Origin of the sequence: Butyrivibrio sp. DSM 10294 (assembly GCF_028539135.1) — a bacterium.
In the GTDB taxonomy this organism is placed as follows: Bacteria; Bacillota; Clostridia; order Lachnospirales; family Lachnospiraceae; genus Butyrivibrio.
This window is the reverse complement of sequence record NZ_JANSWL010000087.1, coordinates 461,371-519,041: the sequence shown is the minus strand read 5'-3', so window position 1 is coordinate 519,041 and position 57,671 is coordinate 461,371. Positions and strand designations below refer to the sequence as shown.

Here is a 57,671-nt window from a genome sequence, read left to right as displayed (position 1 = left end):
GGTGAGAGCATGGCATTACTTGAAATAACGGATGTTCATAAGACCTTTGGGGACAGACAGGTCCTTAAGGGAGTCAATCTTACGGTAAATAAAGGGGACGTGGTCTCAATCCTCGGGGCTTCCGGTTCGGGAAAGACAACGCTTCTTCGCTGCATAAATTTTCTTGAATATGCTGATATCGGGCATATGGTCTTTGACGGCAAAGACTACGAGCTTGACGATGAGTCCGGCGCTCATATCGCAGCTATCAGGAAAAAGACAGGATTTGTATTCCAGAATTACAACCTTTTTGCCAACAAAAATGTCCTTGAGAACGTGACTCTGGGACTTACCGCAGGAAGAAAGATCCATAGGAAAGAGGCGGAGAAAAAGGCACGGGAGGTGCTCGCCAAGGTTGGAATGAGCGAGTATGAGGAGTATTATCCAAGCCAGCTCTCGGGAGGACAGCAACAGAGAGTGGCTATTGCAAGGGCGCTGGCCACAGATCCTGAGGTTATCTATTTCGATGAGCCAACTTCGGCGCTGGATCCGCAGCTTACGGGCGAGGTGCTGCAGGTCATGAGGCAGCTGGCAGCAGAGGGCATGACGATGATCGTGGTGACTCATGAGCTGTCTTTTGCCAGAGAGGTTTCGAGCCATGTGGTATTCATGGCTGACGGCGTGGTGGTTGAGGAAGGAAGTCCTTCACAGTTGTTCGAGAATCCAAGAGAAGATAAGACCAAAGAGTTCCTGAAGGTGGTTGGCTGAGGCTTGTTTGGGTTCATATAAGTGCGGCAGCTACAAAAAATGACAGGTACATAACAAAAATCGAGTTGACACGACCTTAAGTAAGCATATAGAATACGATTGTGCACAATTCAACCGGCGAAATATTACAGGAGAGAGGGGTAACAATTATGAAAAAGAAAATGTCTTTATTTCTGATTGCGGCACTGGCAGGCACATTACTTGCAGGATGTGGGGACAAGGGGACGACGGATACCACTGTTGTTGAAGGTGATGATACCGCCACAGCTACAGGAGAGGATCACCTGTCCAGGATCAAGACTGCAGGTAAGATAACAATAGCAACTGAGGGAGTATGGTCTCCCTTTACATATCATGATCCTGACACCGATGAACTGGTGGGCTTTGATGTTGAGGTGGCAGCAGCCATCGCAGAAAAGCTCGGGGTTGAGGCGGACTTCAAGGAGGTTCCCTTCGACGGAGGACTGACAGGCGTATCCACAGGAACCTTCGATATGATGGCCAACGGCGTTGATGTTACAGAGGATAGGAAGGGCACTTATGATTTTACCGATCCTTATGCCTATGATCATGCGGTGGTTATCACACTGGCAACTAGCGAGAAGATCACATCCTTTGAGGATCTTGCAGGTCTTACAACCGCCAACTCCGCAGGTTCAACCTATGAGGCTATGGGCAAGGAGTATGGAGCTACGGTATCCAACGTGGACACCCTGGGCGAGACCATGACACTGGTTCTCAACGGAACCGTGGACGCAACCATCAATGCCAACACTTCAGCTCAGGATTATTTCAAATCCACCGGAACAACCGAGCTTAAGGTTGCAGCCATCGATCCCGAAGTTACCAATTATGCGATTCCGCTTGCCAAGGGCAATGATAATGATACCCTGCGAGAGGCCATCAACAAGGCTATTGCAGAGCTTCGCCAGGAGGGCAAGCTCTCAGAGATTTCTATTAAATACTTTGGAGCTGATATAACTAAAGAATAAGCGAGTGAAAAGGGGACAGTCCCCATCAACAAACTGTGAACAACATAGTCTTCCGTTTATCTACGAAGTTCACAATTTGTTAATTGGGACTGTCCCCTCTTTTCGGTTCGGTTTTTTCTACTTCTGTAACATCCTGGGACAGATATGTCTCCTGGGAATTCTCAACTGTTTCGCTGGCAGTGGCTGCCGCGTATTCTTCCGTTGGTGCCTGTGAAGTTTCTGTAGCAGCTGCCGGTTGTGTTTCTTCAGCGGCAACAGGGGCAGGTACTTCTGCAACTTGCTGGGGTACGGCCGGTTCAGGTGATGTGGTCTGAACTTCCTCCACTGTAGCTTCTTCAGTAGCGGCAGCAGTAGCGACGATGGCTTCTTCGCTGCTTGCCATATTTGCTGCAATTTCCTCCGATACTGTCTTGAGTCCGTTCTTGAGCTCGGGGTTCTTGCCGCACAGGACTATGATCACGCAGATAAGGACCAACAGTCCGATGATAAAATACATTATCTTTGACAGAGCCTTCATTTCCACCTCTCCTTTCATCCGTGAACGTAAGGGTGACAACTCTACATATTTTTTCAACTATATTTTATCAGTCAATTATAAATCCCTTATTAAGGAAATCTTAGAAATTAACGAAAATAACTTAATAAACCTTTAATTTGTTAACGTAATGACGTTATATTAAAATAGGAACATAAGTGAGGATTTTGCTTATGGTTAAACAGGCAAAGGACAAAGGACCGATAATTGCGTTTGCCACAGGGATAATACTTGTGACAACTGTGATTATTGCGGTCTTTTATTCTTTGTACAACGTTTCCAGACAAAATATGATAAACCTGTGGAACAACAATGCCATTCAGATGTTCCGGGACGTGGAGTTCTATCTTGATACTCCAAGGGATGCGGTTATTTTTGCCTCCGAACAGGTGGAGCATATGATAGATAACAGACAATCCAATGAGGAGATTCAGGCTTTCCTTCAGGAAGAGTCCGAGGTTTTTACCTCTGTTGTGGATAGCAACAACAGGGGAGTATACGGCTACATCAGAGGAGAATATCTGGATGGGGCTGACTGGGATCCGCCTGCAGATTTTTCTCCTTCCAAGCGCCCCTGGTATACCGAGGCCAAGGCAGCGGGAGGCGAGATCACTTTTGTTAAGCCCTATCATAATCTACAGCAGAATAACATGGTTCTGTCTGTCAGCAAGCTCCTTGACGACGGACAGAGCGTTATTTCCATGGATATATCCCTGGATGGAATTCAGGAACTTCAGGCATCACAACAGGAGGCCAACAAGGTTGATGCCACTATGATCGTGGATAAGAGCGGCATGATCGTGTCTCATTCAAATGAAACCAAGGTTGGTAAAAATGTTTTTCTGAATGCAGCGGATGAATATGATAAAAGGCTTATTTCCTCAGTTCTCAATCATGAGGAAGAGGTGTTTACCATCAACGGCAGAAACGGAAGAGAGATTGTTTTTTGCCGCCAGCTGAACAAGAGCTGGTATTCTGTGCTGGTTCTCAGTGAAAAAGAGGTGCTTGGAAATATCAAGTATATATTTGTCATATCGGCAGTTGTGCTTGCGCTGCTTCTAATTGTTTTTACCGTTATTATCAGTGTTTATCTCAGAAAACATAGGGAAGCCGGGGAGCTTCACGGCGAGATTGGCGCCATTGCAGATGTATACTCCACGATGGAGATAATGGATCTTAAGAAGGGAAGCGTTAAGTCCATAAGAAATAAGCTCATAAAAGAAGGTGTCTTTGCGGAGGGTAATAACAAAATCGTAGCGACCAAGGAAGAAATAGCAGAGCTTATTGCTGCTGAGGTTTCCAAACCTCTTCTTGAGCAGTTCATGGACCTTGAGACTCTGCCTGAAAGGATCAGAGGCCTGAATAACATATCCCATGAATTCCTGGACCGGGAAGGCAAATGGGTTCGAATGCATTTCATTGTAGTAAGCAGGGATAGTAACGATAACCCGGAAAAGATAATCTTGGCTATTGAGTCAATTGATGAGGACAGAAAGAGACAGGAGATGTTCAAGCGCATGTCCGAGACCGATAAGCTCACGAACATCCTTAACAGAAGCGGCGGAGAGAGCCGTATATATGAGCTCATGCATGATGGTATCTGCGGAATGGTATTTCTGTTTGACGCAGACCATTTTAAATATGTCAACGACACCTATGGTCATGACATGGGCGATAAGGTGATCATAACACTTGCCCATACCCTCAGGGATAACTTCAGGGATTCCGATGTTGTGTTCAGAATGGGCGGCGATGAATTTGTGGCCTATGCAGCCGGTGCTAACAGTAATGAGCTGGGAAAAATAGTGATGGACAGACTCTTTGCCAATCTGGACAAGGTGTCCATAGAAGGTATGACTGACTGGAAACTTCAGGTCAGCGCCGGGGCGGCAATTTGCAGCGACCCCGAGCACGAATCTTTTTCTGATATTCTGCAGAGAGCGGATAAAGCTATGTATGAGAGTAAGCAGCATGAAGGAAATTACATTACCTTCGCTGACTCCTCGTCCCTGCGGGCATGAATGCGAGTGACAGCCCAGGTTGTGTAGATGATGGCAACAACCATAAGAATAATCTCAAATGCTACAAGGAACAGTCCTATAGATTGCATGATTCCGAGATCGTAATTAACGGCATCCATTCCGTAGATCAGCTCTGAATTGTTGAAGCCTGCGTAGGTGCCGTTGTAGTAATGACTTACGAGCTTAAAAACAAATTTGGCAATCGGTGCGATGACGATGAGCCAGACGGCGATGATTGATGTGATCAGGGGTTTTTTGTTGGTATTTTCCATGTTATTTTGTCCTGTGTTCTTCTAAGTAATCTAAGAATTCTTGATATTTTTCAGCTACTTTAAGTGGACTTACCTTTTTCACTACTTGACTAGTGCCAATTGAAGGATCATCCAATGCCTGTTTATACTATTTAGGCATTTTTCCATATAAGCCGTTAGTAGTATATACTAAAATGATTTATTTGTGTTGAATTTCTGACGAATGACACTTGAAATCTGACGAATGACATTTCTATACTGAGGGGGAGGATTTATACCAATGGGGACGGTTCTGTTTGGTAAAGTTTTGTTTGCAAAACTTTACCAAACAGAACCGTCCCCATTGGTATAAATCCTTCCCCGATAACTAATCCTTATATTTCCCTATAAGTAAAATACTTCTTGACAGAGAGCCTATGCGGACTGTATCATCTACATAATTACTTATAAATCCCATCATATTAGTCGGATTAAAGCGACACAGTGAAAAAGGGATGTGAGAACGGCAGAAAAAGAAAAAGAAAAGGGTAGGAGAATTGGCATGGCAAGGGAAAATGTGGTAAAACTCCCTGATCCGGAGGAGCAGATCTGGCAGCAGATCAGAGAAAAGGTTGAAGGCATCGAGTATGGAACAGTGACCATCACAGTACATGCGGGGAAGGTCACACAGCTGGAGACCAGCACCAAGCAGAGATTCTAAGGGGCTGCGTGGTATATCGAGGAGAATGGGAGGAGTATTATGGCTAGATCTATCGAGGAACTTGAGAGAAATCACCCCTGCTTTGGGGGGTGCAAATTCAATGCGGGAAGAATTCATCTTCCTGTAAGCCCCGGCTGCAACATCGCCTGCAGATTCTGTGACAGGTCGGTGAACGATGTGGAGCAGCGTCCGGGAGTAACATCCAAGATTATCTCCCCTGAGGAAGCAAGTACATTTATAAACAGAGCGGTGGAGCTGGTTCCCAGCATCAAGGTTGCGGGAATTGCGGGCCCTGGAGATACACTTTTTACGGATTATGCCTTTGAGACCTTCAGAGAGATCGACAAGACACATCCTGAGCTTCTTAAGTGCATGAGCACCAACGGTCTGATGCTCTATGAGAGAGCCGATGAACTGATCGAATCCGGTGTGGATACCCTGACAGTTACCGTCAATGCGGTGGATCCGGAGATTGAGGCTCAGCTCAATGACTACATCATTTATCACGGTGAGAAGATCGAGGGCGTAGAGGGTGCCAGGATCCTTATCGAGAACCAGCTTAAGGGTATTAAGAAGGTAGCGGCAGCAGGCGTTACCCTCAAGATAAATACTGTACTGGTTCCCGGCATCAACGACCATCACATCGAGACGATAGCAAGGACTGTGAAGGAAGCAGGGGCGCTTATCTACAATATCATCCCTCTTATTCCTCAGCACAAGCTCGCTGACGTGCCACGTCCTACCTGCGAGCAGATTGAGGCCGCAAGGGAAGCAGCCGAAAGGCACATCAAGGTCTTCAGGCACTGCGCCCACTGCAGAGCCGACGCAGTTGGAGTGCCGGGTATATCTGAGTACAGTCAGCTGGTATATCAGAACAGACTCAATGTGAAAAATACATTTTCTCACGGCTAAGGAGCGCTTATGGATAATCCATCCTACAGAGTGGCCCTGGCTTCCACCGACAACAGGAACGTGGATCAGCACTTCGGAAGAGCAGAGAGCTTCCTGATCGTGGATGTGGATGAAGCGGGGAACTACGAAGAAATTGAACAGAGATTTGTGAATCCGGTGTGCCTTGGCGGTCATCACGACGTCAATCAGCTAAGGAGAGGAGCCTACGGAATCCTTGACTGTAACTTTGTCCTTGCCGCCAGGATCGGCGACGGAGCAGTATACGAGCTTCGGGAAAAGGGGATAGCAGCCTTCGAGATGCCGGGCTCAGTCCCCGACGGACTAAGGCGCCTTGACGGATATCTGAAGCTTCTTCAGGAGATGAACTTATGAGTAAATACGATTTTGACAAAATAGTAGACAGACGTGGAACCTCCTGTATCAAGTATGATTTCCAGCAGGAGCGCAAGCACAGGGATGACCTGCTTCCATTATGGGTGGCAGATATGGATTTTCCCCTTCCGGAGGAAATCTTAGAGGATCTTCATAAGAGAGTTGACCACGGAATCTTTGGTTACACGGATCCCAAAGAGGACTACTTCGAAGCCCTTAGCGGCTGGTACAGAAGAAGACAGGGATTTGAGATTAAGGCTGAGGACACCTTTGTAACTCCGGGAATTGTGTATTCCATCGCCCTTGCGGTAAGGGCCTGTACGGAGGAAGGTGACAGCGTCATCATTCAGGAGCCTGTTTACTATCCCTTCAGATCAACCATTCAGCAGAACAAGAGAAAATGCGTGTCAAGTAACCTTGTTTTTGACAGGGAGAAGGGCAAGTACTTCATAGATTTTGAGGATTTCGAGCAAAAGATCGTAGACAATAAGGTTAAGCTTTTTATCCTCTGCAGTCCCCACAATCCGGTGGGAAGAGTGTGGACAAGGCAGGAGCTCACAAGGCTTGGAGATATTTGCCTTAAGCATGATGTGAAGATCTTCGCAGACGAGATCCACAGCGATTTTGTCTACGGTGACAACAAGCATACATCCTTCCTTACACTGGGAGATAAGTACGCGGATATCACAATCCTTGGTATTTCCCCCAGCAAGACCTTCAACATCGCAGGTCTTCAGGTGGCCAACGTAATATCAAGGAACAAGGAGCTTCTTGATAAGTTCAAACTCCAGAATGACGCCGCAGGCTACAGCCAGGGCGGAGCCCTTGGAATGGTGGCGGCCATATCCTGCTACAACAAAGGCGAGCAGTGGGTGGAGGAGCTTCTGCAATATCTGCAGGGAAATATCAGCTATATCAGGGATTTCCTTAAGGAGAAGCTACCGAAGATCGAGCTCATAGAGCCTGAGGGGACCTACCTTATCTGGCTTGATTTCTCCAAGGTCACAGGGGACTATCGGGAGCTTAAGAGACTTATCGAAGATGAGGCAAAGCTCTGGCTTGACGGAGGAGTGATCTTTGGCAGAGAGTCAGCTCTTTTCGAGAGGATCAATGTGGCGTGTCCAAGGGCAACACTGGAGACAGCAATGAACAGGTTATATGAGGCCTTCAAGGACCGCTGATATTTTTTTTTTGAATTAGAAAAAAGAAAAAGAAAAAAGAAAAAAGAAAAAGAAAAAAGAAGAAAACACGGGAGATATGAAAAAATGGATTGTAGCGGCTGTAACAGATGTACCGAAATAAATTGCAGCATAGATACAAAGTGTCAGCAGCTGGACAGGAGCCTGATGGACCAGTACGGAGCCATCAGCTTTCCTATATACCAGACTGCCACCTTTGCTCATCCGGGACTTGGGGAGAGTACCGGATACGATTATTCGAGAGTTCAGAATCCCACAAGGAAGCAGCTTGAATCAATTGTGGGATATCTTGAGAACGGAAGGGATGCACTGGCTTTTTCCAGCGGAATGGCGGCAATTGCCACTCTTATGGAGCTCTTAAAGCCCGGTGATCACTTCATCATAGATTCAGATCTCTACGGCGGAAGCGTCAGGCTTTTTAACGAGATCAGTTTAAAGAACGGTCTTACCTACACTTCAGCCAATCTAAGCGTTTCTGACATACGCCCTCTGATCCAGGAAAATACTAAGATGGTGTATCTTGAGACGCCCACGAACCCCATGATGAATGTTACGGATATCGAGGAACTGTCCAAGGTGACCAGGGAAAAAGGAATTCTCCTGGTGGTGGACAACACCTTTTTATCACCCTATTTCCAAAACCCTTTAGACCTTGGTGCGGACGTGGTCATCCACTCGGGAACCAAATTCCTGGGAGGTCACCACGACACCATAGGTGGATTTATCGTAGTTAAGGATGAAGAGATCGATGAGAGACTTCGTTTCATCTACAAGACAACCGGAGCAATCCTTAGCCCCTTTGACAGCTGGTTGATTCTTCGCGGAATCAGAACCCTGGCGGTAAGGCTTGAGAGAGCCCAGGAAAATGCCCTGAAGCTGGCAAGGTTCCTTAAGTTCAACAAGCATGTGACTAAGGTTATCTATCCCGGTCTTGAGGACCATCCCGGGTACGAAATCATGAAGAAGCAGGCCAGGGGCTTTGGCGCAATGCTGACCTTTGAAGTGGATAGCGAGGAATTTGCCAAGTCAATACTTAGAAATGTGCAGCTGATCTATTTTGCAGAGAGTCTTGGAGGAACGGAGACACTGATAACTTACCCCGTAACCCAGACCCACGCAGATGTGCCGAAGGAAGTTCTGGAGAAAAACGGGATCAACGAAAGGACCTTGAGATTGTCAGTTGGAATAGAGGGAATAAATGATCTTCTCTGTGAGTTTGGAAGAGTATTTGCTATTGCAGAGAAGGAAGTGAATGGTTAATTTTACACCGATAAGTAAATCTTATATCCTGCTATAAGCCGCTCTGTGGTTGACTTTGCGGGGCACTATGTTAGAATTTCATTAAATCATTTAATTCCTATCAACAAACTAGGTAATAGGTTTTTAACAATTTAGCAAACTAAAGAAAAAAGAAAATAAGACAACTAAGAAAACGGAGGAAAAAAAACTATGGCAGACATCAAACAGAGCGCACTTGAACTTATCGGGGGAACACCACTTTTACAGCTTAACGGCTACAGTAAGAAGGCTGGCGTAGCAAATGCTACAATCCTTGCTAAGCTTGAGTATTTAAATCCCGCCGGATCAGTTAAGGACAGAGTTGCCCTTGCAATGATCGAGGATGCAGAGAAGAGCGGCAAGATCAAACCCGGCGCAACAATCATTGAGCCTACATCAGGAAACACAGGTATCGGTCTTGCAGCAGTTGCAGCAGCCAAGGGCTACAGAGCAATCCTTACTCTTCCCGATACCATGAGCGTAGAGAGAAGAAATCTCCTTAAAGCATACGGCGCAGAGATCGTTCTTACAGAAGGCGCCAAGGGAATGAAGGGAGCCATCGCCAAGGCAGAGGAACTTGAGAAAGAGATCGACGGAGCAGTTATACTCGGACAGTTCGTTAACCCTGCTAACCCTGCAGTACACAAGGCTACCACAGGTCCTGAGATCTGGGAGCAGACAGGCGGCAAGGTAGACATCTTCGTAGCAGGTGTTGGTACAGGCGGAACTGTTACAGGTGTAGGTGAGTACCTGAAGGAGCAGAATCCTGATGTTAAGGTTGTTGCAGTTGAGCCCGCAACCAGCCCTGTTCTTTCAAAAGGAACAGCAGGACCTCACAAGATCCAGGGTATCGGCGCAGGCTTCGTACCGGATGTTCTTAACACCAAGGTATTCGACGAAGTAATCGCAATCGAAAATGAAGATGCATTTGCAGAAGGCAAGAAGTTCGCAGTATCCGAAGGAATCCTGGTTGGTATTTCTTCAGGAGCAGCCCTCAAAGCAGCAACAATCCTTGCAGAGAGAGAAGAGAACAAGGGCAAGACAATCGTAGTCCTTCTTCCCGACTCCGGAGACAGATACCTTTCAACACCACTCTTTGCTAACTAAACTCAATTCGCGGGACATGCCTTGGCGTGTCCCCGTACCGCTAAACCGACCGGACAACCGGAGGTTCACTTTAGTCTCACTCATTCGTGAGTTTAAAAGTGGACCTCTGTTTTTTTACATATTTTTACAGAAAAAAGTAGGAAGAACTTATGGCAGAGACTTATTCGGGAGTAAGAGAAAGTAAATCAGGAAGAGTTAATGACTATGGCGGAAGCAGCAAGGCCGCAGAGGAGAGCTTCAGAAAAGGGTGCCTTAAAAGGGCCGATAGGAGCTTCGCCCAGGGCCTTCAGTGCCAGCAGATCAACTCCATGGCGGCGCTGATGTCGCTGGAGGATGCGGTCTTTATAGCTCATTCGCCACAGGGCTGCATCGGATGTACCTCACTTGCTGTTGACATGTACCGTGTAGGCCAGGCTCACAGAGGCGTTAAGCACATCAAGAACCCACATATCATCGTTACTAATCTTGATCAGAAGAGCGTTATCTTCGGTGGTGAGAAGAAGCTGAGAGATTCAGTTCAGAAGGCCATCGAGAGATACAACCCAAAGATGATATTCGTTTTTGCATCCTGTGCTTCAGGCGTTATCGGAGATGACATAGATGCCATCTGTGCAGACCTTCAGAAGAGCGCTGATGCAGTGATAGTGCCTATCCACTGCGAGGGCTTCAAGTCCAAGATCTGCGCTTCAGGTTTTGACGCGGCCTTTATATCGATCCAGAAATACATACTTTCCAAGGTACAGGCAGAGAAAAACGACAACCTTGTTAACCTGTTCGCTCCCGTTTCCATCAGCTACGCAGACCAGAAGGAGATGGAGAGAATGTTGGGACTTCTTGATATCGAGACCAACTACATTCCTTTTTACAGCTCACTGGAGAAGATCAAAAAGATACCCAGCGCTGCAGCATCAACATCTATCTGCAAGGTTTTTGCCGATGAGTTCATGAACAGTCTTGAAAAGGAATACGGTATTCCCTATTCACATACCGTAATGCCCATAGGACTTCGTAACACCGACAAGTGGTTTCGTGGAATCGCACAGGTCATGGGAAAGGAGAAGGAAGCTGATGAGATCATTAACAGAGAGCATGAGAGAATTACTCCTTTGGTTCAGAAAATTAGAGAAAGACTTCAAGGAAAACGAGTATTTATATGCGGAGGCACAGGTCGCAGTTTCGCAGCTGCAGCTCTTATCGATGACTTCGGTATGGAACTCGTAGGTCTTGAGACACCAACCTATGACGATGATGCCCAGGTGGACATCGAATATCTCAACAGCATCCACAAGGATTTCGTGGTTGATATAGCCAACATGCAGCCCTTTGAACAGGTCAATCTTATCAAGAAACTTAAGCCTGACGTGTTCATCGGAGTTCCCGAATGGGCTGCCAAACTGGGACTTCCAACAACCCATGTTCTTGATATGAAGCGACCTACCATGGGCTACGATGGTCTGATCTACCTTGGAAACAAGATAGCGGATCAGCTGGAAAATCCCGGATTTAACAAGAAATTAGCCGCTCATGTCAGGCTTCCCTACAAGGACAGCTGGTATGAGGAGGATGCATTCAAATACATCGTGGGAGGTGGAGCAAATGTCTGAAATATTGGAAAACCCACGAGGTGGTTGCGTACTTGCCGGAATCAACTCGGTTCTGGGAGCCATAAACAGGGTATGTCCCATACTTCACTCAGGCCCGGGCTGCTGCATGCAGACCTGTGCGGCCGAGCAGGGACAGTCAGGAAACAAGAATTCAGCCTTCGTTTCAAGCGTATCCATTCCCTCCACCAATATGCTGGAGAGAGAAGTAGTATTCGGAGGACTTAACAAGCTCCGTACAACAATTCAGGGAGCAGTGGACATCATGGATGCGGATGCATTCTTTGTTCTTACTGGCTGTACCGCAGGAATCATCGGCGATGACATTGTTTCGGTTACAGAGGAGTTCAGGGCAAAAGGCGTTAAGGTGTATCCGATAGACACTCCCGGATTTGCCGGTGACAGCAATCTGGGATATGAGGTTATCTGGAACAACTTCATCGATCAGGTGATAAAAGAGGATGTGCCAAAGGACGACAAACTGGTAAATGTCTTTGGAATCGTTCCTTACCACGATCCTTTCTGGAGCGGCAACCTTGAAGAGATCGCCAGAATCCTCAGAGGACTGGGGCTCAAGGTCAATACCTTTTTTACCGAGCATCAGGGTATTGAGACCCTGGAGAACTGCTCCGGGGCAGCCCTTAACATAATCGTTAACCCCTGGCTCTTTGGTAAGCCTGCCAAGAAGTTCGAGGAAAAGTTCGGCGTAAAGAGCATCAGATATCCCGGAACTCCCATAGGAGCCACGGATACAGGCAGGTTTGTAAGACAGGTGGCAGAGGCACTTAATCTGGACAGCAGCGTTGTGGATGCCTTCCTTGCCAAGGAAGAGGACTACGTATACAGCTATCTGGCGCAGGCCATTGGAACACTTAGCTGGAAGAGATATGCGGTGGTAGGTGATGCGGCAAATGTCTGCGGGATCACCAGATACCTGGCCAACGATTACAGCTTCACACCAAAGCTTGCCATCATCTCGGAGCCTATATTCGGTGAGGAGAACAAGAACCGCATTATAAAAGAACTTACGCAGCTGGAATATGCAAGGCCACCCAAGGTCATTTTTACCGCTGACCAGTTTGAGATAAACAAGGCTCTCTCAGAGGAAGAGGAACTGACACTTATAGTAGGCAGCAGCAATGAGAGAGAAGCCGCATCCCTTAAGGGAGTGCAGTGCATAGCGGCGACCTTCCCGTTAAAGGACAGACTTATCTTTAACAGGGCAATAGCAGGATACAGAGGAAGTCTTACACTCACGGAAGATCTGTATGACAACCTTTAATCACAATATTTACACCCCATAAGAAAAAAGAAAAATATTTAGAAGAGGAGAATGAAAAAATGGCAGAACTCAGGCAGATTGCGATCTATGGAAAAGGTGGAATCGGTAAGTCCACCACAACACAGAACCTGACAGCAGGACTTGTTGAGCACGGTAAAAAAGTAATGGTAGTTGGATGTGATCCCAAGGCGGATTCCACAAGACTTCTTCTTGGAGGCCTTGCACAGAAGACGGTTCTTGACACCATAAGAGAAGAGGGTGAGGACATCTCACTGGACAGGATCATGAAGGAAGGCTTCGGCGGTACCAAGTGCGTTGAGTCCGGCGGTCCTGAGCCAGGTGTAGGCTGCGCAGGTCGTGGTATCATCACCTCCATCAATATGCTTGAGAACCTTGGTGCATACACTGATGATCTTGATTATGTATTCTATGACGTTCTTGGAGACGTTGTCTGCGGTGGTTTCGCAATGCCCATTCGTGAAGGCAAGGCAAAAGAGATCTACATCGTAGCATCAGGTGAGATGATGGCTCTGTACGCTGCCAACAACATCTCAAAGGGTATCCAGAGATACGCAAGAACAGGCGGAGTAAGACTTGGCGGTATCATCTGCAACTCAAGAAACGTGGACAGAGAGCTGGATCTTCTCAGAGCCTTCTCAAAGGAACTTGGAACTAAGCTTCTTTACTTTGTTCCTCGTGACAACGTAGTTCAGCACGCTGAGATCAACAAGAAGACAGTTATCGAGTACAAGCCTGATTCTAACCAGGCTCAGGAGTACAGAAACCTGGCCCAGGCCGTTATCGAGAACACAGATTTCGTCATCCCAACACCCATGACCCAGGAACGCCTCGAAGAAATCCTCATGGAGTACGGCATGATGGAACTTTCAGATGATTACAAAATCTGATGACGAAAGCGCTTTTTGCGGAGTCATGCGTATATCATCAGATACTATGGCAACTCGATAGAAAGTCAAGACTAAGGAGGAAAAAGTATGTCAAATATACATAAATCCATTACTGAACTTGTTGGGAGAACCCCCCTTCTTGAGCTTACCGGCTATGAAAAACACCATGACCTTGGAGCCACCATCATTGGTAAGCTTGAGTATTTTAATCCCAATCAGAGCGTAAAGGACAGAATAGCCCTTTCAATGATAGAGGACGCTGAAAAAAGCGGCAGGTTAAAGCCCGGCGACACCGTTGTTGAGACCACCAGTGGAAACACAGGAATCGGACTTGCAGCCATCGCAGCAGCAAAGGGCTATCCTTTCAGAGTATATATTCAGGATCAGGTTAGCCAGGAGAGATTCCAGGTAATACATGCTTTTGGCGGAACCACCATTAAGCTTGGAGATGAGCCTGTTATTGCTAAGACACTTCAGGATACAGGCGGAGATTTTATCGCTGCCATCAAGGCTCTGAAGGAAGATGTTTTATCAAAAGAAGATCATATCTGCTTCGTTGATCAGTGTTCCAACCCGGCCAATCCTGCTGTTCACAAGAGAACCACAGGACCCGAGATCTGGGAGGACACCGACGGAGAGGTCGACATACTGGTTGCCTGCGTAGGAACCGGCGGAACCGTTTCAGGAACAGGTGCTTACCTTAAGGAAAAAAATCCTAACGTCAAGGTAGTTGCCGTTCAGCCGGGGCCTGATTCACTTCCAAGTCCTGGGAAGCCTGTTCCGGATGAGGAAATCACCGGAGTTCATCCTTTCGAGGGAGTTCCGGAAAACCTGATCCCTTCAACACTGGACAGAAATATCTACGATGAATGGATCGCCGTTGAGGCCCTTGATGCCTTCGAAGCAGCAAGAGAGGCGGCATTAAAGGATGGAATCCTTATCGGAGCATCTTCGGGAGCAGCTCTTTTTGCAGCTAAGCAGCTGGCAGAAAGACCGGAAAACAAGGGAAAGAAGATCGTTGTTATCTTCCCTGACACAGGACTTAGATATCTTTCAACCAACCTTTTCAAAGCATAAAGTGGATTAAAAAGTAAATAGGAGATAGAAAATGGCAACCAATCTTAACAATTCAAACGTGGCCACCAGAGAGAACCGAATCGGTTCCATCACGGGCTACATCGGATCCTTAAAAGACCTGGCAACCCAGAGTGAGTGCGGAACCTTAAAGGGCTGCTCAAGATGCTTTTCCCAGTCAAGCTCATGTCTGTCAAGCTGCGCACTGGGCCAGCTCTCAGCCATAAGAGACATCGCACTTATCCATCACGGCCCCGCAGGCTGCTCAGTAGCGGCAGCAGGCACCTACTACCTGGATAAGGTTATGGCCAAAAAGAGAGGTGTTACCACCAGCACAGTTTATGTGGGCACCGACATGAACGAGAACGATACGATCTTTGGTTCCACCAAGGCTCTCAAGGACATCATTCTGGAAGTAAATAAGCGCTATTCACCCAAGGCTATCTTTGTATCCAGCTCCTGCGCAACAGGTATCATCGGTGAGGACATTGACAGCGTTGTGGATGAGGTAAAAGAGCAGATTGAAGTTCCTGTTATCGCGGTTCACTGCGAGGGCTTCAAGTCCAGAATCTGGGCTACGGGCTTTGACATTGCAGACCATGCGGTTCTGTCAGGAATCGTTCAGCCTCCTCGTGAGGGAATTAAGTCCAACAGGATCAACTTCAAGAACTTCTACGAGAGTGCAAGACCTGAGATCATCGAGATGTTCAAGCAGTTCGACCTGGACCCGATTTTCCTGTATTGCAATTCTACAGTTGAAGAGCTCTCACATATGTCAGAGGCTATTGCCACAACCTGTATCTGCGGAACTCTCGGCAACTACCTTGGCAACGTTCTTGAGGAGAAGTACGGTGTTCCCTACATCAGAAGCATCAACCAGTGCGGTATTGTAGGTTTTGAGACCTGGCTTCGCGAGATCGGAAGAGTTACGGGAAGAAGTGAAAAGATCGAGAAGTACATCGAAGAGCAGCGTGCTATTTACCTTCCCAAGATTGAAGAAGTTAAGAAGGAGCTCAAGGGCCTTCGTGCAGTTCTTGGAATGGGCCCCGGCTACACCTTCGAGGTATCACGTGTTCTCAATGAGCTGGGCATCGAGGTTGTATGGGCTCTTGCATGGCACTACGACAAGAAGTACGAGAACGGAGACGTTCCTCCTTCAATGAAATATCTCCTTGATAATGATATCGATTTTGAGGCCTCAGTTGCGGATCAGCAGAACTACGAGGTTATGAATATCCTTAACAAGTATCAGCCTGACCTGTACCTTTCAAGACATCCCGGCTCCACAGTCTGGGCTATCAAGAACGGTACTCCGGCGGTGTATGTTGCTGATGAGTACATGATCTTTGGTTACAAGCACACCCTTGATTTTGCATACTCAATTCTTGACAGCATTAAGAACAGGAGCTTTGAGAAGAACCTGGCAAAGAGGACCAGGCTTCCTTACACCGACTGGTGGTACAAGCAGAACGTGGACAAGTTCTTAACACAGGAGAAGGCTTAATACATAAAATAAGGAGATGAAAAAGTGGCTAAACTATTAGATAAACAGAGATATAAATGCGCACTGGGTGCAATGCAGACAGTGCAGGCTATAGACAGAGCTATTCCGGTGCTTCACTCAGGCCCGGGATGTGCTCAGAAGCTTTCCGATTCCAACGGCAGCAGCGGATATTTTTCACCCAACATTTTTCCCTGCACCAGTATCAATGAGAAAGACGTTGTATTCGGCGGTGTTAAAAAGCTTCATTCAACCATCGACAATGCTCTTAAGGTGATCGACGCAGACCTTTATGTTGTGCTTACAGGCTGCATTCCGGAGATCGTAGGTGACGATACCGGAGAGGTGGTTTCCGAGTTTGCGGATGCAGAGAAGCCTGTTATCTACGCTCCCACAGCGGGATTTAAGGGTAACAACTACAAGGGCCATGAGCAGGTCATCGATGCCATTATCGACCAGTATCTCAAAAAGAGCGATGAGAAGGAAGAGGGTCTTGTGAATGTCTGGGCTGACGTTCCTTATCAGGATCTGTACTGGAACGGCAACTTCAACGAGATCGAGAAGCTCCTTAAGGAGATTGGCCTTAAGCCCAATATCATTTTTGGTTATAAAAAAGGAATCGAGAATATCAACAAGATTCCCAAGGCTCAGTTTAATCTCTTGATCTCTCCCTGGGTTTCCGTAAAGAACGTCAAGAAGATGGAGAAAAAACTCGGTATTCCTTATCTTCATTACAAGAACCTTCCTGTGGGCGCCTTTGAGACCAGCAAGTTCCTCAGGGAAGTGGGCGAGTTCGCCGGCCTTGACAAGGAAAAGGTTGAGAGCGTTATCACAGAGCATGAGAATTATTACTACTATCTTATCGAGAGATTCGCAGATCTTTTCCTGGAGAACCGAGTTATCAACAAGCAGTTCACAGTTGTGGGCGATGCTCAGTATACACTTGCAATCACCAAGTTCCTGACCAATGACCTTGGTCTTATCCCGGCTAAGCAGTTCATCACCGACGATACTCCCAAGGAGTTCAGGGATGATATCGCTGCTGAGTTCAAGAAGCTCAACTATGGTATCGAGGCTGAGGCTGTATTCGAGACAGATGGTTACAAGATCCATGAGCAGATAAGAGAGCATGATTATCACGGATATCCTCTTATTCTTGGCGGTTACTATGAGAGAGAGCTTACCGAGGAGCTTAAGGGTAACTTCCTGAATGTGACCTGGCCTGTAAGAGACAAGATCGTGCTGGATGATTTCATTGCAGGTTACACAGGCGGAATCAGGCTTATCGAGGATATTTACACAGTGGCTTCACAGAGATTCAACTGATGAAGGGTACTTAAAAGGATTTTTTAGAAGGAGTAGTTATGTCATATTTAATAGCTGTGGCTTCTTCAGACGGAAGTAATGTAGATCTTACATTTGGCGAAGCGGAGTTCTTTCGCATATATGAAGTGGAGGGAACCGAGTATCACGAGAAGGAAGTGAGACAGGTTCCTGCTGCGGAAGAATCTGATGCGGCTGCCGATCAGAGCAGCGGCGAAGGCAAAGGCTGTGATAGTGCCGGTGCCGGAGGCTGCGGAAACGGATCCGGCAGTGGCTGCGGAAATGGCAACGGAGGCGGCTGCGGAGGCCCCCGGGGACATTCCGTTAAAGTGGAGCTTATCGCAGATTGCAGAAGTATAGTCTGCAAAAAGATCGGCTTTCAGGCTACGAAGCAGCTTGAGAAGAAGGCAATAGCCGGCTTCGACGTCAGCTGCGGCGTAGATGAGGCCCTTACCAAGATCTCCGCATATTATAACAAGATCGATAACCATCAGTCTCTTCGCAGGGAGTAAGACTGAGGGGTATTGATATAGCCGTAGGTTTTCTTTTTTTATATTTTTCTTTTTTCTTGGAGGGGCCAGCCCACAGTTTTTAATGGGGACTGGCCCTTTTTGTGTGAGTCAATGGGGACGGTTGCGAGTCATCCCGCTTCCGTTGTGATATAATGGTTGGGAAAATCATACCAACTCAGTGGGAAAAGGGGAACATCATGACAATACTCCAGCTTAAATACGTTATCGCTATCGACGAAGAATGCTCCATGAGGAAGGCCGCAGACAGGCTCTACGTCTCACAGCCGGGCCTGTCCAGCGCAGTGAGGGAGCTTGAGAGCGAGCTTGGCATTCAGATATTTCAGAGAGTTCACAACGGAGTTGTGACAACAGTAGCGGGAGGCGAATTTATTGCCTACGCAAGAAGCGTCGTTGAGCAGTACGAGAAAATAGAGCACAAATATCTGGAAAAGAGGGAGGAGAAACCTACTTTCTCAGTATCCATGCAGCATTACACCTTCGCAGTCAATGCTTTTATCGAGGTTGTTAAGGATTTCGATTGCAATTCCTATCAGTTCAGTGTTCGCGAGACCCAGACCAGCGAAGTAATCGACGATCTTAAGACCCTTAGGAGCGAGGTTGGTGTCATCGCTCTTTCCGACTTTAACAGAAATATGTTCAAGAAGGTCTTCGCAGATGCCTCACTTGAATTCCATGAGCTGTTCCAGTGCAATACCTACGTATATCTCTGGAAGAATCATCCCCTGGCAGACAGGGCAGAGTTGTCTTTGGAAGATCTCAAGGACTACCCCTGCATGGTATTCGACCAGGGCGACAACAACTCTTTTTACTACAAAGAAGAAGCCCTTGCTACCTACGATTATCAGAAGGTTGTCACCACCAACGAGAGAGCAACTTCCATGGAGCTCATGATCGGTCTTAACGGCTACGCAGTCGGATCGGGACTTCTGGATGCGTCGCTTAACACCACGGATTTCAATGTTATCAAGTTAAAAGAGGAAGATATCCTCACCCTTGGCTATATCGTCAGAAAGGGCAATGTTCTCAGCGAGATGGGACAGGCCTATATCAAGAAGCTGGAGGCGTACTCAGCAGTGTGAGTGCCGCGGGAATGAGTCAATGGGGACGGTTGCGAGTCATTGACTCATTCCCGCCTACCGATAAACCTCTTTTATCGCCACATATAAACCTCCCGTAATTGTGCATCCTACCTGCCTGCTGTATATTAAATACAACAAACAAATAAACGCCGACCGGACAACCGGAGGCTTTCGTTTCACTATCATTGGGTGGATCGAAAGGCCTCCGGTTTTTTATTACAAAGAGCTGTCATATACAGCGGTTCGGTTCCATGTAAGAAAAGGAGGAGTCACAATTATGAAAATGAAATCTATCAAAAAAGTATTTATCTCCGGAGCACTTGCCTCCGTCATGTCAATATCCCTGGCAGCCTGTGGAAATGCATCAGCATCAGATACTACTCAGCAGACAGCAGATTCACCAAGCACAGAAGTAACCAAGGTAGTCATCGGTTCAGGCATCAACTACAACCCCTACTGCTACCTGGATGAGAATGGCAACGCCGTAGGCTATGAGTACGATGTTCTTGCAGCCATCGACGAGCTACTTCCTCAGTACGAATTCGAATATCAGTCCATGGCCTTTGATCAGCTGGTGCTTTCACTTGAATCCGGCAAGATCGATGTGGCTGCACACCAGTATGAGTACACACCTGAGCGTGAGGAGAAATATCTTTTCTCAGGTGAGTCCTACACTTCCTACATCACCTACCTTGCGGTCCTGGTTGACTCGGATGTGACCTCTCTTGCAGACCTTGCAGGACAGAAGATCAGAACCGGCGGCGCAACCAGTGCTACAACCCAGATTCTCACCAAGTACAACGAGGAGCATCCCGGACAGGAGGTTGTTCTTGTAAACACTGAGTCCAGCTCAGACGAAGAAGGTGCCGCAGCCCTTAAGTCAGGAGCAGCCGCAGCCTCAGTTCTTAAAAAGAGCGATGTGACCAAGATGAACAAGAACTTCTCAGATGACGGCAAAGACTGGCTTAAGTCAGTAGGTGAACCCATCAACAATTCAAAGACCTATTACCTCTACCGCAAGGATGAGACCGAGCTTCAGACAGCCATCGACGGTGCACTCAAGACTCTCAAGGACAACGGCACACTGTCAGAGCTGGCAATCAAATGGGTAGGATATGACGTAACAGAAGAGGAATAATTTCCATGGGTAGTTACTTTAGCGCAGAGAGATTTATAAATGTTTTCCCCAAGATAATCAGCTGCATATCTGTGAATTTTCATATAGTTTTGTGGTCTATGCTGCTTGGAACAATTCTTGCCATTTTTGTTGCCATCCTTAGGTTAAAGGAGATTCCGGTGGTGAAGCAGATTCTTGGGGTATACATATCCTTTATGCGTGGAACACCGCTTCTGGTGCAGATGATGATAGCTTTTTACGGAATCCCGTTAGTACTCGGCAATGTATTTATGAACCTGTTCGGAATTAACTTAAACAGAGTGGAGCCTGTGGTTTTTGTGGAGATCGCGATCGTTTTAAATGAGGGGGCTTTTTTAGGCGAGATCTTCAGAGGAGCAATAACGGCAGTTCCGGCGCTTCAGACAGAGGCGGGTTATTCCATAGGAATGACCGGGGCACAGACCTTTTTCAGGATCGTGCTGCCCCAGGCCTTCAAGGTGGCGCTGCCCCATTACGGAGTTGATTTTGTGGGAGTATTCCAGAACACCTCTCTTGTATTCACTTTGGGCGTCGTTGACGTCCTTGGCAAAGCCAAAACACTGGGAGCTGCCACAGGTCATACTCTTGAGGGGTATCTGGCCGCCACTTTGATCTACATATCCTTTAGCCTTTTGCTTAAGGGTGTATTCCTCCTTATTGAGAAAAATATGAAAAACGGTAGCGCACCGGCTATCTGATTCGAGGTGACGTAACACATGAGTTTCAATGTTCAGAGCTTCATCGAAGCCTTAAGATCCGCATTTAAATATGCCCCGGTCACCCTGGAGCTTACGGTGATAACCTTCCTGGTGAGCCTTGTGCTGGGGACGGTGATAGCTACTGTAAGACATTACAGGATTCCGGTGATCTCTCAGATCCTGGGAGTATTTGTAACGGTATATATGGGCCTTCCCATGATGGTGGCCCTTATTTTGTACAATCTGCTTTTTATGACCTTTTACAACGATTTTGCCACTGCTCTTAATATCTCAACTCCCATAAGTGAGATCAATCCCATCTACATCGGCTTTTTCGCACTGATCCTGGGACAGAGCTGTTCCCTTAGCGAAGCGGTGAGAGGAGCTTTCAGAGGCATAGAAAAAATCCAATACGAGGCAGGCTACAGCATAGGACTTAGCAAGATAAAAACGCTCTATCGCATTATCTTTCCACAGATGGTTCCGATCCTCTTGCCGGGAATGCAGAACTCGCTGATTGGCCTTTTAAAGGCCTCCAACCTGGTCAGCGCCATAGCTGTGACGGAGATAATGACGGGAGCCCTCCTTCCGAGCCTTTTATATTACAGTTATCTTGAGTCCTATGTGGCGGCAGCCCTTGTATATTGGATCATCGGAATCGGTATCGAGGTTCTGGCGCATTTTGCAGAGAAGAGATCAGGGCAGTATCTAAGGAGAATTAACAGTGATTGAACTTACAGGTGTAAAAAAGGCTTTCGGCAAACAGGAAGTCTTAAAGGATGTTTCCATAAAAGTAAATGATGGTGAAGTTGTGGTAATCCTGGGGCCCTCGGGCTCCGGCAAGACCACCTTCCTTAGGTGCATAAACTTCCTTGAACGGGCAGAGCAGGGGAAAATGGTCTTTGGTGACAAGATCCTTGATCTTAAGCATGTGAAGAAGAGGGATATCCTCTATGTGAGAAGGCACAGCGCCTTCGTTTTCCAGAACTACGGACTGTTTGCTCACAAGACTGCGCTGCAGAACGTTATGGAGGGACTTACCCAGGTCCAGAAAATGAATAAGGCAGAAGCCCGTAAGATCGCTGAGGATGCCCTTAGCTGGGTGGGACTTCTGGATAAAAAAGATTTCTATCCCGCGCAGCTTTCCGGCGGACAGCAGCAAAGAGTCGGCATCGCAAGGGCTGTGGCCCTTAAGCCTGACGTGATACTTTTTGACGAACCTACATCAGCTCTTGACCCTGAGCTTGTGGGCGAGACTCTGGAAGTAATCAAGAAAGTGGCAAAGATGGGCATTACAATGGTGGTAGTTACTCATGAGATGTCCTTTGCCGAGGATGTTGCCGACAGAGTTATCTTTATGGATGGCGGCGTCGTGGTGGAGGAAGGTAAGCCCGGCGAGATTTTTTATAAGCCAAAGGAGGAGCGTACAAGACAGTTCCTGTCAAGGATTATTCCCCAGGATGCATATGTTATTTGATTGACTCACAACCGTCCCCATTGACTCACAACCGTCCCCGCGTCATCACCGTCCCCGTTGGTATAAAACCGTCCCCATAGACTCATTTAACATGGTATAATAGCTATGGATTTTGATTTGAATTTATAGTACAAAACAGGGGAAAAAAGGAGAGGGAGATTGCCATGGAGAACAAGGCGCTGGAGGATTATACCAGGGGAGATCTGATAGATATTCTTGATTCCAACGTAGATGCCATCCTGATGGTTGACACTACTAAGAATTTATACAGATCAATAGCTCGAAAGGGCTTTTTTTTAGAATTATTGGAGGAGACAGGGGATTATTCGCAGCTTATCGAGAAATTGTGGTTTCACTTAAGTGAGACCGGGGAATCAATTTCCGATGACTACAAGGCCTTTGTTTCCTATTACGGCAAATATAGGGGAAAGACCAGCCGCAGACTTACGATATACGGTAAGGAGAGCGACAAACCCCATATTATTCAGATGAATGTTTATCCTATCAAGGATACTGACAAATATATTTACTGCATGGACGAGCTTGACGACTACGAATATGTTGAGGAGCACATGACTACAAACAAGGTAAGTACTATTCAGAGTACATACCTTTTCTCCATGTTCGTTGACCTTGCAAAGGATACCACCAGCAGTATCAGCGTTACGGAGATATCGGATGAGACGGTTGATTCCGACATCAAGTATTCCCAGTGGCGCCTCATGACCGTGAACATGATATGGCCCGATGATCAGCAAAGCTTTCTGGAGCTGACAGATCCAGATAACCTCAAGGTCAGACTTGAGCCCGGCTGCACCGCTTCCATCGAGTGCAAGATGAAGAATCTGGAGGGCATCTACATCTGGGTCAAGCTTACCTTCTGCAGAGCCCGGACCAGTAACAACAGGGACTTCCGATACGTGTTCATGGTTCAGGATATCAATGAGAGCTACGAGGACCTCATGACCACCTTGAAAAAATATGAGGACAAGGCCCTCGAGGATTCTCTCACGGGACTTCTCAACAGAGGCAGCACGGAGACTGAGATCCGTAATGCCATCGATGGATTTAAGAACGGCGGCGAGCAGGTGTCACTGATGATGCTTGACCTTGATAATTTCAAGAACGTTAACGATACCTACGGACATGCGGTGGGAGATGAGACCCTCAAGACCTTTGCTGCGGTATTGCAGAACTGCGCCAAGGGCAAAAATGCAACTGTAGGCCGTTGGGGCGGCGAGGAATTTATCATCAGTATCTGCGATACATCCAGGGAAGATGTGCTTTCTTTTGCAGAGGAAGTAAGAAAGAGCGTTGAGGAATATGATTTTTGTGAGGCAGGGCGACTTACCTGCTCCATCGGAGTAAGTCACTTAGAGCCGGAGGATTCCTTTGAGGATGTGTATGACCGTATGGATAAGGCCATGTATTCTTCCAAGGAAGCCGGAAGGAACAGAGTAACCCAGTTGTGATGCGTTTTTGTTAATGGAGGTACTGTTATGCTGAGTAATGAGAACTTTTCTTTGGGAGCAAAAGAGGGTGCAACCGTCAATGCACCGGGAGAGAACAGAAGGCCAAGGCCTGAGAAGCCAAGTGTCAATGCACCCGGCGAGAACAGGAGACCGGCACCGGAGGCGCCCAGCGTAGATGCCCCCGGAGCTAACAGAAGATAATTCTTATAATTACAATGTTTCATTCATGCTGCCTGTGCGGTAGCCCTTAAGATCCAGTGAAGTGTAGGCAAAGCCATAGGACTTGAACTCAGAATTGATGCGATCTCTAAGGTCTTTGGAGAGAATCTTCCCGAAGTCCTCGGGTAACAGCTCAATCCTGGCTATATAGTTGGAATCACCATGGATCCTGACACGGAACTGCTTGAAACCCATATCGAATAACAGCTGCTCGCCTTTGTCCACAAGGGCGAGCTTTTCTTTTGTGATGAGCTCTCCGTAGGGGAAGCGGCTGGCGAGGCAGGCATAGGATGGCTTGTTATAGGTGGGAAGACCAAGGCTTTGGGATATTTCACGGATCTCTGCCTTGGATAGGCCGGCTTCCTTCAGGGGACTCTTGATCCCCAGCTCTGCGATAGCCTTAAGGCCGGGGCGATAGTCTCCCTGGTCATCCAGGTTGGAGCCCTCAACTACTTCGCAGAAATTCTTTTCCCTGCACAGGTCTACGAAGCTCTGGAATATCGCCTTTTTACAGATATAGCACTTATCGCTTGGATTCTCCTTAAAGCCCGGGACTGAGAGCTGATCCAGTTCCAGGACCACATGCTCTACGTCAATGCGCTTGCAGTATTCGCAGGCTTCCGTTAGTTCCCTTCGGGGAATGGAAGGTGTTGATGCGGTAACAGCAAGCATGTTTTGACCAAGTGCCTCTTTTGCTGCATAGAGAAGGAGCGTGGAATCCACGCCACTTGAAAAGGCCACTACCACGCTCTTATAGCTTCTTAGTATCTCAAGAAGATCATCATATTTTTTTCTGAGGGCATCTTGCATAGCATTACTCCTCTCTTTTTGCAGGACTTTCATTGCGTGTCCCCGTACCTCTCAATTTCGCGGGACATGTCTTGACGTTTCCCCGTACCTCTCAATTTCGCGGGACATGCCTTGGCGTGTCCCCGTACCTTGTTAACTCATTTTCTTGTACATATAGTTGCCAAGCATCTGGATAGCCTGAACAAATGCGATCAGAATAACAGAGCAAACTATAAGGTACTCCGTCTTGTACTGCTGATATCCGTAACGGATCGCGATATCACCGACACCGCCTCCGCCAACAGTTCCTGCCATTGCGGAATATCCGATAAGAGAGATCACCAGAAGAATAATGCCGTTGAGCATTCTGGGGATGGACTCCTTGACATAAACACGCAGCAGAATCTGCAGATTGGATGCGCCAAAGCTCCTTGCTGCCTCAATTACACCGGGATTGGTCTCCCTCAGTGCACTTTCAAATACCCTTGCAATAAAGGGAATAGCAGATACCGTAAGAGGTACGATGGTAGCTGTTGTTCCGATGGCCTTGCCCACTACCATTCTGGTAAAAGGAATGAGGATGACCAGAAGGATTATGAAAGGAAAGCTCCTGAATACATTGACGATAAAGCTTAAGATCTCGTAAATGATCTTGTTGGGCTTAAGTCCGTCCGGGGCTGTAAGTGTCAGTATGATTGCGGGAATAAATCCCAGTATTACAGAAAAAAGTGTAGACCAGAACACCATGTATAAGGTCTGTTTAAATGCTGTCAGCATGATCGAAGACATGCTTGCGTCTGATAAAATGCCGGCCATATTAGATCACCTCCCATGTTACGCCCATGCTGTCAAGGAACTTGCAGGCACTTCCCAGGTCCTCTTCCTTCATGTTAAGAACAAGGCTGCCATATACGTCTTCTCTGAAATCCTCCAGCTTAGCCCAGCAGATATTGAAGTCCGTGTGGAGCTCCTGTGCCATCTGTGTAACGATGGGCCTCTGATTGCCATCTCCGAAGAAAAAGAGCTTTAAGTTAACTCCGGTGGCGGGAAGCTTGTCACTTTCTTCCCTGAGGAAGTCTCTGATCTCCCTCTCCTTGGGCCATACGAAGAGCTGCTCGGGCTTACCTACCGCCAGAACCTTGCCGTCACTGAGGAAGGCCACTCTCTGACAGATCTGCTTAACAACCTCCATCTGGTGGGTTACCACGATGATGGTGATGCCCATCTCTTTATTGATCTTCTGTAAAAGAGAAAGGATTCCCTTGGTGATCTCAGGGTCCAGGGCACTTGTTGCCTCGTCGCATAATAGGAAGGCCGGATCCAGGACCAGTGCTCTTGCTATAGCAACCCTCTGCTTCTGACCGCCGGAGAGCTCACGGGGCTTGGAATGTACTTTTTCCTCGAGACCTACCAGCTTAAGAAGATTCATGATCTTCTCCTTGGCCTCAGGAGTATTAGTGGGGATTCCCCAGAACTTCATGGGAAGAGCCACGTTGTGATATACATCAAGGCGCTCCAGCAGGTTGAAACTCTGGAAGATCATACCCATGCGCTTCTGGAGCTGACGAAGATTTGCCTTGTCCCTGACACTTACCTTGGTACCATCCACGATTATCTGTCCGTCATCGTAGGATTCAAGGCCATTGATACAGCGAAGAAGAGTGGACTTGCCGGCACCGGACTGACCGATGATACCGAAGATCTCTCCCTCCTGAATTTCCATGGAAATGCCCTTAAGAACATCAGTCTTATTAAAGGATTTCCTAACATCTTTTAACTCAATCATAGTTGTTTCCTTATATTTAGTAGTTTTATCTTTACAAAATCTTATTATAGCCATAATCATAACTTATCGCCAGGATTTTATCCTATTTAATTCCACTTTTCCTATTTGTTTAGTATAATTAGAAACAGTTAAGAAAAAAGAGGAGGAAAAGAAAATTATGAAAAAGAAAGTATTTAGTTTGTTACTTGCCGGCGCTCTCGCAGTCGGAGCACTCACAGGATGCGGAGAGGTAGAACAGACCTCTGATCAGGCAGAGGCACCTGTTACTGAGTCACCTGTTACTGAGGCACCTGCAGCAGAGACTCCCGCGACAGATTCCGGAGATAAGAAGATCACCGTTGGTGCTACACCTGTACCTCACGCAGAGATCCTTGATAACGTTGTAAAAGAGGTTCTTGCTGAGGAAGGATGGGAACTGGAAGTTGTAGTATTCCAGGATTATGTACTTCCCAATACTTCACTGGAAGCAGGAGAGCTTGATGCCAACTATTTCCAGACCCTTGGATACATGAATCAGCAGAATGCTGATGCTGGTCTTCACCTGGCAGCAGTTGCAGGCGTTCACATCGAGCCCATGGGCATCTATTCACAGAAATATACAGCCCTTGCAGATCTTCCTGACGGAGCATCAATCGGTATCCCTAACGACCCCGACAACGGCGCAAGAGCAGTTGACCTTCTTGTTCAGAAGGGACTTCTTGTATCCAACGGCGGTTTCGGAACCGATGCGGGCGTTACAGAGGATACACTTTCCAAGGATACAGCAGCTAACCCTCACGGATATGTGATCACACCTCTTGAGGCAGCCAACCTTCCTTTGTCACTTCCTGATCTTGACGCAGCAGCCATCAACGGCAACTATGCTCTTGAGGCAGAGCTTCCTGCCAAGTATCCTGCCCTTGATATCGAGGAGTTCGATGATGAGACCAGCATCAAGAGAACCAACTTCCTTGTTGTTAAGGATGGCAATCAGAATTCCGAGAAGATCCAGGCTCTTGTAAATGCTCTTAAGAGCGACAAGGTTAAGGCCTACATCGATGAGACCTACAAGGGAGCAGTTATCACTTCCTTCATTGATCCACAGTAATTACCGCTATTTAGGGGCCGGTCCTATCTGTTGATGGGGACTGGCCCATTTTTACTTGATGACGATGACTATTTTTCCAGGGATAAGGATGGAGCCGTGATGGAAAAGAGAATACTGGAAGCTCAGAGCTCTGAGGTGGATGCTATAGCCGGTGCCACATATTCCGCAGAAGGGTATAAGGATGCTGTAAAAGATGCACTTTCAAAAGCTCTACCTTCCGGGGAATAAATCAGATATAATTAAGTAAAGATTGTTGCGGGAAGAGCTGTATATGATAAAAAGAAATATGATCAAGGTAAAAAAACAAAGGATCAATATCATGAAAAAATGCGCCGTGCTTATCTTAAGCATGGCGTTTTTGAGTGGCTGCGGGAAGGAGAGCTCCATCCCTGAGGTAATGTCGGTTCATACCAGGCCACAGATGCAGACCTCCACTATTTTTGCAATGGATACCATCATGGAGCTGCAGATAGAGGGAGATGAGAAGCTTCTTACTGAGGCAGAGAGTAAGATAAGGAATCTGGAGGCTCTTTTGTCGGTTACTGATGAAAAAAGCGATATCTATGCGCTGAATGAGTACAACACCTGTCAGATATCGGAGACCACTGCAGATATCATGAGCAAAGCCCTTGATATGTGCGAAAGAACTGACGGAGCACTGGATATTACTATATATCCCGTTCTGAAGGCCTGGGGCTTTACAACAGGAGAGTACCGGGTTCCCACGGATACTGAGCTGGAGGCCCTTGTGGCGGAAGTTGATTACAGCCTGGTACAGCTCCTTGAGTCCGGAGAGCCTCATTCCGGGGACAAAGCCCTTGATGAAGAGGTCAAAAATGATGATCAGATAGACAGGGACAGTGTGGCGGTCCTTGGTGATGACAGCCTTTTTATCGCTTCCATACCTGTTGGAATGCAGGTGGACCTTGGTAGCGTAGCCAAGGGCTACACCAGCGGAATGTTGGCAGATTATTTCAAGGAAAAGGGCGTAAAGAGCGGCCTGATCAACCTTGGTGGCAATGTGGAATGCATTGGCACCAAGTCAAACGGTAAGCCCTGGAATGTGGCAGTTAAGAGTCCCTTTCCTGATTCAAAGTCAGGAATCTTCGGCATCCTTGAAGCCAGCGACATCGCCATCATCACCTCCGGCGGCTATGAGAGATATTTTGAAAAAGACGGTGAGACCTACTGGCACATCATCGACCCTAAGACCGGTAAGCCTGCTCACTCCGGCCTTGCCAGTGTAACCATCGTGGGAAAGGATGGACTTACCTGCGATGCTCTTTCAACAGCTCTTTTTGTCAAAGGGCTTGAGGAAGCAGAGAAAATCTGGCGGGAGAGTGATGACTTCGATGCGATATTTATCACAGAGGATGGCGAAGTGTATGTGACTGAGGGGATTGAGGGGAGTTTCAAGCTTTCTTCGGAGTATAGTTCAGCTAAATTACATGTCATAGGCAGATAGTCTCAAAAAGAAACGAATTCGGGAGTAGGCAATGGAAAAAAGTACAAGAAAGATCCTCAACAACAAATTGTTCCTGTATCTTACGGAGTTCTTCTCCGGTATGTCCGTTATGGCGGTGGAACTTGGTGCCAGCAGGCTTCTGGCGCCGTATTTCAGTTCCTCACAGATAGTATGGACCATCATCATCGGAACCATCATGATAGCCATGGCCCTTGGAAATATCTACGGCGGGCGCAAGGCCGACAAGGATCCCAATCCCGACAAGCTATATATCAGGATCCTCATCGCAGCCATCTGGATCGCTGCGATCCCGGTTCTGGGTAAATACATAATTCTTGGAATATCAGCTGTTCTTATTTTTGCGGTAAACAGTAACTTCCTTGTTATTGCTGCCTTTGCGGCTTGCATGGTGGTGTTTGTTTTCCCGCTGTTTCTTCTTGGAACAGTAACCCCTTCCCTTGCAAAATACACAACAGACTCCCTTGAGGACAACGGCAGGATCATCGGTACACTTGGCGCTTCCAACACAGTGGGAAGCATCATCGGAACCTTCGTACCAACCTTTGTCACCATTCCGGCAGTGGGAACCGCCATTACCTTTCTCATCTTCGCGGGAATTTTGATTGCACTGGTTATTGCATATTTTCTCAGCCCCAAAGCAGGCGATACAGATAGTAAAAAGACCAAGGGACGTATAATAGCAGGTGTTCTTATTTTTATCATCTGCTGCGTCTTCGGCCATTCCTCAAGCTTCGCCTTCTGGGAGGAGGACCTTACCTATGAAGGGGAATCCGTTTACAACTACCTTCAGGTCAAGGAGACGCCCAACTCCGTGATCCTTTCCACCAACGTTCTCTTCGGCGTTCAGTCAATCCTTGTCAAGGACGGAGCTCTCACAGGCATGTATTATGACTACGCACTGGCAGCTCCCTACATGGCAGGCATCAAGGAGAAGGAGCTTCAGGGGGAAAAAACAGACATTCTCATCCTTGGCATGGGGTCCGGAACCTACGCAACCCAGCTATCCCGCTATTTTGACAATGTGAATATCAAGGGCGTTGAGATCGACGATAAGATCACAGACCTGGCCCATAAGTATTTTGAGCTCCCCGATACCGCTGAGGTCACAACCTATGACGGCCGCGCCTATCTTGCAGCGGACAAGGGACTCTACGATGTGATAATGGTGGATGCCTATCAGGATATCACCATTCCCTTTCAGATGTCTTCGGTGGAGTTTTTTACCATGGTTAAAGAGCACCTGGCTCCCGGAGGAGTTATGGTGGTTAACATGAACATGTACAGCGACGAGATGGATGATGAGAGCATTAACACCTATCTGGCAGATACAATAGCAGCTGTTTTTGATAATGTATCAGTGGTTGACGTAAGAGGCTCTACCAACAAGGAGCTGTTCGCCACGGATTCAGGGGAGTATCTTGGCAGGTTAAAAGAGAATATCGCCCTGGAAGACAATGAGGTCCTCACAGCCATGATGAACAGGGTCAGCGATACCGCCTTTGCCTATGTGTCCAAGGGACATCTTATGACAGACGACAAGGCACCTGTTGAGCTTCTCGGAATGAAACAGATTGATCTGATAATAAAGGACGAGGTCTCATACTATAAGGAAATCTATAGAGATAAAGGCATTCAGGGGCTTTTGGAACTGATCGGATAAATAATTAAAGTAATCTTAAAAGAGAGTAAAAAGAAACGTAAATCAGTATATTGTTGAGTCATTTTTGCTATAATGAGAGCAAAAGTGACTCTTTTTTGTTGCAATCCGTTACAGAAAAGGGGCGCTTACAGTGACGAATAAGGTATTTCATAGAGGTGATAACTATGAGCGAGAAAACCGAAAAGAAGAGAAAAGTAAGATCCATAAGCAGTAAGCTCCTTTTGCTTATTGTGCCTTTGGTTGTGGCGACGGTACTTATCCTGGTTACTGTGGCCTCCAGTCTGTCCAAGAGCAGAATGTCCGCCATGGCTCAGGAAACGCTGGAGTCCTCTATATCCAATCAGGCTGACAATATCGAAGCCTGGATGAATCAGAACCTTACGTTTTTCGGAACTGTCAAACACTTTATTGAGACTCAGGAGGTGACCTATTCCAAGCTTAGGATAATACTTGATTCCTATTATGGGTACAATTCGAGTTCACCGGATGGTATATATATCGGAACCAATGAGGGCAAGCTATATACCGCCTCAGAGTCTTCTTTCTATGAACCTGATGTACAGGGCAGTACCTGGTACAAGCAGGGTATAACGAGAGTGGATCTGGCTTTTGGTACAGCCTACACCAATAACAAAGGAGAGATGGTTGTCAGTGCCACGGGAATTATCAACGACGGTCAGGATGATCTGAAGGTTATGGGCGCAGACCTGCCCCTTGACGAGATCACTACCATCGTTAATTCCGGTGTAAAAATGCAGGATGCCCATGCTTTTCTGGTAGATACCAATGACTACACTATCCTGGCACATCCCGATGCGGCCCTGATCTCAACAACCCTCTCGGAATCAAGCGCAGATCCTCTTCTGGCAGGGATTGCCAGGGCTATCAATTCGGGAAATAGTAAAACTCAGACCATTGCTGACAATATGGTGGCCTTTGCGGATATTTCCGGAACAGACTGGGTACTTGTTTCATATATTCCCGATAGTGTGATCCTGGCGGATATACAGCAGATGGGAAATCTTTTGTTTGTTATCGGCGTAGTTGCGGTAATAATCACTGTTATAGGCATCTTGACCGTGGTTAGAAGAGTTGTGGCGCCTCTTGCGCATATCACGGAAAACATTACGGCGATGTCTGAGGGTGATTTTACCATCAGTGTTGACAGCAGCAGTAATGACGAGATCGGCCTTATGGGAAGCAAGGTTACAGAGTTCGTTGCATCCATGAGGAACATGATCTCCAGTATCAGCCAGGAATCAGAGAAGTTAAAAGAGGAATCCGATAACTCCGACATGGTGTCCAAGTCAATGTTCGAAGCTTCCCAGTCCCAGGCTGAGGCCATGAAGCAGCTGAACGAAACCGTAGACCAGCTGGCTACAGCGGTTAATGACATCGCTCAGAATGCCACAACACTTGCTACGGTTGTGGCTGATACAAGAGAGAATTCAGACAAAGCCTATGACAGCATGAAGGAGACTGTGGAGATTTCCCAGAAGGGCCGCGATGATATGGAGAAGCTCTCTTTTGCAATGAGTGGTATCGAAAACGCCAACAACGAGCTGGTGGAGTCCATCAACAAGGTGGGCGCAGCTTCTGAGGAGATCACAAACATTGTCGGCATGATCGGAGAGATCGCCGAAGAGACCAACCTTCTTTCCCTCAATGCTTCAATTGAGGCGGCAAGAGCAGGAGAAGCGGGAAAAGGATTTGCCGTAGTAGCAACCCAGATCGGCAAGCTTGCCCAGACTTCTGCAGAGAGTGCGCAGAATATCTCAAATCTTATCGATGAGGTACATAAGCTTATCGGAAATGCAGTGGGACAGGCCAATGCCAGTGCCGAGAGCATAAGAGAGAACAGTGAACTTATAGGTGTAGCCGTGGATACCTTTGATAAGATTTATACCAATATACAGGCCTCCAATGAACTTATCGAGGCAATGATCGAAGATGTACAGAAGGTTGACGATGTAGCTACCAATGTGGCAGCCATTTCCGAGGAACAGGCAGCCAGTGCGGATGAGATCCTGGCTACTTCAGAGAACATGGTGGAAATGGCCAATGACATCACAAGTCACAGCCAGAATGTGGCTGATAACTCCTTAGAGCTTGCCGGAACCAGTCAGACCCTTACTTCCTATGTACAGAAGTTTAAGATTTGAGGAGGTTAAAGATATGCCAAAGAACAGATTGTTTAATAGAATATTTGCATGTGTTTTAACCGGAGCCTTGGTGATCGGGGCCCTCAGCGGCTGCGGATCGAAAGCTTCATCCGGAGCTTCTTCCGGTTCAGGATCAGGCGGCGGAAAGATTCTTTTCATAATGACTGATGTGGAGGATACCTTCAGAAAAACCCTGTCGGATGCAGTAGTTTCCGCCGGGAAGAGCAAAGGCGTAACACTTGATATGGTTGAGACGGGAAGTGATATACAACAGCAGGTAGATCTTGTAGCCTCAGCAAAATCAAAGGGATATACGGCTATTATTCTAAGAGCTGCTGATGCAAGTACTGCCCCTCAGATGAATGTTTCCGCAGGTGACCTTCCGATTATCTATGTTAATAGTGAACCTTCTATAGACCATCTGACTCAGGATAAATATATATACGTAGGTTCCGATGAGTACGAACCCGGGAAATATCAGGCTGAGTTCGTTCTTAAAAAGCTGGGCAACCCCAAATCACTGAATGTTATTATCTTCGGTGGAGAAAAGGGACACCCCGCGACTGTCTTAAGAACAAAGTCTGTTAAGGATACTTTGAAAAAGAACGGCTGCAAGGCAAACTACGTATTTCTGGACACTGCAAACTGGTCGGATACAGAGGCACTGGAGAAATTCAGAATCTTCATGAAGACCGGCCAGAGTGTTGATGTGATCTTCTGCAATAACGATACCATGGCTCTGGGAACCCTTGAGGGCCTTAAGGAGTATGGCCTTGATTATACCAAGATTCTTGTATGCGGCGTCGATGCCACAGCTGATGCCTGCGCATCTATAGCAGCCGGAGAGATGGCCTTCACTGCTTTTCAGAATGCAAAGGGACAGGCTGAGGCAGCGGTGGAAGCTGCAATGGTTCTTGGAAACGGCGGAAGCATAAGTACAGTAGAGGGCTCAACCTCAGACGGAAAGTATGTATACGTGCCCTTTGAAGCTGTTGATGCCTCAAACGTAAGTAAGTACCGATAAAAAAATAAAGATGTGCTATAATGAGCTTTATGAAAACAAACAGCGACGAAAAAGAAAGGAATAATATTTGGCAAAAGATACCGGACATGGACCTCCTTGGGAGAGTCCGTGTCTTTTTCAGGTGGGTTGTCCTGGGATGCATAACGGGTGGTGTAGTTGGGTTTGTGGGAGCAGCCTTCTTTAAATCAATTGAATTCGCAACGAGATTTAGAACATCACATGATCTTATAATTCTGGGACTTCCCCTGGCAGGTCTGTTTATAGTCTTTTTGTACAGACTATGCAAGGACTATGAGGATAAAGGAACCAACCTGGTTATCAAGTCCATTCAGGAGGGAGATCATCTTCCTATAACCAAGGCACCTCTTATTTTCATATCAACCACTATTACTCATCTTTTTGGCGGCTCCACGGGACGTGAGAGCGCGGCTCTTCAGATGGGCGGCAGTATTGGCTACAACCTTGGCAAGCTCTTCAGACTAAAGGATGGCAATGTCAAGATCATCACCATGTGCGGCATGAGCGCAGCCTTTGCAGCCCTTTTCGGAACACCTATGACCGCGGCCTTCATGGCTATGGAAATTGAGAATGTAGGTGTTATGTATTACTCAGCATTAGTACCGTGTGTTATTTCTGCGCTGGTGGCCTCGGGAATTGCCAAATACCTGGGATGCGTCGGTGAAGTTTTTGCAGTTAACGTGGTACCGGCGTTCACTCCTTATCAGGCTGTGTTTACTGCTCTTTTGGCTATATTGTGCGCTGTGGTAAGCGTTACTTTCTGCTGGGTTCTGAAATTTGCAGGACGCAATTATAAGAAGTTTTTCCCTAATCCCTATATAAGAGTGTTCGTCGGTGGTATCATTGTTGTGGCGCTTACCTTTATTTCCGGAACACGATATTACAATGGTGCGGGAATGAACGTGATAGAAATGGCGATTGAGGGAAATGCCCCATACTGGGCATTCCTTCTTAAGATGATATTCACGGCTCTGACTCTGGGAGCCGGCTATAAGGGCGGCGAGATCGTGCCTGCGCTGTATATAGGAGCCACCTTCGGGTGCCTGTACTCACAGCTCCTGGGCTTCGACCCTGCCCTTTGCGCAGCCATCGGAATGGGAGCGCTGTTCTGCGGCGTTACCAACTGTCCGATATCTTCGCTGTTTATCTGTTTTGAGCTATTCGGATTCAAGGGAATGCCGTACTATCTGCTGGCCATTGCCCTGAGCTATACGTTCTCCGGGTATTCCAGTCTGTATAGTAGCCAGAAGATAATGTATTCGAAGTTCCATAATAAGTATGTGAATAGAGAGACAAAATGATTGTCAAAAAGGTGCCTGTCCCCATTAACAAACTGTGAACAACATAGCCTTCCGATAGTTGTAGAAGTTCACAATTTGTTGATGGGGACAGGCACCTTTACTGTCGTTAAATCGCTCTAAACTCATCAAACTGCGGGTCGTCAATCAGATCCAGGATCAGATTGAGCGGTGTAAGCCCAATGGCTTCATGATGAATTTGCTGCCTGATGACCATCTTCTCATAATTCGATAGCATGTTGTACTCAGGATGCGATTTCGCATACCTGTCGTTGAGCTGGTCAAACAGATTGTACTCCGGATCACCCCACGCAAATACTTCGGCTGTCTTCAAATTAGGTTTGAACGGAGAATACTGCAGCTGATTGTGTTCCATGATCAGTCGCTCCTTTCTCTGTAACATAAATTGAATAGATTTTCCGAAGGTCTAATTAGATACCCCTCATACAAGATAATATCATATAATTTAACAAAATTTAATAAATCCGTGGCAAAAATTCATAATTAATTTCCGCCGCTATAATTGCATGTCCAAGGGCAAAAAAGTACTATTAAGGTACCTAAGGAGATAAAAATATGGGTATATCTATAGGTGCAGTAGGAAGTCCATACGGCATGAGCCTTGTTCAGCCAATGAACTATCCTCTGAAAAATGAATCGAAGGTTTCCGAGGATTTCCTTGAGGTCGGAATGCAGAACGCGGTTATGAACGTTCCGCCTGTGCGCTATCCCAACGCTCAGGAGATTGTAAAGCCGGAGGAAGACAGTAATCCTCTTAAGCTTTCGGCGGAGACCGTAAGAAAAAGTCAGGAGGCCAATCGTATGTATAACGACGTGGCTTCAAAATTCCAGGGCATGACCGTTGGTTATTCCCAGGATCAGGCCGCAGTTTCATATGGCATGAGCGGCAATTCTGTAGACTTCTTTGCATAAGAAGCTCTGCGGGCAAAAAAAGAACCCCGATAAGGCGCGCAGGGGTTAATATGGTAGGATCCAAATAAAAAAGGGCGGGTGTCATATACGGCATCCGTCCTTTGTTGTGCTTTTTATTCAATTAAATTCTTATTTTCCCAGAAGGTGCGCAGCCTGTATCTCTGCGTTCACATCAGCAAGGAACTGATGATTGGTGGGATCTGTGATGAACTTAAGGAAGTCTCTGGCTTCCTTCTTCCTAAGCTTGCGGATATTGATGAGATAGTTAAGGATCTCTTCCTGAGTCTTGCCTTCGCTGATATATCTGTCCACGATATCGAAGAGGATCATGAAATTACGCATCTTAATTCTTGTGTTTATATTATGAAGCTCTACCAGAATCGCGATAAGGATGACTAAACCGAAAGCAGCAAGTACGCTTGTTGATATTCCATAAAAAATATTGCCCTTGCCAAAGTTATAAACTGCAGCAAACACACCTGATACTGTTAAGACTGAAATTGAGGTGATTACTATGGTAAGCCTCGCCCTATTACGAGCGCCGGGACTAAGTGCCATGAACTTAACGGCCAGCCCGAACACTATATAAAATATTAGCGAGAATGCAATACCAAGGATAGAAATGTGAAGCATATGTTTTCCCCCTCTTAAACATACTCTCTATATAAAATTGTACTAGACATAATGTACAAATGCAAATAAATAAAAAACATGGCAAATGCTTGACTTTTTTTCTTTAGTACATTAACGTATTAAGTAAATAGTGAAATTGTATACAAATATACAGGAGGGATAGTATTATGAAAAAGATGAACAAAGTTGTTAGTGTTATGTCAGCTGCGGTTATCGCTCTTTCAATGCTTGCAGGCTGCGGCGACACAGCTGCGGATACAGCAGGCACAGGTGATGCGGGAAGTGCTTCAGGTGATAAGGTATTCAAGATCGGTGCCATCGGACCTCTTACAGGCGGCGCGGCTGCTTACGGTAATTCGGTTTGTAATGCAGCAGAGCTTGCTGTTGCAGAGATCAATGCAAACGGCGGTATCAATGGTTATCAGGTAGAGTACAAGAAGCAGGACGACGAGCTCAACGCCGAGAAGTCAGTCAATGCTTACAATACGCTTAAGGACTGGGGTATGCAGGTTCTTGTAGGATCAACCACCAGTGCTTGTTCCATCGCTGTTTCAGAGTACACCAAGGCAGACAATATGTTCCAGCTCACTCCTTCAGGATCAGCTGAGGACTGCGTAAAATATGACAACGCTTTCCGTGTATGCTTCTCAGATCCTAACCAGGGTATTGCTTCCGCTCAGTATATCAGCGATCACAATCTTGCAACCAAGGTTGGTATCATCTATGACAGCTCAGATGTATATTCCAGCGGTATCTATCAGAAATTCGTTCAGGAGTCCGAAGGCAAGAACTTCGAGGTTGTATCAGCTGAGGCTTTCACAGCAGACAACAACACAGACTTCTCCGTACAGCTTCAGAAGGCCAAGGACGCAGGCGCTGATCTGGTATTCCTTCCCATCTACTACAAGGAAGCAGCACTTATCCTTACACAGGCCAGCACAATGGGCTATGCTCCCACATTCTTTGGTGTAGACGGTCTTGACGGAATCCTTACAGTTGAGAACTTCGATGTTTCCCTTGCAGAGGGCGTAATGCTTCTTACTCCTTTCGCTGCTGATGCTACAGATGATCTTACAGTTAACTTCGTTAAGAACTATCAGGAGAAATATGGTGAGATCCCGAACCAGTTCGCAGCAGATGCTTACGATGCAGTGTTCATCATCAAACAGGCTATGGAAGCTAAGGACGTAACACCTGATATGAGCGTTTCCGATATCTGCGAAGCTGTTAAGGGCGCAATGACAGAGATTGAGGCATCAGGCCTTACATCAGCCAAGATGACCTGGGCAGCTAATGGTGAGCCTAACAAGGAGCCTAAGGCTGTTATCATCAAGGACGGCGCTTACGTATCAGCTCAGTAAAGACTCTGAAATGATTTGTTAATTTCGCAATTTGGCAAAAATATTTATGTAAATCGGCGAGGGATGCTGTAAAAGGTATCCCTCGTGTTGTATCATTAATTTATCTTTTAATTTTTCTATGAATTAATAAAAAAGTCTTGTTCGCGGAGGTATTTATGAGCTTCTTAACTTATTTCATCAACGGACTTAGCCTGGGAAGTATATATGCCATCATCGCCCTTGGCTATACCATGGTCTATGGAATAGCAAAAATGCTGAATTTCGCCCATGGTGATTTTATCATGGTGGGTTGTTACATTATCTTTTCCGTCAGCGGAGCCCTCAGCGGCAATTCCATAGTGGGAATAATCGTTGCCATAATCCTCTGTACGCTTCTTGGTATCACAACTGAGTTTGTGGCCTACAGACCTCTTCGCGGGGCAGCATCGCCACTGGCGGTTCTGATCACAGCCATCGGTGTCAGCTACCTTCTTGAGAACCTGGCACTTCTGATCTTCGGAGCGGATATCAAGTCCTTCACTTCAGTGATCAAGTGGGAGGGACTTACCTTTGCAGATGGACAGCTGAGGATCCAGGGCGTAACCATAGTGACAATTGTTGTAAGTATTCTGATTCTTATTGTTCTTCAGTTTTTCATTAATAAGACCAAACAGGGACAGGCCATGCTGGCAGTTGCCGAGGACAGAGGCGCTGCGACGCTTATGGGTATCAATGTCAACAGGACCATAATGTTGACCTTCGCCATAGGTTCAGCACTGGCGGCAGTGGCCGGAGCGCTTCTTTGCTCCGCTTATCCTTCTCTTTCACCCTATACCGGTGCTATGCCGGGTATCAAGGCCTTCGTTGCCGCGGTTCTTGGAGGAATCGGTTCCATCCCCGGTGCCATGATCGGAGGACTGGTTCTCGGAATTGTCGAGATCCTCAGTAAGACCTATATTTCATCACAGCTGTCCGATGCCATTGTGTTCGGCATTCTGGTGGTTGTGCTGCTGGTAAGACCTACCGGAATCCTTGGTAAGAAGATTCAGGAAAAGGTATAAGCTATACAAGGTTCTGAGAAAAACTTGAGGAGATCGGATAACATGAAATTAGATAAAAAAAGTAAATCCAATTTAATTACATATGCAATTGTCATAGCCGCCTACATTATCTTCCAGGTGCTGGCCATGACAGGCAATCTTTCCAGTCACATGAAGGGACTTCTGGTGCCCATGACCTACTACGCAGTAATAGCGGTTGCTCTTAATCTCTGCGTAGGTATTCTGGGAGAGCTCAGTATCGGACACTGCGGCTTCATGTGCATAGGCGCTTTCACCAGTGCCTTCTTTTCCAAGATAACAGCAGATATCCTGCCAACGGCGCCAAGATTCTTTCTGGCATTTCTTATAGGAATCGGTTTTGCTGCACTCTTTGGGTTCCTCATCGGTATACCGGTACTAAGGCTTAAGGGCGACTATCTTGCAATCGTAACACTTGCTTTCGGAGAAATCATTAAGAACGTTATAAATGCTTTCTACATTGGAATCGACAAAAACGGACTTCATTTTTCCATGAAAAATTCCATGGAGCTGGGAATGGAGGCCGATGGAAATATACTTGTAAACGGAGCCATGGGAATCACGGGAACACCCCATGACGCCAACTTCACCGTAGGAATCGTGGTTCTTCTGATATCACTGTTTGTGGTTCAGAACCTGGTGAATTCAAGAGACGGCCGTGCGATCATGGCCATCAGAGACAATTATATCGCAGCGGAGTCAACGGGTATCAATGTCACAGGCTACAAGATGATGGCATTTACCATATCTGCTGCTATTGCGGGAGCCGCAGGAGTTCTTTTCTCACATAACATAACAACCCTTACGGCTTCATCCCAGTACTTTGGCTACAATGCCTCCATTATGATCCTGGTATATGTGGTTCTCGGAGGTATCGGCAATATCAGAGGAAGTGTTATCGCAGCATGTATCCTGTATCTGCTTCCAGAGCTCCTTAGGGGCCTTAGCACCTACAGAATGCTGATCTATTCGATAGTCCTTATCATAATGATGATCGTGAACTGGTCACCTAAGGTTATTGAGTGGAGAAAGAAGACCTTTGGCAAGGTTAAGCTTCCCGGCAGAAAGGAGGTAGCATAATGGCACTTCTTGATGTAAACAAACTGTGCATCTCCTTTGGAGGCCTCAGAGCCGTGGACGATTTTAATATCACTATTGAAAAAGGCGAGCTCTACGGACTAATCGGACCAAACGGCGCAGGAAAAACAACTGTTTTCAATCTCCTCACAGGAGTGTACAAACCAAATGAAGGTGTCATCACTCTGGATGGAGAGGATATCACCAGAAAAAATACAGCTGAGATCAATCACGCAGGAATAGCAAGAACTTTCCAGAACATCAGATTGTTTAAGAATATGCCTGTTATTGATAACGTCAAGGTTGGCCTTGCTGAGAAGTACAAGTACAGCGCCCTTGAAGGAATCCTTCACCTTGGTAAATACAGGAAAGTAGAGAAGCAGATGGATGAGGAGGCAGAGAAACTCCTTAAGGTCTTCGGCCTTGATAAGGAGAGGGATACTCTGGCAGCCAATCTTCCCTACGGTAAGCAGAGAAAGCTTGAGATAGCAAGAGCTATGGCTACAGGCCCCAAGCTTCTGCTGTTAGATGAGCCCGCAGCGGGCATGAACCCCAATGAGACCAAGGAACTGATGGATACAATAGCACTTGTTCGCAATGAATTCGACATGACAATCCTTCTTATCGAGCACGATATGAAGCTGGTGTCCGGAATCTGCGAGAAGCTTACGGTACTTAACTTCGGAAGGGTACTGTGTCAGGGAGAGACCAAAGAGGTTCTTAATAACCCTGAGGTTATCAAGGCCTACCTTGGTGAATAAACAATCAGGCAGTATTTTTGAGGGAGCATAAGATAATGGAAACATTACTGGAAATTAAGGACCTGAGCGTATACTACGGCGTTATTCAGGCTTTGAAGGGAATATCTTTTCATGTTGACAGGGGCGAGGTAGTGGCCCTTATCGGCGCTAACGGAGCAGGCAAGACAACTACGCTCCACACTTTGTCGGGACTTATTCAGGCCGACAAGGGCACAATAACCTATAAGGGGAAAGAATTGACCAAGCTTGCGGGCCACAGGATAGTGAGCCTGGGCATGGCACAGGTTCCTGAGGGAAGAAGAGTTTTTGCCCAGATGACGGTTCTGCAGAACCTAAAGATGGGAGCTTTTACAAGAAGTGACAAAGCGGAGCTTGAGGAAACACTTCAGAAGGTATACAAGAGATTCCCAAGGCTTGAGGAGAGAAAGAATCAGCTGGCAGGAACGCTCTCCGGCGGTGAGCAGCAGATGCTGGCCATGGGAAGGGCGCTGATGTCTCATCCCGATATTATCCTGATGGACGAGCCTTCCATGGGTCTTTCACCGATTTTTGTAAATGAGATCTTCAATATCATCGAGGATGTTAACAAGGACGGAGTGACGGTTCTTTTGGTTGAACAGAATGCCAAGAAGGCGCTGTCCATTGCCAACAGGGCCTATGTACTTGAGACAGGCAGCATAGTAAAAGAGGGCGATGCCAAGGAGCTGATGAACGATGAGTCCATCAAGAAGGCATATCTTGGTGAGTAAGATTACAAATAATACTATGAGGGGCGAAGGATCATGAAGAAGAATATTGTAATCACAATTGCAAGACAGTACGGAAGCGGCGGAAGAACCGTAGGAGAGATGCTGGCCAATGAGCTGGGCATTCACTACTATGACAAGGAGCTTACCAAGCTGGTTTCCGAGGACAGCGGTATCAACGAGGGTCTTTTTCTTGATAATGATGAGAAGATCAGGAAAAAAGGCTTTTTGCTGAGCCATATTAATGTTTATGATGGCAAGGTGCTGGGACCTTCAGATCCGGATTTTACTTCGCCGGACAATCTCTTTGCACTTCAGGCCAATACCATTAAGAGAATTGCTAAGACGGAAGCGTGCGTCATTATCGGAAGAGCAGCGGATTTCGTATTAAAGGATTATGATAATGTGCTGTCGGTGTTTGTACATGCGCCACATGATTTCCTTATGGAGCAGGCGGGCAAGGTGCAGCCCTTCAAGGGGAAGGAGCTGGAGAGGTTCTGCGAGAAGGAGGATACGTATAGGGCGAGGTATTACAGGCACCATACGGGGCATTTGTGGACGGATGCGATGAATTATGATTTGTGTCTGGATAGTAGTAAGTTGGGGTTCGAGAAGTGCGTGGAAGCCATCAAAGCGCACGCCCGTGTGCGTTTCGGAGAGGACGTATTCGACTAATGTAAGGACGGCAGAAAAAGCCGGGAACGAAAGAGGACTTACAACAATAAAAATTTCATCATAGCCCATCGGGAATTTATGGCACCCCATCCAGCCAGCCCTGCTCATTTCACACCGGTTCAGAGCACTCACAGGGCTGTCTGTCTGCGGCGCTCATAAATTCACCTCAGCGCTATAAGATGAAATTTTTATTATTGCAAGTCCTCTTCCGTTCCCGGCTTTTTCTGCCTGTTCTATGCAAGATTCGAAACTACGGTGCTAATGCGAAACGCACTTATCCACACCATACCGCGTCTGCAATCATAGGGAGGGGCGGGATAGCCGTCGTACAAGAACTGCGCATTTTTTCGACACTTTCACTGCGCAAGGCCCTTAGCATAGGATGATGGATCAATGTTCCCGGCTTTTTCTGCCTGTTCTATGCAAGATTCGAAACTACGGTGCTAATGCGAAACGCACTTATCCACACCATACCGCGTCTGCAATCATAGGGAGGGGGCGGGATAGTCGTCGTACAAGAACTGCGCATTTATCCAGACCATACCGCGTCAGCAATCATGGGGAGGAAGGGGGATGTCGTTCGTCCGATTTCAGGTGTCATTCGTCAGAAAATCAACATTTGGGGATGGGATTGTGATATGATAACAAATATTTCTGAGAGAGAGAAGTTTTGTTAGAGGAGAGAAAGTATATGAGCGGGTTTTCGATTAATCCGGGGGCAACGAAGGGGCATGCTGCGCTTTTGCAGAGTGCTTCTGTGTCGCTTGGAAATGAGAGGGCGCAGATACTGGAAGTGATCGGTGATATGGCTTTTTCGGATGAGGCATATTCACGGGTCAGGCAGGCCCTGGAAGCTATTTCACAGGAGCTTGAACAGGAAGCTGCGAATCTGGAGAGGTTTTATCAGGGACTTGTTGATATTGTCAATGAGTATCTGCAGCATGAGCAGGATATTATCGAGAGTATGAAGGGACCTCATGCGGATGGGGCTCCGGTGAAGACTATTGATGGGGAACAGGTGATAGAGCCTGATTATACTTATGCGCAGGAGGTGCAGGAACTTCTTGATAAGCTGCGGGGCAAGGATATATCAATTGATGAGTATTTTGCACTGCTGGTTGATCTTTTTATCAGGGCATCCTTCCTTGATCCTGATAAGTGTTCGCTGACCAAGGCAGAGAAGGAGGCGCTTCTTAGGTGGCTCGGCCCTGCTCTTGATGTTGCGGGTAAAATTGGTAACAAAACAGTGAAATGGTCCGAGCTGTTCTTTGGTATTCCGGATGTTGAAGGTGCTGTGGATTCGGATTTCTTTAACCGGGTACTTGAGGCGGGCGTAATTGAGATGCTTGGCCAGACTCCGATACTTGGTCTTCTGGGCTTCAGGTACAATCCGGACACGGATTCCTATTATACGGCAGAGGGCTGCATCCAGCAGCAGTGGGGCTTTTGCGATGCCATAGACAAATGGGGGCCTGCCCTTGGAATGGATCTTGATACGGATATAGTTACGTTTACCTACGACGGTCAGGAATTCCGCTCACAGCTGTGGAAGGGAATATACGGCGGTGGTTTATCCGTTGGAAGTGAGCTGGGATTGTACAGCAGACCACAAGGAGAGGCTCTGGCAACTCCCTATATTCCAAATGATCCAAGCAGTGAATACATATTGTATGATTCTGTGGAGCAGCAGTATCAGCCGGTTATAAGGCAGACTACCGAATACTACGATGCGGCCAGTGATGAGTGGCGCTCTTTTGAGAACTATACAGGTAACTATGGCGATGGTGATGACTACTGGAGTCTCAACATTCGTACGGATGCGAATGTCGACAAGAACTCCATCAGAGTCAGCTATGTGGTGGACTGTACCAAGCAGGGGCCTGAATTTGCCAAGGCGTATTATGAGGCGCTTCTTAAGAGCAATAATCTGGAAGGTAAGCCTGTAATGGACGGAGATTGCATCATCCGTTTCAATTATTGATTGGATAGGAGTAGATATTATGAAAAAACTTATGACCATGATTGGTCTTCTTGTTGCAAGCTTGTCTGTTTCAGCTTGCGGCAATGAAATAAAGGGAAGAGTTATGTTTAGCGATGTGGAGGCACATACTCTCGATGAAATGCATGATTTTGCCCTATATGCTTTGCAGGAAAAATATGGTATAGAGTTTGAACTGGATACTGAAAATGATGTGTACGGCCACAAGAACGGGCATGATGATATGCCAATAGAGCTTGTCGGATCTGCATATCCCAAAGGGAACAAGGAGGATATGTGCAGATATGAAATAGTTGAGCCCAACACCTTCTACGATAATTATTCCTCCAATAAATACAAAACTCAGATAAATGAATATCTTCAGGCGCAGATGGACGAATATGGTGTACAAGGCAGGGCAGAGGCTAAAAGAAAGCCGTCAGCAGATATATTCGAAGGTGAACTTGATATACCTAAATACCTGAGTAATGGCCTTGTAACAGTATATTATGAAATGGACGTTCCGGAAGATGTCACGGACGAAGAGATCATGGCCGGGATAAGACCTTGGATGGATCTGTGCTACACAAGGCACTTTGACTGGTATTTCAGAGTGTATCAGGGGGAGGATATCGTCTTTACCTTAAGCGATTCCGATCACGGACATAAATCTTCCGGGGAGTGGTCGGATGAGGAAATACTTGAAACTATCCATAACACAAGACTAAGGAAACCCAGAGGTTAACCTGCATCAGATGAAGCCGACACAGCTCGGCTTCATTTTTTTTTGAAAAAAGATGTTGCATTATATGTTAGCGTATGCTAATATAGCTTTGTTAGCAAAAGCTAACCGGCTAAAACGCACTGCCAATGCGTTTTGCCTCATGACATATACAAGTCATAAGAAATCTCCTACCAAATCCCGGTGCATCTTGCCAATGCACCGGGTCTTTTTCTGCGAAAAAAAGAAGGACTTTTATGGCGATGCAAATACATGGTATCATTGTAGGGTAAGTAATTATTCGGAGAGTGAAGAAAATGTCCAAGGAAAAATTCATTTTGATAGATGGCAGCTCCATGCTGGTAACCAATTACTATGGGAATCTCCCCAAGGCTCTTTTGTTCGAAAAGGATCCCGAGAAAAAAGAAAAACTCTATCCCCAGATAATGCACAATGCAAAAGGTCAGTACACCAACGCCATGTACGGCATGATGCGCACAATACTGAAGATCATGGCTGATCAGCAGCCTACACATATGATGATCGCCTTCGATAAGACGAGAGATACCTTCAGAAGGCAGAAATATGCTGAGTACAAGGGAAACCGCGGGGAGACACCGCAGCCCCTTAAGGAACAGTTCGTAAATATGGAGAAGATGCTGTCAGACATAGGCTTCCAGGTTATGTTTGACGACAACTTCGAGGCGGATGATATCGTCGGAAGCGTTGTTTCCAGGTATGAGAAGGAGATTCCCTCTTTTATCATTACCAAGGATCATGACTATCTGCAGCTTGTCAGCGACTACACCAGAGTATGGCTCCTTCAGACCAAGCAGGAGACCGCAGATGAGCTGTTGAATAAATATGGCGGCGACTACGGCTGGAACAACAAGCTGGTAAGGCTCCCGGATAAGGCCTTCGAGGTGACACCGCCTCTGTGCCTTGCTGAGTACGGAGTTCGTCCTGAGCAGATTCCGGATCTCAAGGGCATCCAGGGTGATACCAGCGACAATATCCCCGGTGTTAAGGGCGTCAGCAGCGCTGCAATCCCGCTTCTTAAGGAGTACGGAACCGTTGAGGGAATCTATGAAGCAATCGATGGGTGCGACGGTGACAAGGCCCTGAAAGCCCTTGGAGGCTATTGGAAGGAGGCCCTTGGCATCAGCAGAAGCCCCATGAAGGCCCTCTGCGAGTACCGTGATATGGCAGTTATGTCCAAGGAACTGGCTATGATCCGCAGGGATTATGCCTTTTCCCAGAGCCTTGATGATTTCAGGATCGCTTTTGACAAAGATAAGGCAAAAGAGGCCTTTGAAGAGTATGGTTTTAAGTCACTTTTGGAAAAACTTTGACATTGCGGGCTCATGAATAAATATGCTATAATCTTCGGATGCATTACATTGAAAAAGGAAAACATAAAACATTGATGCGCAATTTTTATCACACTATTTTGATAAATCTTCATAGAATAGTTTATTACGTTGTTAAGTCCAGATGGTGGCTCAGGGATGTTAACTCTCACTCCGAGGAAGAGAGATACGCCCTTGCCAACGAGATGATCATCAAGATGAATAAATCTGCGGGAACCACAACGGTAGGTTACGGCGAGGAGAATCTTCCCAAGGAGGGCGGATATCTTCTTGTTCCCAATCATCAGGGCAAATACGACGTATGCGGAATCGCCAATACTCATAAGAATCCAATTACCTTTGTAATGGACGAGAAGAGATCGCATCTGATACTGGTCAATGAGATCCTGGGACTTGTTCAGGGTAAGACAATACCTTTGGATGACCCAAGGCAGGCACTCACAGTATTTACGGAGATCGCGGAGGAACTCAAGGAAGGGCGCAGGTACATTATTTTCCCCGAGGGCGGTTACAAGGAGAACAACCGCAACATCGTGGAGGATTTCAAGCCCGGAAGTTTCAAGCTGGCGCTGATGTCCCATGTGCCCATCGTTCCGGTGGCTCTTGTGGATTCCTACAAGGTGTACAACAGCGATCATTTCGGACCGGTTCAGACCTATGTATACTATCTGGAACCCATCTACTATGAGCAGTACAAGGACATGAAGACCAGAGAGATTGCCAAACTGGTCGAAGGTAGAATCAAAGATAAGATCAAAGAGCATATGGAGAAGGCGGAGCAGTAAAGTTAAGCTCCGGAGGGATCACAGACAGGACATCACAGACAGGTCATCACAGCCTTAAGGATGAAATTGTTTCCCTCCTGGGTGAAGCTGGCAGCTCCGCTGTATTTTTCGGCAATGCTCTTAATTTGCTGACTTCCTATACCGCTGGGGATATCCCTGGTGCTGATGGGAAGTCCGTCATTACCAAAGCTTGTGGCCACAGCAACGGGATTCTGGGTCATGAGCTTTAATTTTTTGCCATTATATACGATTTCAATCTTAATCTGACGTTTATCTGCGTCAACTCGCTCCTGGGCCTCCACGGCGTTCTCAAGTGCGTTGGCCACAAGGGAAGTAAGGTCAGTCTCCTCCATGGGGAAGCGCTCGGGTACCATGGCCTTGACCCTCATCTTAAAGCCGAGCTTCTGGCATCTTGAGGCATAGATGGTCAGCAGCTCGTTCACAATATTATTCTCACAGAAAGACACAACTGTAACCTGTTCCAGCATGGAGTCGAATTCCCTGAGGTATTCGGCGGCTTTGTCGTACTCTTTTTCCTGGATGAGGGAAGCCAGAACACGGTTGTAATGGCGGAGGTCGTGCTTGTACCTGCGGATTACCTGCTCATTGTTCTGGTAGATGGAGAGCTGCTCCTTGAGCCTTCTGGTGCGCTCGTTCTGGAAGTAGGCGAGCTTCTCGTCGGATAGCTTTTTGTCAATCTGATAGGCGGTGAGCTCATATTCGATAACCGCAGCGGTGAACAAGGCAACAAGATATATTATGGGGAACCACTGAACCATGTTGCGGCCGTAGGGCTGCAGATAATTGACAAGATCCGTGTAAAAGAGTGTGACGCTGAGGACGAAGCCTGACAGAGCACTGATGCCGCCGTAGATGACTCCCGCCAGATAGTTGGTGACAAAGGGGAGGATCAGGACAAAGAGCCAGTAGGCATCCATTCCGATGGTCCAGTCCGTCTCGGTGATAAAGCTAAGGAACAGAATAAGACACAGGCCAAAGGAGGTAAATATAGCGATGTTTGTGTGCTTGCGGGTGGTCCTTACCAGTATGAGATTGGTCAGCAAAAAGAGCTGAACGAAGATATTGGTCACAACCGCGTGACCGTAGGAGGCCATAAGAGCCGGAATGGTGGCCGATATGCTGTAGATTATAAAGGCGATAAAAAGTATGGATATGGTGCGCTTTCTCTGTTCCACCACATTGGGATCGTTCTCGAATTCAATGAGTTCTTTTATGCTGTAGCGATGCTTCCATTTGTAAAAAGAAAAAGCAGACGTTAATTTCAGATTCACTGGTGGCCTCCCCGGTTATTCGAACTTAGATACTTATATCATAATAATTTTTGGCATTTTAAACAAGATAATCAGAAAAAATTGCGCTTGTTGCGCATCAGTATCCATGGGCTTTCTAGGTATTTTCACCAAAAGAATACGGCTGAAATTGTGGTAAAGCGTTAATTGAAAAAGGCTGTATGACGGTCTTAAAATAGTTAATGGATTATCGAAATGCGCAACATTTGTTGCGCAAACACCAAAATATTAGGGGAGGAAAACGGTATGAAGAAAATATCCTGGGGGAAAACGTTGTCTGTGATCATGGCTGCGGCAATGGCAGTCAGCCAGTTGATGCCGGTTACGGCTAAGGCTGCGGAGGAAGAGATTCTTTTGGAAGAAGCCGGAGAAGATGCGGTATTCGAAGACGATGCAGATGTCAAGAATATCGAAGAGGCCGCGGGCAGCGCAGACAAGAGTGCAGACAATGAGTATGAGCAGCTGATCCTTACAGAAGATGCTGCTGAGAGCGCAGAGGATGCGCCTGAACTTACGGAAGAATCGGTGGAGCTACCGGAGGAGTCAGGCAGCATTGAGATTAATAACCCCGACATGGAAGAGGACATCTGGGGCGACCTGGCAGGCTGGAGCGTAGCGGTAAGCGACTGGGATGCTACAGGGGCTTCCATCAAGAGCTACAGCTATTCATCGGATTCCTGGATGAACAAGCCTTCAGACGGCTCCGACAGCGGCGTTAACTTCTGGTTCGGAAACGGCGACGGCGTTCTTACTTTTTCACAGGAAATAAATCTTAGCGCAGGAACCTATACATTATCCTCAGAGGCTATGGGAGAAGGGGCTATCTTTGCAGTCGCATTCGGAGAGTATTCTTCCGAGGGCCAGAGTCTTACGGGCTATAATAACTGGCTTACGGAAGAGACCTCTTTTACCCTTGAAGAAGAACTTACAGCTGCGGTAACTGTGACCTTCAATGTCAAGAAGGATGGCTGGGGCTATCTTAATAATGTGAAGCTTGTAAGAAAGACCGAAGGCGGCGATGAGCCGGGCCCCGGAGAAGAAGAGGTTACCCCGGTGGATGCAGATATTTATGTGGAAAGAGTAAATGGCCTTGGAGATGACTTTATCTCCGGTGTGGACGTCAGCTCCTATGTGGCTGAGAAGAACAGCGGTGTAAAATACTATGATTTTGACGGCAATGAGCTGGATGATCAGGGCTTTTTTGATTTCCTTGCAGGCTGCGGTGTCAACTATGTGAGGATCCGTGTCTGGAACGATCCGACCGATGGTAATGGTAACTACTACGGCGGCGGAAACTGCGATATCGAGGTGGCCAAAAAGATCGGAAGCCTTGCAACAGCAGCAGGCATGAAGGTTCTCATCGACTTCCACTACTCGGATTTCTGGGCTGATCCCGGCAAGCAGACAGCACCCAAGGCCATGAAGAACATGAGCCTTGATGAGAAGGCTGCAGCTATAGAGAAATTTACAGTAACCAGTCTGGAGAGCCTCATTGCGACAGGCGTTGATGTTGGAATGGTTCAGATCGGCAACGAGACCAACAACGGTGTCGCCGGGGAAAAGAGCTGGGATGGCATGGCTAAGATCTTTTCCGCAGGCAGCAGTGCTGTAAGAAAAGTAGCGGCAGCTTCAGGAAAAGAGATTCTCGTAGCAGTTCATTTCACCAATCCGGAAAAGAGTGGAAGATATGCTTCCTACGCTAAGAATCTTGACAGCTATGGGGTTGATTATGACGTTTTTGCATCATCTTATTATCCGTACTGGCACGGAACTCTGGAGAATCTTACCGGTGTTCTGAGCGATGTGGCTGAGGCCTATGGCAAGAAGGTCATGGTTGCTGAGACATCCTATATCCACACCTGGGAGGACGGCGATGGCCACGGCAATACTGAGTATCAGGGCAAAAGCGGAGATGTCTACGGCTTTGACGTATCGGTTCAGGGCCAGGCCAATTCAGTTCGCAGCGTAATAAATGCAGTTGCTGACGCAAAGAACGGTATAGGCGTATTCTATTGGGAACCCGCCTGGATTCCTGTTCAGGTATATGACAAGAGCGCAGATAATGCGGCAGAGGTCCTCACACAGAACAAGGAGATCTGGGAGACCTACGGAAGCGGCTGGGCCAGCTCTTATGCAGGAGATTATGACAAGGACGCAGGCACCTGGTACGGCGGATCTGCGGTAGATAACGAGGGATGGTTTGACTTTAACGGACATCCGCTTGCAACCGCAAGGATCTTCAATTATGTGAGAACAGGAACCACAGCACCTGTTACCGTAACTTCAGTAAAGACAAGTGATGTGACAATAGAGCTTGGAGAGAGCGTAGAGCTTCCGACTGTAACGCTCGTATATTCCGACGGTAGCACCAAAGAGGTAGAGGCATCCTGGAACGGAAGCGACATCAAATATGCTCTGTATATGGGAGTTGGAACCTATACGATTGAAGGCGTAGTGACCCTTGATGACAAAACTATCCTGGTGTCCTGCACACTGACAATACTTCCCGTTAACCAGCTTAAGAATCCGGGCTTTGAAGATTCAGACATGTCCATGTGGCAGATTACCGATGCGAATTCCTGCGTCGGAAGGCAGGCTGATTCCAGCAATGTTCGCACAGGCAGCTACTGTCTCAAGTTCTGGGATAACAAGCCCATTAACTATACGGTCACTCAGAAGGTAACCCTTGATGCAGGTATATATTACCTCGGCACACATATCGAGGGCGGCGATGCAGGAAGCGATGCCAAGTTCGTTCTTTTTGCAGAAAAAGGAGGAGTTCGTCAGGAAACAGAGACCGGAGTGACAAGCTGGCAGAACTGGGAGAATCCTGAGGTAAAAGAGATTCTTGTTTACAACGACGGCACCGAGCTTACCGTCGGCGTAAGCGTACAGGCACAGGCAGGAGCCTGGGGCGCCTGGGACGACTTCTATCTCTACAGAGACGGCGACGGCATTCCGATCGAACCCATAATAGAAGGCGAAGAGGCCGGCGTTACAGGCAACTGGAAGAACAAGTGGGGCAGCACCTACTTTGTTAAGAACGACGGAACCAAGGCCACCGGCTATGTGATGGTAGACGGAGTATATTATTACTTTAATGCAAAAGGAGGCATGACTAAGAGTGCCTTCGTCGAATTCCCTGAAGGCAAGCGCTTCTTCGACAAAGAAGGCAAAGAAGTTCACGGCTTCATGATGAGATGGGGAATAACCTATTACTTTGATCAGGATGGAATCATGCAGACCGGCAAGGTAAATATCGATGGCAAATACTACTATTTCAAACCAAACGGCAGCATGCAGAGATTAACATTCATTACCATAGATGGCAACAAGTACTATTTCCTCTCCGACGGAACTATGGCCATCGGAACCTTCAAGAAATGGGGCAAGACATATAATACCGATGCTGACGGTGTGATCCTTAACTAATTGAGATAAAGTGACTAAGCCCAATAGCAAATGCAGCACCCCTCGAATGAGAAGGATGCTGCATTTGTTTTGAAGAACGATGATTGGTATAATGTTTATGTATATACTTAATCTTGGAGAGTGTGGGATGAATAAACTTCTGATCATTTATGCCGCTGTGATTTTTATCTTCGCCGTAGTGCTATTCACATATGCCGAGCTTCATAAAAATGCGGAGCAGGAACCGGAAACCTACAAGTGGATGAAGGTCTTTTCCTTTGTGCTTCTCGCCATTGCAGTGGTCTGCTTTTTTGGCGGCAAGGGATAAGCGTTATTTACTCCAGGTGCGAAGTCCCGCAAAAGCGCAGGAAGACAGATCAAGTCCGCAGTCAACGCTTGAAAGTGTGCGAAGGCTGGGCTTAAATTCCTGTAAACGTATTGCCTGGAGATTCTTGAGGAAATTAGCGGTTGCATTGGAAATGGTTGATTGCTTGTTTGCCATAGAGTCACCTCCTTGTGATAACAAAGGACATTAACGTGGTCAAAATGAGCATCAATATTAGAAATATCAAGATATTATCTGTCTTTCATTTGCCTTTATTATAATTGACAAAAAATGGTGTGAAAAGTGGTAAACTATGTAAAATATGCCTATTTTGAAATAATCATTCACACTTTTTCGAAAAATGAGTTATAATATTCCTAATATGTGTATATAACATTCTTAGAAGGGGAGGAAAAAATCATGGCAGCAAGCAAGGTTAGTGCTAAAATTGAGCTTCAGTTCGGAGACAAGGCTTACACTGAGGACCAGATCGTATCCATGGCTAAGAAGGCATACGGCGGCAAGGACATTAAGAGCCTTGACATCTATGTTAAGCCTGAGGAGAGCAAGGCATACTATGTTGTTAATGGTGACGCAACCGGCAGCGTAGAGCTTTGATTTTTTTTCAAACATGCAGAAGCGGACAGGAACCTTCCTGTCCGCTTTTTTCATTGGAAAAGCCAGTATAGTTTGTAGGCTTTTGGAATTCGGAAAAATAATGTGTTCAGGGCAATGCGGATATGAGAGCCTGCATCATCCATGATTTTTATTCCTTCCCTGCGACAGTACTCCTTAAGCTCGGGAGTAAAGCACATAAGGTTATTCTCGTGGTTGGAGCCCTTGGCATAAGCAGGGATATTTTGTACCCTTGCTCTGGCTGCGCGGTTGATGACGATCTGGTGAGAAGGCTCCAGCGGATATCTGTCCAGGATTATCAGCTCAGTACCCGGAGCTGCGAACAGGATGTTGTGTGCTATGGTTCCTGTTGTGGTCACCAGGGTTTTGCAGTGGCTGTAGTACCAGATCTGGTGACGGAAGGGAATTTCTTCCGGGTATAATACCTTGAAACCGGCAGCAGCAAATACTTTTTCCACGGAGGCTTCACCTAATTGTTTGCTCCCTCTCGAGATGCGGGATCTGGACAGATAGATCTTGTCATAGGTTTCCAAATCCTCTTTTATCACATCTGCCACATATCTGAAAGGTGCAATAAAACTGTCTGATATGTAATGACCCGGGTAGTAGGAAACATCGGGGATATAGATTTTTTTGTATCTCGTTAGTTTCTGCGGCTTGATAATATCTTTTTTGGCATCTATTCCGAACAGGCCAAACCACTCTTCGAAAAAGGATTGCCGGCCTTCGATGTTAGCCAGTATCTTTTTGCCCTTGGAGATATTTTCCAATAGCCCCCACATGCGAACTGTGCCGTCCACCATGAAGTGGCCCCAGTGGCTTCTGATAAAGCCAAGATAAAAGACTTCCTCGTCTACATAGTCACATTCCTCAGAGCCTGTAAGGTCGTCGCAAATCGCATATTCCTCTTTGCCCACTCTTCGTTTGCTGGTATTTTCTATGAAGTGACCGTCTGCGTCAAAGGCGAAGAGGCACTGCTCATCCGGCAGTATATAGGCGTTCTGATATTCGCGTATTCTAATGTCGTTGTTTGTACTTAATTCCATTATTATTCTCCGATTCATGGCGATTATGATTATTATAGCCAAAAGGTTTTCAAAGGACAAATCATGTTATATCACATAATTCACTGTTATGTTATTATTTAAAAGAATATGAGAAAAAACAAGGAAGGCACATTGGATGTTTATACTGCGTGATCTGAAAATACTTTTAAAATCTCTGCTGATACTGGGCATATGCATCGTAGCGGGGTATCTCCTCCTGATCCTTGTCTACATGCTTCCCACAGGCAATATCAGAACAAATATCAAGAACTGCATAGAGCAGTATGAGACATTCCAGACTTTTCCCGAGTGGGCAAGGGGATATCAGTTTACCGCAACCGATGATTACACGGATGCCACCTATATCCTTCCAAATGCCGTATATCCGGGGGAAGGTGATGAAAAGAATCCTTTCAAGAATGCAGCGCTGGTTCCGCATAATGATTATGTTGGCGTTATCCATGACATAGTCTATGAACTTAGCGATAACTTCAGAAGTGAAGAGATAGATAGTTTTCCTTTCTGCTATACCAGATACTGGCATGGCTATCTTGTGATTCTTAAGCCCCTTCTGTGTATCTTTAGTTTGAATATCGTCAGAATGATGAATGCCGGTTTGGAGTTTATATTAATGGCTCTGATACTTATGCTGGCAGTGAAAAAGTCCGGCAACATGAAGCTTGCGCTGTCACTTATGGTGTCATTTATGCTGCTTAATCCTATCAGCTGCGCCATCAATTTCCAGCTGGCGGCGGTTATGAATATAATCCTTGTGGCGATCATGATCCTTATGCTGTGGGGAGATAAGATAACACCGGAAAAGGGAGCGCCGTTTTTCTTCCTTGTAATAGGGATAGCGGTGGCATATTTCGATTTTCTTACATATCCATTGGCATCACTGATCCTGCCACTTAGTGTTTATCTCTGGCTCCATCATACTGAAATCTGCGGTGCAGAAGGAGATAACAGCAGTAAGTTCTGGCAAGGTCCTGTTTTCCTTATAAGAAGCGGATTCTTCTGGGCCTTTGGCTACGGCGCATTCTGGCTGTCCAAGTGGGTGCTGGCAACAGTTGTTTCTGCTATTACAGGGGCAAACGAGTATCCTCTTAAGGATGCGATGAAGGAAGTGGGCTACAGAAGCGGCCTGTCGGGAGAGGGCTATCCCTATCCTATGGTAGTTCTCAAAAATATCATGGTTCTGGCTAACTGGCCCGTTATCATTTTGATCCTTGCTGTGATCGCAGCTCTTATTGTCTATGGAATAAAGAACAAGGGAAGAGGTAAAAAAACAATTCCGGCGTATGTTTGCATTATGATCGTACCTTTTTTATGGTGCGCGGTTACACTGGAGCATTCCTATGATCATGCGGTGTTCGCATTCAGAAACATGGCCTCAGCAATACTGCCGTTTATGCTGCTGGGACTGAGGGATTAAGCCCTTTCCATTCTTTTATATCGTTAACTTGCATAGTGTGATATAATGTAGTGTCGAGTATTATGTGCATGGAGCAAAGTTGTGAAAAATCAAGGCATAGCCGTTGAAGATACCAAACTTAATATCGCCATGCTGGGCCAGAAACGTGTGCCTTCAAGGGAGGGCGGCGTTGAGGTTGTAGTGGAGGAACTGTCGGTAAGAATGGCCAGGAAGGGGCATAATGTTACCTGTCTTAACAGATCGGGACATCATGTGGCCGGCGAAGAGTATGATGCCATTGTAGGGCATTCCTACAAGGGGGTTAGACTTAAGAGTGTTCCAACCATTAACAGGAAGGGATACGCTGCCGCAACAGCGTCCTTTTTTGGTGCGCTTTTGGCTGCACTTGGAAGGTATGATGTGGTACATTTCCACGCTGAGGGCCCCTGCGCCACCATGTGGATACCCAAGCTCTTCAGAAAAAGGTGTATAGCCACCATCCACGGCCTTGATCACAGAAGGCAGAAATGGGGCGCCTTTGCCAGCAAGTATATTATGAAGGGCGAAAAATGTGCCGTAAAATATGCGGATGAGATCATAGTTCTGTCCAAGAGTGTACAGGATTATTTCAAGGAGACCTACGGAAGGGATACGATTCTTATTCCCAACGGTGTCAACAGACCTGTTGCCACGCAGCCGGAGCTGATCTCTAAGAAGTTTGGTTTATCCAAGGACGGATACATTCTTTTCCTGGGAAGACTTGTTCCCGAGAAGGGGTTAGAGTACCTGATAAGGGCCTTCAAAGAAGTAGACACCGACAAGAAACTGGTTATAGCCGGTGGCAGCAGTGACATGAAGGAATTCGAAGAAGGTCTCAAGAAACTTGCAGCAGGCGATGACAGAATCGTGTTTACAGGCTTTGTTCAGGGAAGGATATTGTCAGAACTACTAAGTAACTGTTATACTTACGTTCTTCCTTCGGACCTTGAAGGAATGCCTCTTACTCTTTTGGAAGCCATGAGCTACGGTCAGTGCTGTCTTGTATCCGACATACCCGAGTGTATCGATGTGGTAGAGGATAAGGCCATGGCCTTTAAGAAGGGCGATTACAAGGACCTTAGGGATAAGCTGCAGATTCTTTTGTCAGACCCGGACATGGTCGTAAGGTACAGACAAGACGCAGCCCCCTTCGTATGTGAAAAGTATAAATGGGACAAGGTTGTTGAGGATACACTTGATGTATACCGCGGCACCTATAAGAAAAAATTCAGTAATTGAGGATTATCATATGGAAAAAGAAAAACTGGCAATTAACGGCGGAACCCCCGTCAGAAAAGAAAAGATCTATTATGGCCGCCAGTGGATTGACGACAATGATGTCAAGGCTGTTACACAGGCCCTTGTGGGTGACCTTATCACCTGCGGCCCCCAGGTTACAGCCCTTGAGAAAAAGCTCTGTGAAGTGACTGAGGCGAAGTACGCCGTTGCAGTAGCCAACGGAACAGCAGCTCTGCACTGCGCCATGATAGCAGCAGGCGTAGGCCCCGGAGATGAGGTTATCACCACACCCATGACCTTCGCGGCATCAGCCAATTGCGCAGTATATGTGGGAGCGAAGCCTGTTTTTGCAGACATCGATCCCGAGACCTACAATATCGATCCCGATAGCATCGAGGCCCATATC

The 57,671-nt window shown here is 46.8% G+C and carries 57 protein-coding genes (1 of these 57 running past the window's edge); 47 read left to right on the top strand and 10 right to left on the bottom strand.

Annotation, left to right across the window (positions count from 1 at the left end; genetic code table 11):
* Positions 1–9: 9 nt before the first annotated feature.
* Together NXH67_RS16100 and NXH67_RS16095 are read left to right on the top strand one after the other, a co-directional pair.
* Positions 10–747: an amino acid ABC transporter ATP-binding protein gene (locus tag NXH67_RS16100; protein ID WP_022779577.1), complete on the top strand. Its 738-nt coding sequence runs from the start codon at positions 10–12 to the stop codon at positions 745–747.
* A 149-nt stretch (positions 748–896) separates the two neighbouring features.
* On the top strand, positions 897–1,739 hold the full coding sequence (locus tag NXH67_RS16095; protein WP_272798037.1) for a transporter substrate-binding domain-containing protein: 843 nt from the start codon (positions 897–899) through the stop codon (positions 1,737–1,739).
* Between the two features lie 79 nt (positions 1,740–1,818).
* Here NXH67_RS16095 and NXH67_RS16090 read toward each other — a convergent pair whose 3' ends face one another.
* Positions 1,819–2,256: a hypothetical protein gene (locus tag NXH67_RS16090; protein WP_272798036.1), complete on the bottom strand. Its 438-nt coding sequence runs from the start codon at positions 2,254–2,256 to the stop codon at positions 1,819–1,821.
* Positions 2,257–2,447: 191 nt separating this feature from the next.
* On the opposite strand from NXH67_RS16090, the gene NXH67_RS16085 reads away from it, so the two are divergent.
* Positions 2,448–4,295: a sensor domain-containing diguanylate cyclase gene (locus NXH67_RS16085; protein WP_272798035.1), complete on the top strand. Its 1,848-nt coding sequence runs from the start codon at positions 2,448–2,450 to the stop codon at positions 4,293–4,295.
* On the opposite strand, the gene NXH67_RS16080 is transcribed toward NXH67_RS16085, so the two are convergent.
* Positions 4,256–4,567: a hypothetical protein gene (locus tag NXH67_RS16080; protein WP_272798034.1), complete on the bottom strand. Its 312-nt coding sequence runs from the start codon at positions 4,565–4,567 to the stop codon at positions 4,256–4,258. The two genes, NXH67_RS16085 and NXH67_RS16080, sit on opposite strands and share 40 nt — an antisense overlap.
* Positions 4,568–5,087: 520 nt before the next feature.
* Here NXH67_RS16080 and NXH67_RS16075 point away from each other — a divergent pair.
* The 20 genes from NXH67_RS16075 (at position 5,088) to NXH67_RS15980 (ending at position 24,419) form a co-directional block, all read left to right on the top strand.
* Positions 5,088–5,246: a YezD family protein gene (locus tag NXH67_RS16075; protein WP_081644378.1), complete on the top strand. Its 159-nt coding sequence runs from the start codon at positions 5,088–5,090 to the stop codon at positions 5,244–5,246.
* A gap of 39 nt (positions 5,247–5,285) precedes the next feature.
* A complete protein-coding gene (locus NXH67_RS16070) occupies positions 5,286–6,158 on the top strand; it encodes a radical SAM protein (RefSeq protein WP_272798033.1) in 873 nt (290 codons plus the stop codon).
* Between the two features lie 9 nt (positions 6,159–6,167).
* A complete protein-coding gene (locus NXH67_RS16065) occupies positions 6,168–6,530 on the top strand; it encodes a NifB/NifX family molybdenum-iron cluster-binding protein (RefSeq protein WP_272798032.1) in 363 nt (120 codons plus the stop codon).
* Complete coding sequence (locus tag NXH67_RS16060) at positions 6,527–7,711, top strand: MalY/PatB family protein (protein WP_272798031.1); 1,185 nt, start codon at positions 6,527–6,529, stop codon at positions 7,709–7,711. Before NXH67_RS16065 ends, NXH67_RS16060 begins: the two co-directional genes overlap by 4 nt.
* Before the next feature lie 84 nt (positions 7,712–7,795).
* Positions 7,796–8,989: a trans-sulfuration enzyme family protein gene (locus tag NXH67_RS16055; RefSeq protein ID WP_022779583.1), complete on the top strand. Its 1,194-nt coding sequence runs from the start codon at positions 7,796–7,798 to the stop codon at positions 8,987–8,989.
* 189 nt (positions 8,990–9,178) lie between these two features.
* On the top strand, positions 9,179–10,114 hold the full coding sequence (cysK, locus tag NXH67_RS16050) for a cysteine synthase A (protein WP_272798030.1): 936 nt from the start codon (positions 9,179–9,181) through the stop codon (positions 10,112–10,114).
* Between the two features lie 149 nt (positions 10,115–10,263).
* Positions 10,264–11,718: a nitrogenase component 1 gene (locus NXH67_RS16045; RefSeq protein WP_272798029.1), complete on the top strand. Its 1,455-nt coding sequence runs from the start codon at positions 10,264–10,266 to the stop codon at positions 11,716–11,718.
* Complete coding sequence (locus NXH67_RS16040) at positions 11,711–12,997, top strand: nitrogenase component 1 (RefSeq protein WP_272798028.1); 1,287 nt, start codon at positions 11,711–11,713, stop codon at positions 12,995–12,997. The genes NXH67_RS16045 and NXH67_RS16040 overlap by 8 nt, the downstream gene beginning before the upstream one ends.
* Before the next feature lie 5 nt (positions 12,998–13,002).
* Positions 13,003–13,905 carry a nitrogenase iron protein gene (gene nifH / locus NXH67_RS16035; protein ID WP_272798055.1) on the top strand — a complete coding sequence of 301 codons (903 nt, stop codon included), beginning with the start codon at positions 13,003–13,005 and terminating at the stop codon, positions 13,903–13,905.
* 87 nt (positions 13,906–13,992) lie between these two features.
* Positions 13,993–14,982, top strand: a complete 990-nt coding sequence (locus NXH67_RS16030; protein WP_272798027.1) for a PLP-dependent cysteine synthase family protein — start codon at positions 13,993–13,995, stop codon at positions 14,980–14,982.
* 31 nt (positions 14,983–15,013) lie between these two features.
* Positions 15,014–16,483 (top strand): nitrogenase component 1, encoded by a 1,470-nt coding sequence (locus tag NXH67_RS16025; RefSeq protein WP_022779967.1) that lies wholly within the window; start codon positions 15,014–15,016, stop codon positions 16,481–16,483.
* Positions 16,484–16,507: 24 nt separating this feature from the next.
* Positions 16,508–17,806: a nitrogenase component 1 gene (locus tag NXH67_RS16020; RefSeq protein WP_022779968.1), complete on the top strand. Its 1,299-nt coding sequence runs from the start codon at positions 16,508–16,510 to the stop codon at positions 17,804–17,806.
* 38 nt (positions 17,807–17,844) lie between these two features.
* Positions 17,845–18,315, top strand: coding sequence for a NifB/NifX family molybdenum-iron cluster-binding protein (locus NXH67_RS16015; RefSeq protein WP_272798026.1), 471 nt, complete (start codon positions 17,845–17,847; stop codon positions 18,313–18,315).
* 197 nt (positions 18,316–18,512) lie between these two features.
* Entirely contained in the window at positions 18,513–19,415 is a 903-nt protein-coding gene (locus tag NXH67_RS16010) for a LysR family transcriptional regulator (RefSeq protein ID WP_022779970.1), read from the top strand.
* A 277-nt stretch (positions 19,416–19,692) separates the two neighbouring features.
* Positions 19,693–20,553 carry a transporter substrate-binding domain-containing protein gene (locus NXH67_RS16005; protein WP_022779971.1) on the top strand — a complete coding sequence of 287 codons (861 nt, stop codon included), beginning with the start codon at positions 19,693–19,695 and terminating at the stop codon, positions 20,551–20,553.
* 5 nt (positions 20,554–20,558) lie between these two features.
* Positions 20,559–21,269, top strand: coding sequence for an amino acid ABC transporter permease (locus tag NXH67_RS16000; protein ID WP_272798025.1), 711 nt, complete (start codon positions 20,559–20,561; stop codon positions 21,267–21,269).
* An 18-nt stretch (positions 21,270–21,287) separates the two neighbouring features.
* Positions 21,288–22,001, top strand: a complete 714-nt coding sequence (locus NXH67_RS15995) for an amino acid ABC transporter permease (protein WP_022779973.1) — start codon at positions 21,288–21,290, stop codon at positions 21,999–22,001.
* Positions 21,994–22,746 (top strand): amino acid ABC transporter ATP-binding protein, encoded by a 753-nt coding sequence (locus NXH67_RS15990; RefSeq protein WP_022779974.1) that lies wholly within the window; start codon positions 21,994–21,996, stop codon positions 22,744–22,746. Before NXH67_RS15995 ends, NXH67_RS15990 begins: the two co-directional genes overlap by 8 nt.
* A gap of 164 nt (positions 22,747–22,910) precedes the next feature.
* Positions 22,911–24,218, top strand: coding sequence for a GGDEF domain-containing protein (locus NXH67_RS15985; RefSeq protein ID WP_272798024.1), 1,308 nt, complete (start codon positions 22,911–22,913; stop codon positions 24,216–24,218).
* A gap of 27 nt (positions 24,219–24,245) precedes the next feature.
* Entirely contained in the window at positions 24,246–24,419 is a 174-nt protein-coding gene (locus tag NXH67_RS15980; protein WP_022779976.1) for a hypothetical protein, read from the top strand.
* A 9-nt stretch (positions 24,420–24,428) separates the two neighbouring features.
* Here NXH67_RS15980 and larE read toward each other — a convergent pair whose 3' ends face one another.
* The 3 genes from larE to NXH67_RS15965 all read right to left on the bottom strand — a co-directional run bounded on the left by larE (position 24,429) and on the right by NXH67_RS15965 (position 27,012).
* Positions 24,429–25,247 (bottom strand): ATP-dependent sacrificial sulfur transferase LarE, encoded by an 819-nt coding sequence (gene larE, locus NXH67_RS15975; protein ID WP_272798023.1) that lies wholly within the window; start codon positions 25,245–25,247, stop codon positions 24,429–24,431.
* A gap of 132 nt (positions 25,248–25,379) precedes the next feature.
* Positions 25,380–26,042 carry a methionine ABC transporter permease gene (locus NXH67_RS15970; RefSeq protein ID WP_022777725.1) on the bottom strand — a complete coding sequence of 221 codons (663 nt, stop codon included), beginning with the start codon at positions 26,040–26,042 and terminating at the stop codon, positions 25,380–25,382.
* A gap of 1 nt (position 26,043) precedes the next feature.
* A complete protein-coding gene (locus NXH67_RS15965) occupies positions 26,044–27,012 on the bottom strand; it encodes a methionine ABC transporter ATP-binding protein (protein ID WP_272798022.1) in 969 nt (322 codons plus the stop codon).
* A gap of 157 nt (positions 27,013–27,169) precedes the next feature.
* Here NXH67_RS15965 and NXH67_RS15960 point away from each other — a divergent pair, with 157 nt between their 5' ends.
* From NXH67_RS15960 to NXH67_RS15930, 7 genes are all read left to right on the top strand, one after another.
* On the top strand, positions 27,170–28,099 hold the full coding sequence (locus NXH67_RS15960; RefSeq protein WP_272798021.1) for a MetQ/NlpA family ABC transporter substrate-binding protein: 930 nt from the start codon (positions 27,170–27,172) through the stop codon (positions 28,097–28,099).
* Between the two features lie 33 nt (positions 28,100–28,132).
* Complete coding sequence (locus NXH67_RS15955; RefSeq protein ID WP_272798020.1) at positions 28,133–28,327, top strand: FMN-binding protein; 195 nt, start codon at positions 28,133–28,135, stop codon at positions 28,325–28,327.
* A gap of 43 nt (positions 28,328–28,370) precedes the next feature.
* Positions 28,371–29,564, top strand: coding sequence for an FAD:protein FMN transferase (locus NXH67_RS15950; RefSeq protein WP_272798019.1), 1,194 nt, complete (start codon positions 28,371–28,373; stop codon positions 29,562–29,564).
* Between the two features lie 31 nt (positions 29,565–29,595).
* On the top strand, positions 29,596–31,245 hold the full coding sequence (locus NXH67_RS15945) for a spermidine synthase (protein ID WP_272798018.1): 1,650 nt from the start codon (positions 29,596–29,598) through the stop codon (positions 31,243–31,245).
* A gap of 164 nt (positions 31,246–31,409) precedes the next feature.
* On the top strand, positions 31,410–33,407 hold the full coding sequence (locus tag NXH67_RS15940) for a methyl-accepting chemotaxis protein (protein WP_272798017.1): 1,998 nt from the start codon (positions 31,410–31,412) through the stop codon (positions 33,405–33,407).
* A 13-nt stretch (positions 33,408–33,420) separates the two neighbouring features.
* Positions 33,421–34,431, top strand: a complete 1,011-nt coding sequence (locus tag NXH67_RS15935) for a substrate-binding domain-containing protein (protein ID WP_272798016.1) — start codon at positions 33,421–33,423, stop codon at positions 34,429–34,431.
* A gap of 86 nt (positions 34,432–34,517) precedes the next feature.
* Positions 34,518–35,750, top strand: coding sequence for a chloride channel protein (locus NXH67_RS15930; RefSeq protein WP_442870190.1), 1,233 nt, complete (start codon positions 34,518–34,520; stop codon positions 35,748–35,750).
* Positions 35,751–35,856: 106 nt separating this feature from the next.
* Here NXH67_RS15930 and NXH67_RS15925 read toward each other — a convergent pair whose 3' ends face one another.
* Positions 35,857–36,123: a hypothetical protein gene (locus tag NXH67_RS15925; RefSeq protein WP_022777716.1), complete on the bottom strand. Its 267-nt coding sequence runs from the start codon at positions 36,121–36,123 to the stop codon at positions 35,857–35,859.
* Between the two features lie 200 nt (positions 36,124–36,323).
* Here NXH67_RS15925 and NXH67_RS15920 point away from each other — a divergent pair, with 200 nt between their 5' ends.
* Entirely contained in the window at positions 36,324–36,680 is a 357-nt protein-coding gene (locus NXH67_RS15920; protein WP_022777715.1) for a hypothetical protein, read from the top strand.
* Between the two features lie 129 nt (positions 36,681–36,809).
* Here NXH67_RS15920 and NXH67_RS15915 read toward each other — a convergent pair whose 3' ends face one another.
* Positions 36,810–37,313, bottom strand: coding sequence for a hypothetical protein (locus NXH67_RS15915; RefSeq protein ID WP_272798014.1), 504 nt, complete (start codon positions 37,311–37,313; stop codon positions 36,810–36,812).
* 176 nt (positions 37,314–37,489) lie between these two features.
* Here NXH67_RS15915 and NXH67_RS15910 point away from each other — a divergent pair, with 176 nt between their 5' ends.
* The 10 genes from NXH67_RS15910 to NXH67_RS15865 all read left to right on the top strand — a co-directional run bounded on the left by NXH67_RS15910 (position 37,490) and on the right by NXH67_RS15865 (position 47,845).
* On the top strand, positions 37,490–38,674 hold the full coding sequence (locus tag NXH67_RS15910; RefSeq protein WP_272798054.1) for an ABC transporter substrate-binding protein: 1,185 nt from the start codon (positions 37,490–37,492) through the stop codon (positions 38,672–38,674).
* A 155-nt stretch (positions 38,675–38,829) separates the two neighbouring features.
* Positions 38,830–39,714 (top strand): branched-chain amino acid ABC transporter permease, encoded by an 885-nt coding sequence (locus NXH67_RS15905; RefSeq protein ID WP_022777712.1) that lies wholly within the window; start codon positions 38,830–38,832, stop codon positions 39,712–39,714.
* Positions 39,715–39,756: 42 nt separating this feature from the next.
* The gene (locus NXH67_RS15900; protein WP_022777711.1) at positions 39,757–40,812 is read left to right on the top strand and encodes a branched-chain amino acid ABC transporter permease; all 1,056 of its coding nucleotides are present in this window, start codon (positions 39,757–39,759) and stop codon (positions 40,810–40,812) included.
* Positions 40,812–41,570 carry an ABC transporter ATP-binding protein gene (locus NXH67_RS15895; RefSeq protein WP_272798013.1) on the top strand — a complete coding sequence of 253 codons (759 nt, stop codon included), beginning with the start codon at positions 40,812–40,814 and terminating at the stop codon, positions 41,568–41,570. Before NXH67_RS15900 ends, NXH67_RS15895 begins: the two co-directional genes overlap by 1 nt.
* Before the next feature lie 35 nt (positions 41,571–41,605).
* Positions 41,606–42,319 (top strand): ABC transporter ATP-binding protein, encoded by a 714-nt coding sequence (locus tag NXH67_RS15890; protein ID WP_272798012.1) that lies wholly within the window; start codon positions 41,606–41,608, stop codon positions 42,317–42,319.
* 33 nt (positions 42,320–42,352) lie between these two features.
* A complete protein-coding gene (locus NXH67_RS15885; protein ID WP_022777708.1) occupies positions 42,353–42,991 on the top strand; it encodes a cytidylate kinase-like family protein in 639 nt (212 codons plus the stop codon).
* A 691-nt stretch (positions 42,992–43,682) separates the two neighbouring features.
* Complete coding sequence (locus NXH67_RS15880; protein WP_022777706.1) at positions 43,683–44,972, top strand: DUF4474 domain-containing protein; 1,290 nt, start codon at positions 43,683–43,685, stop codon at positions 44,970–44,972.
* Between the two features lie 19 nt (positions 44,973–44,991).
* On the top strand, positions 44,992–45,714 hold the full coding sequence (locus tag NXH67_RS15875; RefSeq protein WP_272798011.1) for a hypothetical protein: 723 nt from the start codon (positions 44,992–44,994) through the stop codon (positions 45,712–45,714).
* A 293-nt stretch (positions 45,715–46,007) separates the two neighbouring features.
* Positions 46,008–47,042, top strand: coding sequence for a 5'-3' exonuclease (locus NXH67_RS15870; RefSeq protein WP_272798010.1), 1,035 nt, complete (start codon positions 46,008–46,010; stop codon positions 47,040–47,042).
* A gap of 98 nt (positions 47,043–47,140) precedes the next feature.
* Entirely contained in the window at positions 47,141–47,845 is a 705-nt protein-coding gene (locus NXH67_RS15865) for a lysophospholipid acyltransferase family protein (protein WP_242830340.1), read from the top strand.
* Between the two features lie 32 nt (positions 47,846–47,877).
* Here the strand turns inward: NXH67_RS15865 and NXH67_RS15860 are convergent, their stop codons facing one another.
* The gene (locus NXH67_RS15860; protein ID WP_272798009.1) at positions 47,878–49,137 is read right to left on the bottom strand and encodes a sensor histidine kinase; all 1,260 of its coding nucleotides are present in this window, start codon (positions 49,135–49,137) and stop codon (positions 47,878–47,880) included.
* A gap of 264 nt (positions 49,138–49,401) precedes the next feature.
* On the opposite strand from NXH67_RS15860, the gene NXH67_RS15855 reads away from it, so the two are divergent.
* Together NXH67_RS15855 and NXH67_RS15850 are read left to right on the top strand one after the other, a co-directional pair.
* Positions 49,402–52,587: a glycosyl hydrolase 53 family protein gene (locus NXH67_RS15855; RefSeq protein WP_272798008.1), complete on the top strand. Its 3,186-nt coding sequence runs from the start codon at positions 49,402–49,404 to the stop codon at positions 52,585–52,587.
* A 127-nt stretch (positions 52,588–52,714) separates the two neighbouring features.
* Positions 52,715–52,894 (top strand): hypothetical protein, encoded by a 180-nt coding sequence (locus NXH67_RS15850; protein WP_022777700.1) that lies wholly within the window; start codon positions 52,715–52,717, stop codon positions 52,892–52,894.
* 3 nt (positions 52,895–52,897) lie between these two features.
* On the opposite strand, the gene NXH67_RS15845 is transcribed toward NXH67_RS15850, so the two are convergent.
* Positions 52,898–53,068, bottom strand: coding sequence for a hypothetical protein (locus NXH67_RS15845; protein ID WP_272798007.1), 171 nt, complete (start codon positions 53,066–53,068; stop codon positions 52,898–52,900).
* A 243-nt stretch (positions 53,069–53,311) separates the two neighbouring features.
* Between NXH67_RS15845 and NXH67_RS15840 the strand changes: the two genes are divergently transcribed.
* The gene (locus NXH67_RS15840) at positions 53,312–53,509 is read left to right on the top strand and encodes a DUF6465 family protein (protein WP_022777698.1); all 198 of its coding nucleotides are present in this window, start codon (positions 53,312–53,314) and stop codon (positions 53,507–53,509) included.
* Between the two features lie 50 nt (positions 53,510–53,559).
* Here NXH67_RS15840 and NXH67_RS15835 read toward each other — a convergent pair whose 3' ends face one another.
* Positions 53,560–54,573, bottom strand: coding sequence for a glycosyltransferase 61 family protein (locus tag NXH67_RS15835; RefSeq protein ID WP_272798006.1), 1,014 nt, complete (start codon positions 54,571–54,573; stop codon positions 53,560–53,562).
* A gap of 136 nt (positions 54,574–54,709) precedes the next feature.
* Here NXH67_RS15835 and NXH67_RS15830 point away from each other — a divergent pair, with 136 nt between their 5' ends.
* The 3 genes from NXH67_RS15830 to pseC form a co-directional block, all read left to right on the top strand.
* On the top strand, positions 54,710–56,008 hold the full coding sequence (locus NXH67_RS15830) for a hypothetical protein (protein WP_272798005.1): 1,299 nt from the start codon (positions 54,710–54,712) through the stop codon (positions 56,006–56,008).
* A gap of 129 nt (positions 56,009–56,137) precedes the next feature.
* Complete coding sequence (locus NXH67_RS15825; RefSeq protein ID WP_026668587.1) at positions 56,138–57,265, top strand: glycosyltransferase family 4 protein; 1,128 nt, start codon at positions 56,138–56,140, stop codon at positions 57,263–57,265.
* A gap of 10 nt (positions 57,266–57,275) precedes the next feature.
* On the top strand, positions 57,276–57,671 hold the start of the coding sequence (gene pseC, locus NXH67_RS15820) for a UDP-4-amino-4,6-dideoxy-N-acetyl-beta-L-altrosamine transaminase (protein ID WP_026668586.1). Its footprint extends 810 nt past the window's final position; only the first 396 of its 1,206 coding nucleotides appear in the window; the start codon lies at positions 57,276–57,278; its stop codon lies off the right edge, out of view.

What these genes read in the sequence shown, in the direction of transcription:
- NXH67_RS15825 (WP_026668587.1), top strand. Translation starts at nt 56,138, where the DNA reads ATGCTGGGCCAGAAACGTGTGCCTTCAAGGGAGGGCGGCGTTGAGGTT.
- NXH67_RS16025 (WP_022779967.1), top strand. Translation starts at nt 15,014, where the DNA reads ATGGCAACCAATCTTAACAATTCAAACGTGGCCACCAGAGAGAACCGA.
- NXH67_RS16100 (WP_022779577.1), top strand. Translation starts at nt 10, where the DNA reads ATGGCATTACTTGAAATAACGGATGTTCATAAGACCTTTGGGGACAGA.
- NXH67_RS15945 (WP_272798018.1), top strand. Translation starts at nt 29,596, where the DNA reads ATGGAAAAAAGTACAAGAAAGATCCTCAACAACAAATTGTTCCTGTAT.
- larE (WP_272798023.1), bottom strand. Translation starts at nt 25,247, where the DNA reads ATGCAAGATGCCCTCAGAAAAAAATATGATGATCTTCTTGAGATACTA.
- NXH67_RS15830 (WP_272798005.1), top strand. Translation starts at nt 54,710, where the DNA reads ATGTTTATACTGCGTGATCTGAAAATACTTTTAAAATCTCTGCTGATA.
- NXH67_RS16060 (WP_272798031.1), top strand. Translation starts at nt 6,527, where the DNA reads ATGAGTAAATACGATTTTGACAAAATAGTAGACAGACGTGGAACCTCC.
- NXH67_RS15960 (WP_272798021.1), top strand. Translation starts at nt 27,170, where the DNA reads ATGAAAAAGAAAGTATTTAGTTTGTTACTTGCCGGCGCTCTCGCAGTC.
- NXH67_RS15970 (WP_022777725.1), bottom strand. Translation starts at nt 26,042, where the DNA reads ATGGCCGGCATTTTATCAGACGCAAGCATGTCTTCGATCATGCTGACA.
- NXH67_RS15950 (WP_272798019.1), top strand. Translation starts at nt 28,371, where the DNA reads ATGATAAAAAGAAATATGATCAAGGTAAAAAAACAAAGGATCAATATC.
- NXH67_RS16090 (WP_272798036.1), bottom strand. Translation starts at nt 2,256, where the DNA reads ATGAAGGCTCTGTCAAAGATAATGTATTTTATCATCGGACTGTTGGTC.
- NXH67_RS15845 (WP_272798007.1), bottom strand. Translation starts at nt 53,068, where the DNA reads ATGGCAAACAAGCAATCAACCATTTCCAATGCAACCGCTAATTTCCTC.
- NXH67_RS15955 (WP_272798020.1), top strand. Translation starts at nt 28,133, where the DNA reads ATGGGGACTGGCCCATTTTTACTTGATGACGATGACTATTTTTCCAGG.
- NXH67_RS16055 (WP_022779583.1), top strand. Translation starts at nt 7,796, where the DNA reads ATGGATTGTAGCGGCTGTAACAGATGTACCGAAATAAATTGCAGCATA.
- NXH67_RS16080 (WP_272798034.1), bottom strand. Translation starts at nt 4,567, where the DNA reads ATGGAAAATACCAACAAAAAACCCCTGATCACATCAATCATCGCCGTC.
- NXH67_RS15985 (WP_272798024.1), top strand. Translation starts at nt 22,911, where the DNA reads ATGGAGAACAAGGCGCTGGAGGATTATACCAGGGGAGATCTGATAGAT.
- NXH67_RS16070 (WP_272798033.1), top strand. Translation starts at nt 5,286, where the DNA reads ATGGCTAGATCTATCGAGGAACTTGAGAGAAATCACCCCTGCTTTGGG.
- NXH67_RS15965 (WP_272798022.1), bottom strand. Translation starts at nt 27,012, where the DNA reads ATGATTGAGTTAAAAGATGTTAGGAAATCCTTTAATAAGACTGATGTT.
- NXH67_RS15910 (WP_272798054.1), top strand. Translation starts at nt 37,490, where the DNA reads ATGAACAAAGTTGTTAGTGTTATGTCAGCTGCGGTTATCGCTCTTTCA.
- NXH67_RS15915 (WP_272798014.1), bottom strand. Translation starts at nt 37,313, where the DNA reads ATGCTTCACATTTCTATCCTTGGTATTGCATTCTCGCTAATATTTTAT.
- NXH67_RS16065 (WP_272798032.1), top strand. Translation starts at nt 6,168, where the DNA reads ATGGATAATCCATCCTACAGAGTGGCCCTGGCTTCCACCGACAACAGG.
- NXH67_RS15995 (WP_022779973.1), top strand. Translation starts at nt 21,288, where the DNA reads ATGAGTTTCAATGTTCAGAGCTTCATCGAAGCCTTAAGATCCGCATTT.
- NXH67_RS16005 (WP_022779971.1), top strand. Translation starts at nt 19,693, where the DNA reads ATGAAAATGAAATCTATCAAAAAAGTATTTATCTCCGGAGCACTTGCC.
- NXH67_RS15930 (WP_442870190.1), top strand. Translation starts at nt 34,518, where the DNA reads ATGGACCTCCTTGGGAGAGTCCGTGTCTTTTTCAGGTGGGTTGTCCTG.
- NXH67_RS15890 (WP_272798012.1), top strand. Translation starts at nt 41,606, where the DNA reads ATGGAAACATTACTGGAAATTAAGGACCTGAGCGTATACTACGGCGTT.
- NXH67_RS15880 (WP_022777706.1), top strand. Translation starts at nt 43,683, where the DNA reads ATGAGCGGGTTTTCGATTAATCCGGGGGCAACGAAGGGGCATGCTGCG.
- NXH67_RS15980 (WP_022779976.1), top strand. Translation starts at nt 24,246, where the DNA reads ATGCTGAGTAATGAGAACTTTTCTTTGGGAGCAAAAGAGGGTGCAACC.
- NXH67_RS16000 (WP_272798025.1), top strand. Translation starts at nt 20,559, where the DNA reads ATGGGTAGTTACTTTAGCGCAGAGAGATTTATAAATGTTTTCCCCAAG.
- NXH67_RS15905 (WP_022777712.1), top strand. Translation starts at nt 38,830, where the DNA reads ATGAGCTTCTTAACTTATTTCATCAACGGACTTAGCCTGGGAAGTATA.
- NXH67_RS15935 (WP_272798016.1), top strand. Translation starts at nt 33,421, where the DNA reads ATGCCAAAGAACAGATTGTTTAATAGAATATTTGCATGTGTTTTAACC.
- NXH67_RS15925 (WP_022777716.1), bottom strand. Translation starts at nt 36,123, where the DNA reads ATGGAACACAATCAGCTGCAGTATTCTCCGTTCAAACCTAATTTGAAG.
- NXH67_RS15870 (WP_272798010.1), top strand. Translation starts at nt 46,008, where the DNA reads ATGTCCAAGGAAAAATTCATTTTGATAGATGGCAGCTCCATGCTGGTA.
- NXH67_RS16045 (WP_272798029.1), top strand. Translation starts at nt 10,264, where the DNA reads ATGGCAGAGACTTATTCGGGAGTAAGAGAAAGTAAATCAGGAAGAGTT.
- NXH67_RS15895 (WP_272798013.1), top strand. Translation starts at nt 40,812, where the DNA reads ATGGCACTTCTTGATGTAAACAAACTGTGCATCTCCTTTGGAGGCCTC.
- NXH67_RS15840 (WP_022777698.1), top strand. Translation starts at nt 53,312, where the DNA reads ATGGCAGCAAGCAAGGTTAGTGCTAAAATTGAGCTTCAGTTCGGAGAC.
- NXH67_RS16095 (WP_272798037.1), top strand. Translation starts at nt 897, where the DNA reads ATGAAAAAGAAAATGTCTTTATTTCTGATTGCGGCACTGGCAGGCACA.
- cysK (WP_272798030.1), top strand. Translation starts at nt 9,179, where the DNA reads ATGGCAGACATCAAACAGAGCGCACTTGAACTTATCGGGGGAACACCA.
- NXH67_RS16075 (WP_081644378.1), top strand. Translation starts at nt 5,088, where the DNA reads ATGGCAAGGGAAAATGTGGTAAAACTCCCTGATCCGGAGGAGCAGATC.
- NXH67_RS16040 (WP_272798028.1), top strand. Translation starts at nt 11,711, where the DNA reads ATGTCTGAAATATTGGAAAACCCACGAGGTGGTTGCGTACTTGCCGGA.
- NXH67_RS16030 (WP_272798027.1), top strand. Translation starts at nt 13,993, where the DNA reads ATGTCAAATATACATAAATCCATTACTGAACTTGTTGGGAGAACCCCC.
- NXH67_RS15900 (WP_022777711.1), top strand. Translation starts at nt 39,757, where the DNA reads ATGAAATTAGATAAAAAAAGTAAATCCAATTTAATTACATATGCAATT.
- NXH67_RS16015 (WP_272798026.1), top strand. Translation starts at nt 17,845, where the DNA reads ATGTCATATTTAATAGCTGTGGCTTCTTCAGACGGAAGTAATGTAGAT.
- NXH67_RS15855 (WP_272798008.1), top strand. Translation starts at nt 49,402, where the DNA reads ATGAAGAAAATATCCTGGGGGAAAACGTTGTCTGTGATCATGGCTGCG.
- NXH67_RS15920 (WP_022777715.1), top strand. Translation starts at nt 36,324, where the DNA reads ATGGGTATATCTATAGGTGCAGTAGGAAGTCCATACGGCATGAGCCTT.
- NXH67_RS16085 (WP_272798035.1), top strand. Translation starts at nt 2,448, where the DNA reads ATGGTTAAACAGGCAAAGGACAAAGGACCGATAATTGCGTTTGCCACA.
- NXH67_RS15940 (WP_272798017.1), top strand. Translation starts at nt 31,410, where the DNA reads ATGAGCGAGAAAACCGAAAAGAAGAGAAAAGTAAGATCCATAAGCAGT.
- NXH67_RS16010 (WP_022779970.1), top strand. Translation starts at nt 18,513, where the DNA reads ATGACAATACTCCAGCTTAAATACGTTATCGCTATCGACGAAGAATGC.
- NXH67_RS15850 (WP_022777700.1), top strand. Translation starts at nt 52,715, where the DNA reads ATGAATAAACTTCTGATCATTTATGCCGCTGTGATTTTTATCTTCGCC.
- NXH67_RS15875 (WP_272798011.1), top strand. Translation starts at nt 44,992, where the DNA reads ATGAAAAAACTTATGACCATGATTGGTCTTCTTGTTGCAAGCTTGTCT.
- NXH67_RS15885 (WP_022777708.1), top strand. Translation starts at nt 42,353, where the DNA reads ATGAAGAAGAATATTGTAATCACAATTGCAAGACAGTACGGAAGCGGC.
- NXH67_RS15835 (WP_272798006.1), bottom strand. Translation starts at nt 54,573, where the DNA reads ATGGAATTAAGTACAAACAACGACATTAGAATACGCGAATATCAGAAC.